The organism is Phyllobacterium sp. (assembly GCF_037994425.1).
Lineage (GTDB): Bacteria > Pseudomonadota > Alphaproteobacteria > Rhizobiales > Rhizobiaceae > Phyllobacterium.
This window is the reverse complement of record NZ_JBBNAM010000120.1, coordinates 1-41,188: the sequence shown is the minus strand read 5'-3', so window position 1 is coordinate 41,188 and position 41,188 is coordinate 1. Positions and strand designations below refer to the sequence as shown.

Below are 41,188 nucleotides of genomic sequence, written 5' to 3'. Positions count from 1 at the left end.
TGCACAAGCCGCTTGGCGATCTCGACCGGCTGAAAGCAGTGCTGGAAAAAGACTGGGGCTGGAAGGACCTGCTCATTGCACCGCATCTGATCCCCCAGATTCAGGGCATTTTGCGCAAAGGCAACTGGGGCGTGACTGCCGCTATCCATCGCGACATGGATTCCTCGCGACCCTTTATCATCGGCTTGTATCCAGGCTTGAAGAACGAAGCCTACGGCATAGCGTGCGACATCGGCTCGACGACCATCGCCATGCATCTGGTCTCGCTGCTGTCTGGCCGCATCGCGGCGTCCTCCGGTACATCGAACCCGCAAATCCGCTTTGGCGAAGACCTGATGAGTCGCGTCTCTTACGTGATGATGAATCCCGACGGCCGCGAGGCGATGACCAAGGCGGTCCGCGAGGCCGTGAACAGGCTGATCGGCAAGGTCTGCGAAGAGGGCAATGTCGACCGTCACGATATCTTTGACTGCGTCTTTGTCGGAAATCCGATCATGCATCACCTGTTCCTGGGTATCGATCCGACCGAACTCGGGCAGGCGCCGTTTGCGCTCGCCGTCTCCGGACCACTGCAGTACTGGGCGCATGAGATCGATATCGAGGTCGCCCGAGGCGCACGCCTCTATATGCTGCCCTGCATTGCCGGCCATGTCGGCGCCGATGCAGCGGGTGCCACGCTCTCGGAAGGCCCCTACCGGCAGGACAAGATGATGCTGCTCGTCGATGTCGGCACCAACGCCGAGATCGTGCTCGGCAACAGCACCCGCGTGGTCGCAGCCTCCTCGCCGACCGGCCCCGCCTTTGAAGGCGCCGAAATTTCCTCAGGACAACGCGCTGCCCCGGGCGCCATCGAGCGCGTACGCATCGACCCGCAGACCCTCGAGCCGAAGTTCCGTGTCATCGGCGTCGACAAATGGTCCGACGAGGACGGATTCGCGGAAGCCGCCAAGGCGACTGGGGTCACCGGGATCTGCGGCTCGGCGATTATCGAGGTCGTCGCGGAGATGTATCTCTCGGGCATTATTTCGGAAGACGGCGTTGTTGATGGCACGATGGCTGAGCGGAGCCCGCGCATCATCGCCAACGGCCGTACTTTCTCCTACCTCCTGCATGATGGCGAACCGCGCCTTACCGTCACACAGAACGATATCCGGGCCATTCAACTCGCCAAGGCCGCCCTTTATGCCGGCGTAAAGCTTCTGATGGAAAAGCAGGGCGTCGAGACGGTCGACACGATTCGTTTCGCCGGCGCGTTCGGCTCTTTCATCGATCCGAAATATGCCATGGTACTCGGCCTCATTCCCGACTGCGAGTTGTCCGAGGTGAAGGCCGTGGGCAACGCCGCCGGAACGGGCGCGCTTATGGCGCTGCTCAACCGCAACCATCGTCGCGAGATAGAAACGGAAGTTGCCCGAATCGAGAAGATCGAGACTGCGCTGGAGGCGAACTTCCAGCAGCTTTTTGTCAATGCGATGGCACTCCCCAACAAGGTCGACCCCTTCCCGAAACTGTCGCAGGCCGTAACGCTGCCCCCACGCAAGAATGTCAGCGAAGATGGGATTGCCGGAGATTCGGCACCGCGCAGGCGCTCGCGAGAGGACCGCGCCGCAAGGCGCAACCGCCAATAGGGCGTCAGCCGCTTTGTCCTCGCCGGGTTTTCCGCTATCAAGCGTCGATGATGATTGATTCCAGAAGTGAATTCCCATGCTAGCCTGTTTCGATATTGGTGGATCGGCGATCAAGGGCGCAATCGCTTATTCGCCCGAAGATATAAGGCCGCTACCCAAGGTTCCGACGCCGCTCCACGATTTCGATGCGTTTGCGGCGGCAATCGCCAAGATCGCGGCCGATGGCGGCGCCGATCCGAAGAGCTTGATCGCCATTTCCATCGCCGGGGTTGTCGACGCCGATACGGGCAGGATCACCTGCGCCAACATTCCTTGTGTTCACCAGCGTAGACTCGAATCAGATCTCAGCGAGAAATTGCAGAGGCGCGTTCTCATCGCCAACGATGCCGATTGTTTCGCGCTCTCGGAAGCGGTCGTCGGCGCAGGTCGCGGCCACCGCGTCGTCTTCGGCGTTATCCTTGGCACCGGCGTTGGCGGCGGCATCGTCATCAACGGCAAGATTCACGAGGGCGCCGGCGGCTTCGCCGGCGAGTGGGGCCACGGACCCGTGTCCGCGACCCTCGCCGGCAACCCGCCTGTTGCCATTCCCCGCTTTACCTGCGGTTGCGGACAGGTCGGGTGCATCGACGCGGTGGGCGCCGCGCGCGGCATGGAAAAACTCCATGCCCATCTTCATGGCGTGAATCTGCCGAGTACGGAGATCATCGCGGCATGGAACGCGGGCGACGCTGCGGCGGAGCGCACGATCGATTGCTATATTGATATCGTCAGCGGCCCGCTGGCGATGACGCTCAATGTCGTCGGGGCGTCTATCGTCCCCGTCGGTGGCGGGCTTGCCAATTCGGTCCCGCTGATCCACCGCCTGGACGAAGCCGTCCGCGCCCGCATCCTGCGGAAAACCGACAAGCCTCTGGTCGTCCCCGGGGAACTGAAGATTGAGCCCGGCCTGATTGGGGCTGGCGTGCTAGGGTTAATGGAAGCTGCCAAATGAGTGTTCTTCTGGAAATTTGCGTTGACAGCCCAGAGGGACTGGCGGCGGCTATAGCCGGTGGTGCCGATCGCGTGGAACTGTGTTCGGCGCTCGAACTCGGCGGGCTCACGCCGACTCCCGGCCTCATCGGACAAGCCGCCGTTGCTCGAATTCCCGTCTATGCGATGATCCGCCCACGGCCCGGAAACTTCGTTTTTGGCGAAGGTGATATTGACGCCATGCTGCGTGAGATCGATGCAGTCCGCAGCGCCGGTTTGGCGGGCGTCGTCTTCGGTGCCAACTACGCCGACGGCACGCTCAACCATACGACGCTTGAACGCCTGCTGCGCCAGTGCCATGGAATCGGCGTTACATTGCACCGCGCCTTCGACCTCGTTCCAGATCTCGATGAAGCCATCGACACGGCCATTGGACTCGGTTTCGAACGCATCCTCACCTCGGGCCGCGCCCTCACCTGCATCGACGGCATAGACGATCTGGAACGTACTTTCGAACGGGCCGCGGGCCGGATCAAGGTCATGCCCGGCTCCGGCGTCAACATCAGCAATGTCGAAACGCTTCTGAAGCGTATTCCGTTTGCGGAAATTCACTCGTCTGGCTCGACGGATGCACCGCCGGTCAGCGAAGGGGCGCGGCGCCTCGGCTTCGAGACGCCTACGCAGAAGATGACGAGTGTCGAGCGAGTACGCGCGCTCAAGGAATATTGCCGTCGGGCCTAGAGCCTGCCGGTCCTTTCATAGCCCTCGAAATAGACCCGCAAGTGCTGGGCCACCGCTTTCACGTGCGCCCCCGCATTCTTGGCGACGAGCATGCCGAGCCTGGATTCACCAAGTGGCGGCAGGCCGTGTTCCGCGCCGAGTTGGACCATATTGTCGTCGAGCAGGAACTTTGAGAACGGCGCCACGGCGAGATCGGCAAGAATGGCGGCGCGCTGGCCCATCGTATGGGCGCTCATATAGGCAACGCGATAATCCCTGCCCGCGCCTTCGAGCGCGCTGATCGCATTGGCACGCCAGATGCAGCCCTCTTCCCACATCGAAAGCGGCAGCGGATTACGCTCATGCGCCGTTCCGCACTTCGCGCCGGCCCAGATGATTTCCTCGGTCATCAGGATTTCAACTTCATCGACCTTGGCGAGCGTTTCATTGACGTTGACCAGCGTTACATCGAGGCGCTGCTCGTCAAGCCGCTTGCGCAGGCTGTTGCTCTGGTCGATCACCACGTCAACCGTCACGTCCGGATGGGTTTCGGCAAAGCGCTTCAGAACGAATGGAAGGACGCGCTCGCCAATATCGTCCGGCGCGCCAAGGCGTACGACACCCGATACGGTCGGCGCGATGAACTTTGCAACCGTCTCGCGATTGAGCGCCAGCATGCGCCGGGCATAGCCGAGCAGGACTTCGCCGCTCGGCGTCAATTTGACTGAACGCGCATCGCGCTCGAGCAGCACGTGGCCAAGGGTTTCTTCAAGCTTCTTGATCTGCATCGAGACGGCTGAGGGTGTTCGAAACACCGCATTGGCCGCGCTCGAAAAACTCCCCGTCTCCGCGATCATGGCGAAAGTGCGCAACACATCGAGATCCAGGATCGGGATGGGATGATGCATGGGTGCTGACATGTCGCCAAATCCTCCATCAATTTTTCTGAAACATAGTGTTCCGTAATTTCGTTTGATTGAACATCAACTCAGGCAGATAGTCAAGATCATTGAACCGGACGGCATTGAAATTGCCACCGTATTCGACAAAGGAGAAGAAAAATGGCTACCTGTGACGACCTTTATCACCGCGATTCCAGCATTACGGAACGCATCGCATCGATCTTCAGCGACCAGTTGAATCGCTGGGCCGAAAGCCTAAACAGAACTCGCCAGCTCGTTGCTCGCCGCCGCCAGCTGCGCGAAACAGAATTGGCACTTGATTCGCTCCCCGATGACATTCGTTGCGACATCGGCTGGCCGGACCTCTATGAGCGACAGATCAAGGAATATAACGAACTCAGGCCTTCCCGGCGTTAAATCATGAGATCCACCTTTCGAGGGAGCAGATAACGGCCTGTCTGCTCCCTTTCATTATATGTGATGCCTGCGCTTTTGCGACACAGGCGCTGACCCTTCCATTTAGAATAATTCTATGGTTCTATCTGAAAAAAAGCTAAAAGACCGCGCCTGTGATTTGAAGTTGCTACTTCAGTTGCGACATGGCCTTGAAGCCAATGACGGGAACATAGAATCACATGGATCATGTCGGTCTCACCAAACGGTCTTTCGTATTTTTCCTCGTACCGAATTTTTCGATGATCGCATTTGCGACGGCGATCGAGCCCCTGCGCATTGCCAATCGAATGCTTGGGTACGAAGCCTATCGCTGGCGCCTCGCCTCGGTCGACGGCAAGCCGGTGACGGCGTCCAACGGCGTTGAATGTGCCGTCTCATCATCGCTGGAAGATGAGCGCCGCTACCTGACGGGCGAAGAACGGCCGTCGATGGTCTTCGTATGTTCGGGGGTTCATGTCGAGAAATTCCACAACAAATCGGTGTTTGCTTGGCTGCGCGAAGAGTTCAACCGCGGCGTTGCCGTGGGTGGTCTTTGCACCGGCGCGCACATTCTCGCGGCCGCCGGCCTTCTCTCCGGCAAGCGCTGCGCCATTCATTGGGAAAACCTTCCAGGCTTTGCTGAATCGTTTCCAAAGGCGGACGTTTATGCGGATCTCTTCGAAGTCGACGGCAACATCTATACCTGCGCCGGTGGTACTGCTGCACTTGATATGATGCTCAAGCTGATCGGCGATGATTTCGGCGACAATATCGTCAACCGCGTCTGCGAGCAGGCGTTGACCGATCGGGTCCGCAGCCCGCATGATCGCCAGCGGTTGCCGCTGCGCGCGCGTCTCGGCGTCCAGAATTCAAAGGTTCTGACAATCATCGAACTCATGGAAGCGCGCCTGTCCGAGCCCTTGTCGCTGATCGAGATTGCTGACCATGTCGGTTTGTCACGCCGGCAGATCGAACGGCTGTTCCGCCAGGAAATGGGACGCTCCCCGGCTCGCTACTATCTCGAGATTCGCCTCGATCGCGCTCGCCATCTGCTGATCCAGTCGTCGATGCCGATTGTCGAGGTCGCCGTGGCGTGCGGCTTCGTATCCGCCTCGCACTTCTCAAAATGCTACCGCGAACTTTATGGCCGGTCGCCGCAGCAGGAACGCGCGGACCGCAAGCAATTGATGGCAGCCTAGGGCTTGATGATCCGGTCTACCGGGATTCCCAATCCTGCATGCGCCGTTGCCATATCCGTTCGCCGGAAAGGCAGTCATACATGAGCTTGTCCTGGGCGAGGATAATGGGCAGGTTTCCTGCGTCGCGCCAATCGGCCTTTTGAACTGTTGGCGTTTTGCCCGCGAGTTCGAGGACCAGCTTGCGGCGGACCGCCTCGGGAAACTGATCCCACGAATTGACCGGGATCATGAAGGCGCCAGGACCGCCGATCACGCAATTGCTGTAGTAAATGTCGAGATCGGCGACGGCCCAATCGGAATAGAAGTCGCCGCGCGTCATGAGCGGCAGTCCATTGACGATAATACCGTTGGCAACCGCCTCGTCGCGCGCGTCGGCGACCGGGCGGCCATTATTATTCGCACCATCGCCGGAAATATCGATGACCTTGCGCATGCCCTTGAAGCCGTTGTTGTCGAAGAGAGAACTGCTGAAATCGATAGCACCTGAAATCGATGTGCGGCTCTGGGTCGATGGAATGGGTTGGTCGAGCGCATTTGCCAGCTTTTCCGAGGCTTCGGCACTGTCAACCAGGGTCCACGGTATGATGACCCGCTGTACCGTAGAGCCGGCCCACTCGACATAGGTGATGGCTACGCGCCCGTTCACCCCTTCGCGAATGGCCTCGATGACTTCCTTGCGCCTGAAGGCGGCGATATATCCCTCGCGTTGAATCTTCTGCTCGAATGGTTCCATGGAGCGAGAGGCATCGACAGCGAGGACGAGTTCGACATCCACATCGAGATCATCCGCGGAAGCACGCGTCGAAGGACTGGCGATCATTGCCGCCAGTAACAGAAAACTGCAGAGAGCTTTCCTTCGCGATGACATGAGCCAAAGTGTAGCGCAAATCGCGGCAACTCAAAGCAACTTCCAGTCTGTTCACATTCTGTTGAACAACCACAGGTTCAAGGCAGAAACGGCGCCCGGGGGGCGCCGCTCGTAAATACTCCGTACTGTCCCAAGGGCGCTTATGCCTTCAGCCTTTCGTTCTCGGTGTCGAACGGGGACTCCGGAATGACGGTTGCCTTATGCATCTTGTCGAGAATTTTGATCTCGAGTTCGGTGCCAAGGGCCGAATGTTCGGGCTTCACCATGGCAAGTGCGAGGCTCTTGCCGAGGCGCCACCCGTAACCACCATGGGTAGCGCGTCCAATGAGTTCGCCTTTCACATAGATCGGCTCGCTGCCGCGCGCGTCGACATCGGAAACGCCCGGCACGTGCACTTCGAGCGTGACGAAGTTCCACTTCAAGCCTTCTTCCCGAGCTTTCACCACAGCCTCGCGGCCGATGAATTCCCCCTTGTTCGGGTGCACGAATCTATCAAGGCCACTCTCGAAAGCATTGTATTCGATGGACAATTCGCGCGGGATCAACCGGTACGATTTTTCCACGGCCATGGCAGTCATCGCACGGATACCGAATGGCTTGATGCCGAATTCGGCGCCGGCCTCGAGCAGAAGATCATAGATGGTATTCTGCTGCTCGATCGGATGATGCAGTTCCCAGCCTAGTTCGCCAACGAAGTTGACGCGCAGCGCATGCGCTGTTGCCCTCCCGATGCTGATCTTCTTGCCGGAAAGCCAGGGGAAGGCCTCGTTGGAAAGATCGGCGCGGGTGAGCTTTTCCAGAACCTGACGGCTCTTCGGGCCAGCGAGAACGAGCACGCCGTACATCTGCGTGATCGGGCGGAGCGTCACTGAGCCATCTTCGGGCAGTAGCTTGTGAAGATAATCGTGGTCGTGGTTCTCATAAGCGCCGGCGGAGACAAGGTAGAACTTGCCGGGCGCCCATTCGTAAACCGTGAATTCGGAGCGAACGCCGCCGCGCTTGGTGAGAAGATGGCAAAGGGCGATGCGGCCCTGTTTCTTCGGGATGCGATTCGCAAGGATCGAGTCGAGCCAGGCCCGTGCACCAGGTCCCGAGACTTCCATCTTGGCGAAAGCCGACATGTCGAGAAGGCCGACGTTTTTGGTAACGTTCTTGATCTCGTTGCCGACATGCTCGAAATAGTTCGAACGGCGGAACGACCAAAGCTCCTTCACCTTGCCTTCCGCGTCCGGCTTCGGGTGGTTCTGGTTCATGAGAACGTCCGGCTTTTCGAGCTTGGCGACATCAAGTCCATAGCCTTCAGGCGCAAACCAGTTTGCCCGCTCCCAGCCATAAACCGTTCCGAACACGGCGCCGAGTTGCTTCTGGCGATCATAGGACGGCGAGCGCTTGAGCGGCCGCGCAGCGACACGCTCTTCGTCCGGATAGTGCACCGAGAAGACCTCGGCATAGGCTTCCTCGTTCTTTTCCTTGAGGTAGCCCTCGGTCGCGTAGGGCCCAAAGCGGCGCGGATCGACGCCCATCATGTCGATGGAGGGTTCGCCCTCGACGATCCACTCGGCAAGTTGCCAGCCAGCGCCGCCAGCGGCGGTGACGCCGAATGAATGGCCCTCGTTGAGCCAGAAATTCTTCAGGCGCGGTGCTGGTCCAATGATCGGTGAGCCGTCGGGAGTATAGGCGATCGCGCCGTTATAGACCTTCTTGATACCGACTTCGGCAAAGGCCGGCACGCGGGCGATGGCAGTTTCTATATGGGCTTCAAGTCGGTCGAGGTCCTCCTGGAAGAGTTCGTACTCGCTCTCGTCGGACGGGCCATCGACATAGCAGACCGGCGCGCCCTTCTCGTAGGGTCCGAGCAGCAGGCCGCCATTCTCCTCGCGCATATACCAGGATGAATCGCTTTCACGCAGGACGCCCATTTCCGGCAAGCCCTTGGCCTTGCGCTCGACAATGGCGGGATGCGGTTCTGTGACGATGTACTGGTGCTCGACGGGGATGACCGGCACATCGAGGCCGACCATCTTGCCGGTCTTGCGGGCGAAATTGCCGGTCGCCGATACGACGTGCTCGGCCGCGATGTCGCCCTTGTCGGTCTTGACCAGCCATTGGCCCGACGGCAATTGCTCGATACCTAGCACGGTCGTGTATCGATAAATCGTCGCGCCGCGATCGCGCGCGCCCTTGGCAAGAGCCTGGGTCAGATCGGCCGGCTGGATATATCCATCGTCCGGGTGCTGGATTGCGCCGAGAATGCCGTCGATCTCGGCCAGCGGCCAGATTTCCTTGACCTGTTGCGGCGTCAACACCTTGACGGGAACACCGATCGTCTCGGCCACGCCGGCGTAATACATATACTCGTCCCAGCGGTCCTTGGTACGGGCGAGACGAATATTGGAGCAGTTGGTGAAGCCGACATTCATGCCGGTCTCTTTCTGCAGTTCCTGGTAGAATTTGACCGAGTATTTGTGGATCTGGCCGACCGAGTAGCTCATGTTGAACAGAGGCAACAGTCCGGCCGCATGCCAGGTAGAGCCCGAAGTAAGCTCCTTGCGCTCGATCAGGACAACGTCGCTCCACCCCTTCTTGGCCAGATGGTAGAGTGTCGAGACACCCACCACACCACCGCCGATAACGACAACACGCGCCTCAGTCTTCATTTCACTTTATCCTTTGGTATGGATCGATGGGGCGAAAAGCTTACGCCGATTTTTTGCACTATGCCGCCCGGCATGTCCATCGCTAAGGCCTGTTTGCGACATGGCGAAAACACGCCGCGACGCGCGGCAAACTGTCGGCGTTTTAGTGCGAGGGGCGCGAAATTTCAGCGCCGGATTTTGCACTAGCCGCAGGCGCCGGCCTGAGAAAGCAAATGCCGGCTGAAAATCAATTCAGCCGGCCACTCATTCCCCCGATATCGCCACGCGCGAGTTTACTTGATCGAGATCTTGCCGCCAGTGATTTCGACGGCCTCGCCGCCTGTCAGCGCCTCGCGATCGCCATTCGGAAAGGTGACGAAACAACCGCCGCTGCAGAATTCTACTGTCTCGCCCGCACCGACCTGAAGCTGGGTCTTTGTGGAGCCCTCGGTCACGACAAGCGTTTGCGCATTCGTGTCATTGTTCTTCACGCTCGCCGCGTAGGCCGAGCCAACGGACATCGCGCCCAGAACAACGGCAATCACAAATTTCTTCATCCTTTACCCGGTGTCTCCACCGCCCCTGTTGCAAGGCCCCGCCTGGCCTTCTTCGATAACAGTTATAGCGGCGTCAAACTGAACGGCAACTGAACATGGGTTGTGGGGCGCGAGCACCCTGCACTTCTATTGCTTGAACTTCTTGGCTTCCGACGCAAGTTCGTCCTTCACGCGCTTCGTCAGGAGTTCGACGATCGAATCGGCATCCTCGAGATGAAGGTTTACGTCGCGTTGCGGGTGCGGGATTTCTATGCCCTCTTCGGCGAAGCGATCGATTATCGCAAAGCGGATTTCGTTCTGGACATTGCCGGAATTGGAGAGATCGGCAAGGTGAACCCTTATCTCGAATTCCATCGTCGAATCGAGAATTGCCTTGAACGCGACAAAGGGTTCGGGATTCTTCAACACCAGCGGATGACTTCGGGAAATCTCCATCAATATGTCATGGACGCGGCGTGGATCGACTTTGTGGGTGACGCCGATCGGGATATCGACGCGACCAAGCTTGTTTCGGTGTGTCCAGTTGCCAACGCTGCCATTGATGAATGACGAGTTCGGAATGATGAGCGACTGACGCTGGAACGTCTCGACCTCAGTTGCACGCACGCTGATCTTCTTGACGATACCGCCCACCCCGCCGGTCTCGATCCAATCGCCAACCTTGAAGGGCCGTTCTGCGAGGAGAATAAGGCCCGAGACGAAATTCGATACGATCGCCTGCATGCCGAAACCGATGCCGAGCGAGAGACCACCGGCAACGAGCGCGAGGCTTGAAAGATTGATGCCGGCCGCCGAAACGCCGATGACGGCGGCAACCCCGAGCCCCAGATAACCGACGGCCGTCCTGATCGAATTGCGCACGCCCGAATCGAGCTTGCCCCGCGCCATCACGCGCGTATCGAGCCAACCTTGAAACCAGCGCGTGAAGAAATAGACCAGCGCGAACAGGAGAACGCCCGTGGCGATGGCGATCAGCGAGATGTTGAAGGAACCGATCTGGAATCCTGTGGCGATGGTCAGGAACCATGCCGACATCTCGCTCCACTGGAAGCCCCAGAGGAGGAGAATGACGGGAATGCCGAGGATGACGACAAAGACGTTGATGACAATGCTGGCAACGAGACCGAGTTGGTCCATCGTCGTTTCATCCAGCCCGAACCGTCTCTGGATGGCTTGGCCGAGCTTGGTGCCGGCCAACGCATTCTCATCCGACACGGCGCGCGCCGTCAGGAACCCGAGATACATCGTCACAAGCACGGCGCCGTTGATGATGATCTGCTGCGACACGAAACGGGCAAGACCGATGTAGCCGAACAGCGCCGCGATGATCGGCACCAATCCAATCGTGAACAGGAATGCTCGCATGGCTCGCGGCCAGGGCTTGATCGCTCCTGTCTCTTCATCCTCAAGTGGCTTCAGAAAAGCCATGGCAATGATAAGTAGCCCGACAAGCATCGTGGCAAAAAGGCTCTTGGCGACGGTAAGCGAAAGCGCCGAAGCTGCGATCTGGTTGATGGTATCGGCGATATAGTCGAGACCGGTGATCATTGCCGTCGCGGTGATCAGAACCATGAGGATTCGGCCCGGTCGCGGCGCAACGCGCACCAGCCGCCAGTTCGGCGCACCCGGGCAGATCACAGCCTGCGCAAGGGCGTGCACGAAGAAGACAATGCCAATTACGCAGAAGAGCATGTAGATCAACGATGCGATATCGGGCCGCATCACATTGAAATACCCGAGAAAAAGGTACGTCGTTGCGAGGAATACGATGACGGTAAGCGACCGCATCAGCGTTGACCAGAAGGCGACAGCTAGACGGCTGAGATAGGAGGGAGCCTCGATGCCGGGATCACGAAAATAGAGATGGCCGATCGTGCGCCGGCCGCCGATCAGCAATACCAGTGCGGCAATGGCGGCGAAGAAGGCCGCAGCCAGCATCGACTGCCATTTGAAGGTGATCACAAAACGCCACCAGGATGCGACGAGGCGGTTCATCGTCGTCAGTTCCTGACCGTAGGCGTCGACGATCTCGCTGCCGAGCGAATAATTGATGTCGACACGCTGTGACAGCGTATTGGTGAAGAGCTCGCGCCGGGCCTCGCCAATGGAATCGATCATCCTGTTGACCTGGATCAACATGTCTTCGGTTTCGCCGAGGACGGTGTTGATTTCGGCTTTTTCCGTCGTCAGCCGCGTGCGCTCGTCGGTGACTATTTGCGCTTCAGGTGGCTGGCCCTGCGGCGGGGGTGGTCCTAATTGATCAAGGCGCGCGTTGATTTCAGTGATACGCGGGCGGAATGACACGCCGATGTCGAGCAGCTTCCTGGATGTCGCTTCAAGATTGAGCCGAATACCTGCAAGGGCCGCATCCGTATCAGCTTTTTGCTTCTGCTGGTCGTAGTCCGAAATTTTCTTCTTCAGCGCATCGATGGCCGGCCGTTGCTCGGCAACGATCCCCGATACGGCATTAGGTTGTGACGCTGGCGCCTCTTGCGCTCCCGCGGCGTGGGGAATGGCGGCCAAAAGCATAACCGCGACAATCATCAATACAAATTGCCGGATGGGACGGGAAATCACGGTGTCATATCCATTTGTGAACTGCCTTCATTGCGCATCTGCACACGGATCTCGGCACAATCAAGGCTCCTCGCGATTTGATTGCACGCAATGGTCGGCGCAGCGATAGTGCCCGCCGTTATCGTGGTGATCGAGTTTTGCTTCGGACAGTAGCATAATCTGGCGAATACCATGAATCGCAGGGGACGCAATTCGATCGTGCATTTTGCCCTAATGCAACGGCACTCGACTTGACCGGTCCCTCCGGTTTCTGCTGGATTGGTCTTTCCGACAACAACTCTGCGATGAACGCCCAAACGATTCGCCTTCGAGACAATGAGATCATGATCATCAAATGCCCCTATTGCGGACCGCGTGACGTTATCGAATTTACCTACCAGGGCGATGCCACGCGAAAGCGTCCGGAACCGTCGTCGAGCGATCGTGAGGCCTGGAATGCCTATGTCTATGACCGGAGCAATCCTTCGGGGTCACATCGCGAGTACTGGCTTCATGGCGGCGGTTGCCGGCAACACCTTGTTATTACCCGCGACATGACCACCCACGCCATTTCGTCCGTTGCGTTCGCACGCGATGCAGTGAGTGGAGCAGCAAGCGGTAGGCGTGCATGACGAGTTCGCGGCTTTCCAAAGGCGGGCGCATCGATCGCTCGAAATCAGTTCGCTTCACCTTTGATGGCAAAGGCTATAGCGGTCATCCCGGCGACACGCTCGCCTCGGCACTCCTTGCCAATGGTGTCACCCTGTTTGGCCGATCATTCAAGTATCACCGGCCGCGTGGTGTCTTTGCCGCCGGGAGCGACGAGCCGAATGCGCTCGTTACGGTGCTTTCTGGTGACGTGCGTGAACCGAATATGCGGGCAACGGAACTTGAGATCCATGACGGACTGGTGACCCAGAGCCAGAACCGCTTTCCCTCGCTCGACCACGATTTCATGGCGATCAACCAGTTGGCCGGGCCGCTTTTTTCAGCCGGCTTTTACTACAAGACTTTTATGGGTCCCGCGATCGGCCCGTTGCGCGGCACGCGGTTCTGGATGTTCTGCGAAAAATTCATTCGCCGCGCCGCCGGGCTTGGCAAGGCGGGAACGGCGCCCGATCCCGATCGCTACGAACGTATGAATGCCTGGTGCGACGTGCTCGTCGTTGGGAGTGGGCCGGCCGGCCTGATCGCGGCGGAAGCGGCAGCCGGCACTGGCGCACGAGTCATCATTGCCGAAGAAAAGCCCTTGCCGGGCGGATCGCTGCTCGCCTCCGCCGAAACAATCGATGGCCGCGATCCTGCCGTTTGGGCGCGCGAAAAGGCAGCGGCGTTGGCAGCGCTTCCAAATGTGCGGTTTCTGACCCGCACCTCGGTGTGGGGCTATTATGACGGCAACGTATTGACGGCCGTGGAGCACGTATCCGACTTCAAACCCAACCGGACGAAGGGGCAGCCGCGCCAGCGGAACTGGATTATTCGCGCCGGCAAGACCATTCTCGCAACCGGCGCCTTCGAACGGCCCATGGTGTTTCCGGGTAATGACTGTCCCGGCGTCATGCTCGCGGACGCCGTGCGCCGCTTCGCCGTTGAATATGGGGTTGCGGCCGGCAGCAATGTCACCCTCTTCACCAATAATGACAGCGCTTATGAGGCTGCACGGGCGCTTACGCTTGTTGGCGTCAACATTGTCGCCATTATCGACGTCCGGTCCGACATATCGGGCACCTGCCGCGATATCGCCAATACTGCGAGCGCAGAGCTTCTTCTCGGCCATGCCGTAACCGGGACACATGCCGGCAAGACCCTTAGTTCTGTCACCGTGCAGCACTTTAACGCCGAAACCGGCCGCGTTTCCGGCACGCCCCGCGAAATCCGCACTGATTGCCTCGGCGTCTCGGGCGGCTGGTCGCCCGCGATCCATCTTGCCAGCCAGGCCGGGGGCAAGCCGGAATGGGACGAGGATTTGCAGGCATTCCTGCCGCCGGAGCCCAACCAGAATTGGGTGGTGACCGGCGCGGCTGCCGGCTATATGGATACGATCAGCGTTCTGTCCGATGCAGCGACCAAGGGTTCGGCCAAGAGCCGGCTCGTCTTACCGTCCGTCGAAGCGCCGATGCTGGATGCATCGCCGGCGCCGGTTTTCCAGATCGAACCCTCGGCAAAATCGCAAAAGGCCTTTGTCGATTTCCAGCACGACGTCACTGCCGACGATATCCGCCTTGCCTATCGCGAAGGTTTTCATTCGGTCGAGCATCTCAAGCGTTATACGACCCTTGGCATGGCAACAGACCAGGGCAAGACCTCGAACGTGCCGGGGCTGGCAATCATGGCGGATGCCCGTGGCATCTCGATTCCCGAGGCGGGGACGACACGCTTCCGCCCACCCTTCACCCCCGTATCGCTGGGTGTATTGGCCGGCGAGCGCTATGGGGATCTGCGTCCGCACCGGCTGACGCCAATGCATGACTGGCACCTCGCAAATAGCGCCAAAATGTATGAAGCCGGTCTCTGGCATCGCCCCATGATCTACGCCAGTCATGGCGAAACCGTCGAGCAGGCCTATGTCCGGGAAGCCCGCGCCGTTCGCCAAAGCGTCGGAATCGTCGATGTCTCGACGCTTGGCAAGATCGATATTCAGGGTCCGGACGCTGCGGAACTCCTCGACCGCGTTTACACCAACATGTTCTCGACCTTGCCGGTCAGCAAGACGCGATATGGTCTGATGCTGCGCGAAGACGGACTTGCCTTTGACGACGGCACGACGTGGCGGCTCGGCGAGACGCAATTCCTGATGACGACGACGACCGCCAACGCTGGTCCGGTCATGCAGCATCTCGAATATTATCTCGATTGCGTCTGGCCGGAATTGCGCGTGCACTTGACCTCGGTATCCGATGTCTGGGCGGGAACCGCCGTAGCCGGGCCGAAGTCCCGCGCCCTGCTCGAAGCCTGCGTCACCGGCACGAAGGTGGATAATGACACGCTACCATTCATGGGTATCGTCCACGGCAGGATCGACGGCGTGCCGGTCATGATCTGCCGCCTCTCCTTTTCGGGCGAGCTCGCCTACGAAGTCTATTGCGGCGCGGGATTCGGGACAAAGGTATGGGAAGCCCTGCTTGCGGTAGGCAAACCGTTCGATGTCATGCCGTACGGCCTCGAGGCACTCGGCACGTTGCGCATCGAGAAAGGCCATGTGACCGGCGCCGAGATCGACGGTCGCGCCAGCGCCCATGACCTCCACCTCGACTGGATGCTGTCCAAGAAAAAACCGTATATCGGCTCGGCCATGATCAACCGGGACGGGCTCAAGGACGAGAACCGGCTTTCTCTTGTAGGCCTCATTTCGCTCGACAATCAGGCGATCACCGGCGGCAGCCACATCGTCACCGATGCGCGGCCACGCGAACCCGCGGACAGTTTCGGCCATGTCACCGCGGCCTGCTATTCGCCTGCCCTCGGCAAATATATCGCGCTCGCGCTCGTCAAGCACGGAACGTCTATGATCGGCAACCGCGCCTTCGCCACGGATTTGCTTCGCGGCAAGCACTGCCCGGTCGAGATCGTCAGCCACCATATGTATGATCCAGAAGGGAGCCGGATGCATGGTTGAGATCCAATCACCACTCGGCGCCGTCTATGTAGCCGGCGATCATGGCAATGCAGCGGGAGGCGTTGGCGTCACTATCCGCGAGCGGACAGGGCTTTCTATCATCCAGATTACCGCCTGGAGCGACAGCATTCCCGATGTGCTGACTGCCATTGGCAGCGCAACGGGCCTTGTCCTGCAGAACAAGCCGGGGCTTGGCCGCGTCGCCGGCGAGAAATCGGTCTTCGGTTTTGCGCCGGGGCGCTACTTCGTCGTCGGCGCGACCCCCGAACTCGAATTGCGCCTGCGCTCGGTCGTTTCTTCCGAGCTTGCCACCCTCATCGATCTCACCCATGGGCGGACAGTCATTCGCGTTGGCGGGCCACGTGCCGAATGGGTGCTGTCGAAGCTCTTTGCCATCGATTTTTCGGAGCATGCCTTTCCGGTCGCCTATGGCCGCGCGACACTGCATCATGACATTCACGCCAACATCCAGCGCATCGACGACGAGACCTTCGACCTCTATGTCTTTCGCACCTTCGCCAGATCGTTCTGGCAGACTCTGGGCCACGCTGCCGAAGAAGTCGGATACCGCGTCGAATGACTACTATTTGAACGCAAAGAGGTCCTCATCGGGATCTCCGGTTCCAGTAATCCGACCACGAATGATCTGCGCCGCGACCATCGAAAATGTAATTCCGTTGCCGCCATATCCGAGCACCGCATAGCAGCGGTTCATCCCGGGAACCGCGCCGATGGACGGCAGACCGGTCGCGCTCGCGCCAAAGCTTCCCGTCCAGGCATAGTCCGCCTCAGCAGTGACACTGGGGAACAGTTTCTTCAGCTTCGCAAGGATCGCTTTCGTTTTTGCGGGCAGCTTGCGATCGCGTTTTTCTTCGTCTTCGAACGCCTCGTCCTCCCCGCCGACTATGATGCGCCCGTCCGCAGTCGTACGCATGTAAAGGTAAGGGTCGGAAGCTTCCCAGATCAGGCAACGTTGCGGCCAAGCCATTTGCTTTTGCGGCACCGTCGCAACGACCCAGGTTGATATGATCGAGTGCCCCTTCTGCGGCACCCGCTTTGGTATTTCATATCCGGTGGCGAATATCAGATGGTTGCAGCGAATGGTCTGGCCGGCCTGCGTCATGGCCGTGACGCTGCGTTCCGCCGGCTCGACGGCTACGATCTCGGCGGGGGCGAAGACTTTCGCTCCCCGCTCGATCGCTACATTCAGATAGCCGACCGCAAGTTTGCGCGGGTTAGCCTCGATATTGTCAAAACTCATCAACGCCGCTTCGCGGTCGATGTTGAATTCCGCCTTGAGTTCTTTGCGATCAAGCAGCCTTGTTTCAAAACCTGCACGTCGGCGGGCGCTGAGTTCCTTGTCCAGCCCCTTCCTGTCTAGGAGGTCGCCCGCGATATAGAGGGAATCGCGATCTTCCATCTCGCAGCCGATCGCCAGCCGGCGTGTGCGCTCTCGCAGCACATCGACGGCAAGCTTGGACCGACGCCATGCCCGCTCGGCATCACCGCCGATCTTTCGTGAAAGGTGATGCAATGGCGTATCGATTTCGAACTGCAGCAAGGCCGTGCTTGCCGGCGTTGATCCCGTTACCGGCTTGCGCCGGTCAAAGATACAAACGCTAAATCCTGCCTCGCTCAGGCTTTCCGCAATGAGTGCGCCGCTGATGCCGGCACCAACGATCACCACGTCCGTCCGCATGTCTTCAAGCACGAGGTTCGTTTCGATGCGGGGCGCCCGTCGGGCGAGCCAGATCGGCTGGCCGGTTCGCAAATCGCGATGTTGTGTGATCATGTGGCTTTCGCGGGCGGGAGGAAGTGACTGCTGCGAAACGGCGTGACGTGGGCTGCGGTTCCCTACACGGTCGATTTGACCAAGGTCGATTTGGCCGGCAGGCCAGCCACATAGACCTCGGCGATCGACCTGTCGTCGCCCATCGTCTGCATGAGGAAAAGTTCCTCCACCAGTGTTTCCACCGTTTCCATGCGAAGACGCATGGCCGGGGTGGCCCGCGCATCGAGTACCACGCAATCGGCCTCGGCGCCCGCCGCAAACGAACCAATAACGCCATCGAGCGAAAGCGCCCGGGCATTGCCGAGCGTCGCCTGATAGAAGGAGCGCAGGGGATGGTAACGCTGGCCCTGTATGTTGAGGATCTTATAGCCTTCGTCGAGCGTACGCAGCATGGAATAGGACGTACCGCCGCCAATATCCGTCGCGATGGCATTGCGAACCGACGGGTCGGAAGAGCGCAGCCGGGCAAGGTCGAACAATCCGCTGCCGATAAAGAGATTGGAGGTCGGGCAGAAGACCGCGACGGAGCCGCTTTCGGCAATGGCACGGATCTCGGCGTCGGTCAGGTGTATACAGTGCCCGAGAAGTGTCTTCTGCCCAAGCAATCCATAGTGTTCATAGACATTCGTGTAGTCGCGGCTCCAAGGAAACAGCTCGGCAACAAATGCAATTTCGGCAGTGTTTTCACATAGATGCGTCTGAATGTGCAGCTCGGGGTGCTCCCGAGCAAGAGTACCACTCATGTCGAGCTGCTCGGGCGTCGAAGTCGGGGCGAAGCGTGGTGTAATGGCATAAAGCTGGCGGCCCTCTCCATGCCATTCAGCGATAAGGGCCTTGCTGTCATCATAGCCGGACTGCGCCGTATCGAGGAGGCCGGGAGGCGCGTTTCGATCCATCATCACCTTCCCCGCCACCATGCGCATGTTTCGCCGGTGCGATTCGGCAAAGAAGGCCTGGACCGATGCCTTGTGCACAGAACAGTAGGCGGCGGCTGTCGTGGTTCCGTGGCGGATCAACTCGTCGAAAAACGCAGATGCGATGCGTTCCGGGTGGCCCTGATTGGAGAATTTCTGTTCCTCGACGAAGGTATATCTGTTGAGCCATTCCAGCAGCGCTCCCGCGTAGGAGCCGATAACCTGCATCTGCGGAAAGTGGATATGCGCATCGATGAATCCGGGCATGATGAGGTGCGGTCGATGATCGATAACCTCGACATTCCGCCCCTCGCCAGTCCAAAGCGCTGAGTAGTCGTCCATCGCCGCGATCTTGCCGTCGCGCAGAAGAAGGCCGCCATCCTCAATATACGTGAACGCATCAGCACTCGCCTCGCCCGCCACAGGCTCATCATGGAACGTCAGAACGCGGCCTCGCAACAAAAGTTCGGTCATTGCGCCGGCTTTCCAGCGGTAGCGTTCCGATACCAGGCGACGATCATGGCGCGCTCGGCGTCGGTGACCTGGGTGACATTGCCGGGAGGCATGGCGTGACTTGCACCGGCCTGGATGTAGATCTCGCTTGCGTGCGTCGCAATCAACCCATCCGTATCGAGCCTCACACCTTTGGGTGGCAGAAGTATACCTTCCCATGAGGGCTCGGCCGCATGGCACATCGAACAACGCCCCATCACCGTGTCTCGCACCTGATCGAAATGCGCTGCCTTGAGGAATGGGTCCGCAGCCCGCGAGAGCTTCGCCTCCCCGGTCAAAGCCTTGGGAACCGTTGAAAGCCAGATGATGACCATGAACAGTATCGTGCTTGCGAGCCACGTCCAATGCGGGTTGCCTGTTCCCGCATGTCGGGAATTGAAGTAGTGGCGGATCAGAACGCCGATGATGAAGATCAGCGACGCGATAACCCAATTGAAAGCAGTTGACGTTGCGAGCGGGTAGTGGTTCGACAGCATCAGGAAGATGACCGGCAGCGTCAGATAGTTGTTATGCGTCGAGCGTTGCTTCGCCTGTTTCCCGAGCTTGGGGTCCGGCGTTTTTCCCGCAATAAGTTCAGCAACGACTTTCTTCTGGTTGGGAATAATCAAGAGAAAGACATTGGCGGACATGATCGTCGCGGTAAACGCGCCGAGATGCAGGAATGCGGCGCGGCCGGTGAAAAGATGCGTATAGCCCCATGCCATGAAGACGATCACGCCATAGAGGATGATCATCAACGCTGTATCGTTCGACGCCAGCGTTGACTTGCACAGGAAGTCGTAGACCAGCCAGCCGACCGAGATCGACGCGAGCGAAATGAGGATCGCAACCGGGGTCGAAACATCGAGCACATTGCGGTCGATAAGATATAGGTCAGCTCCCGCATAGTAGACAACGCAAAGCAGGGCGAAACCGGACAGCCACGTCGCGTAGGATTCCCATTTGAACCAGATGAGGTGCTCGGGCATGTGCGCCGGCGCGACCATGTATTTCTGGATATGGTAGAAGCCGCCGCCGTGCACCTGCCATTCCTCGCCATTCACGCCGGCCGGCAGATTGGCATGGCGGCGGAGCCCGAGATCGAGTGCGATGAAATAGAAGGATGATCCAATCCAGGCTATTGCGGTGATGACGTGCAGCCAGCGCACGGCGAAGTTTAGCCATTCCCAGAAGATCAGATAATCCATCGAGGCCCCACCGAGATTTCCGCGTTACAATGCGGTGGTTCTCGGGCCGATGCAACTACTTCGAATCGTGGAAAATGATGCCGAGGGTGTGGCGTTTGCCGCTGCGCAGCCGGCTAACGCCGTGTCGCATGTTGACCCGGTAATGGCCGCGTGTGCCCTTTACCGGGCGATTGCTCACCGGAAAGATGACCGCATCGCCCTGCCCAAGCGGCACGACTTCGACGCGTGACTGCATGCGCGGCCGCTGCTCGGTCAAAACAAACTCGCCGCCGCTGAAGTCCTCACCCGGGCGTGACAGAAGAAAGGCGACCTGAAGCGGGAAAACATGCTCGCCATAGATGTCCTGGTGCAGGCAATTGTAATCGCCTTCACTGTACTCGAGCAGCAGCGGCGTCGGCCGGTTCTGGCCGGCTGCATGGCACCGTTCGATGAACGCTGCGTGCTCGTCCGGATAACGGACATCGATCCCCATCAGTTCGTTCCAGCGATTGGCCGTCGAAGCAAGGGGCGCGTACAGCGATCGGCGAAGATCACCAATCAGTGACGGCAGCAGATAGCTGAAATATTTGTATTCGCCGCGCCCGAAGCCATGCTTTGCCATGACGATACGCTTACGGAACTGGCTTTCATCGCCGTAGCTCGCGCCAAGCCGTTCGCAATCGCGGCGGGATAGCACACCCTTCAGAATCGCATGGCCGACGTCATCGAGGTTCGTGCCGATCTCGCACCATTGCGTGGTGGACAGGGGAGTTATGCTGTCAGTCATTCGTGCCTCCATGCAACTTTGGATAGGCTAACAGTGCCGTTAATTCGCCCTGGTTCCACCCGTTTCCTGCCCACCGGCGGATTTTTCCGGCCAAATCCGCTCTCCACGACGATTTTAGATGACTCAGCCTGCAAGACTTCATAATACGGAACCAACGAGGCGCATTGCGCCGCGGCAGATTGATATTGGGTAGTGGCATGGATTTGCACGGAAATGGCAAAACAGGAAAGCGCAGCGCTGCTCCGCTCCTGATATCTATTTTCTGGCTTGTGTCGACCATCGGCGCCTCGCTGGGCACCGCCTATCTAACGGGTCCGGAGCGCAATGTTGCCGCGCGGGCAATTGGCTCGGCCGATCCGCACCAGACCCGCGTGGCGCACGAGACCGACAATCACTCGACCCCGGTCGAGCGACCGATGCGCGTTGCTGCACTCGAAGCACTTCATCTGAAGATCAAGAGCGGGCTTCGCGCCGACAGCGGTCCACAGGATGCACTTGTCCCCAACGGCCCGCGGCTTAAACTCGCCGAACAGACCGGTATCAGAATTATTGCGCCAAACGTGGCCCTGATTCTTGGCCACGATGCTCTTTTCAGTGCCCGCGCTCCGCCGCGCGCCATTGGCTGATATCACCATTTCCGGCAGGAAATGACGGAAACAACTCCGGCGGTCGCCAGGCAGACTCGTAAGCGGTTCCCTGCAGCGCCCCGTATCTCATAACGGAACACGACCATGCGTACTTCGAGGTGGGTCCTCTGGACCTATATTTTCATTATTCTGGCGGGCATTACGCTCGCGCTTCCCAACCTCTTCACCAAGGCCCAGCTTGACGCCATGCCGGGTTGGTTCCCAAAGAAGCAGGTGGCGCTCGGCCTCGACCTGCGCGGCGGCTCATACCTCGTTCTCGAGGTCGATGCTGCGGCTCTGAAGAAGGACCGCATTCGCTCGATACTCGATGATGCGCGCGGCCATTTACGCACTGCGAAAATCCAGCCGCAGTCAGTCCGGGTTGCCGGCGACTCGGTCATCGTGACGCTTTCCGACCCCTCGCAGCGCGATGCTGCGGTTGCAGCTCTTCGCGAGCTTTCCTCGCAGGTTGCACAGGTCGGCTTCGCTGCGCCGGTCAGCGATATCGACATTTCCTCCACCGACAATCAGGTCCGCCTGACGCTGACCGAAGCCGGCATGAAGGACAAGCTCGACAATGCTTTGCAGCAAAGTCTTGAAATCGTCCGCCGCCGCGTCGACCAGGTGGGCGTCGCCGAACCCTCCATCCAGCGTGTCGGTTCCGACCGCATCGTCGTCCAGCTGCCGGGGCTCCAGGACCCGAGCCAGTTGCGTGCGCTTCTCGGCAGCACGGCTAAGATGACTTTCCATATGGTTGCCAATCATGATGCCGGGACCAACCCGCCTCCCGGCGTTTCAATCCTTCCCGATGCAAAGGATCCGGGCGTCACCTTCCCGGTCGAAGATCGCGTGGCAATCAGCGGCGAACGGTTGACCGACGCTCGCGCCGCATTCGACCAGCAGACCAACCAGCCGATCATCACCTTCCGCTTTGACAATGTCGGCGCACGCCAGTTTGCCGACATCACGAGCCAGAATGTGGGGCGTCCCTTCGCAATCGTGCTTGACGGCAAGGTTCTGACTGCGCCGGTCATCCAGGTACCGATTACCGGCGGCTCCGGCCAGATCACCGGCAACTTCACCGTTGAGGACACGGTGACGACGGCCGCGCTGCTTCGCGCCGGCGCTCTTCCCGCCCCGCTCACTGTCATTGAAGAGCGGACGGTAGGACCTGATCTTGGCGGCGACGTCATCAAGATGGGCCTTCTTACCGGCTTCATCGGCTTCGCCCTCGTCGTTGCCTTCATCTTCATCCTCTACAGCGGCTGGGGCCTCATCGCCAACCTTGCCCTCGCACTCAATGTCGCTTTGACCTTCGGCATACTCAGCCTGCTCGGGGCAACACTGACCCTGCCCGGCATTGCCGCCATCATCCTCGGTATCGGCTTTGCAGTGGATGCGAACATTCTCATCAACGAGCGTATCCGCGAAGAAGCGCGCAAGGGCATCGGCGCAATGGCGGCGGTCGACCGTGGCTTCAGACTTGCCTATTCGACCATCGTCGACGCCAACGCCACGCACCTGATCGCGACGTTCCTGCTGTTCCTGTTCGGTACCGGTCCGGTCCGCGGCTTTGCGATCACCATGATCATCGGCGCCCTCGTCTCGATGTTCACGGCCGTCACCGTCGTTCGCATCATCATGATGGCGATCGTCCGTCGCCGTAAGATGAAGACCATCCGCATCGAGCATATGTTCAAGCTCGTTCCGGAGAACACAAACATCTCGTTCATGAATGCCCGCTTCTTTGGTATTGGCGTTTCAATCTTCCTGTCGATCGCATCGGTGATCCTGTTCATACACCCCGGCCTCAACTACGGCATCGACTTCAAGGGTGGTATCCAGGTCGACGTGACGACCTCGCAGCCCGCCGACCTCGCCACGATGCGTTCGACGCTCGAGGGGCTTGGGCTTGGCGAAGTTGCCCTGCAGCAGGGCGGCGGCGACAATCGTGTCCTTATCCGGGTACAGCGCCAGGAAGGTGGCGAAGAGGCGCAGACCGTGGCCGTCACCAAGGTCAAGGACGCTGTGCAGAAGCTTGATCCGGGCGTGAAGTTCGAAAGCTCCGAAGTCGTCGGGCCAAAGGTCAGCGGCGAACTCGCGCGGTCCGGTATCCTTGCCGTCGTCCTCGCCAGCCTCGCGATGCTGTTCTACATCTGGTGGCGGTTCGAGTGGCACTTTGCGCTTGGCGCCATTGCCACGCTCATCCTCGATACGACCAAGACCGTCGGCTTCTTCGCCCTGATGGGCCTTGACTTCAACTTGACTGCGATTGCCGCCCTTTTGACGATCATCGGCTATTCGGTCAACGACAAGGTCGTGGTCTATGACCGCATGCGCGAAAACCTTCGCATCCACAAGAAGATGCCGCTGCGCCAGATCATCGACCTCAGTATCAACCAGACATTGGCGCGCTGTATCTACACCTCGCTGACCGTCTTCCTCGCCATGCTTCCGATGGCAATCTGGGGCGGCAAGGCCGTGGAAAATTTCGCCCTGCCCATGCTCTTTGGCGTCATCATCGCGACATCTTCCTCGCTTTTCATTGCAGCACCAATTCTGCTGCTGCTTGGAACCTGGTGGGAAAAGAACCACCCGCAGCGCATTGGCGAAAAGCCGGTCGCGCAAAGTTGATCACACGCGGTCAGTTCAAAGCCTAAATATTTGCGGCACATGGAAAAAACGCATTCCATGTGCCGCAGATTTGACGAAAGCGGTTTGCAAGACTTTCTTCGTACGCAATACTGCGACAGGTCCTGTTCGCAGGCTCATCACTTATTCCTTTTCAACAATCCCACGGAGGAGACGCCGACATATGCCTCATGAAACGCCGCTGATTGCGACAATCGTCATTGGCCTGGTTCTGGCCTTCATTTTCGGTGCGATTGCCAATCGGTTGCGAATTCCTCCTCTTGTCGGATACCTCCTCGCCGGCGTGCTCGCTGGCTCACACACCCCCGGTTTCGTTGCTGATCAAAAGCTGGCGGCAGAACTCGCCGAAATCGGCGTTATCCTTCTGATGTTCGGCGTCGGCCTGCATTTCTCCCTGAAAGACCTGCTTTCAGTACGGGCGATCGCCATTCCGGGCGCGGTCGTCCAGATCGTGGTTGCGACGATCCTTGGTGCCGGCCTTGCCTGGATCCTCGGCTGGGGTCTGCAGGCGGGCCTCGTATTTGGTCTCGCGCTATCGGTCGCCAGTACCGTCGTGCTCCTGCGCGCCATGCAGGAGCGCCGGCTCATCGAGACCGAGCGCGGGCGTATCGCCGTCGGCTGGCTTATCGTCGAAGACCTCGCCATGGTTCTCGCGCTGGTTCTGTTGCCCGCAGTCGCAGGGGCACTCAACAGCAGCGGCGACGGAGAACAGGCGATGCGGGCGCTCAGCGATCCGATCGTCAACTATTTCAATCTCGGTGTCGGCGGCGTCATCCTATTGACCCTTGGCAAGGTTGCGGCTTTCGTGGCGGTCATGCTGATCGTCGGCCGCCGCGTAATCCCGTGGACGCTGCACGCCATTGCTCACACCGGTTCACGCGAGCTATTCCGCCTCGCGGTCCTTGCTATCGCTCTCGGCGTTGCTTTCGGCGCGGCAAAGCTCTTTGGCGTATCGTTGGCGCTTGGCGCCTTCTTTGCCGGCATGATCATGAGCGAATCCGAACTCAGCCATCGGGCGGCGGAAGAATCGCTGCCATTGCGCGATGCTTTTGCGGTTCTGTTTTTCGTTTCGGTCGGCATGCTGTTCGATCCGATGACCATCGTGCACGATCCGCTGCCATTGCTCGCGACGCTGGCAATCATTGTCGTCGGCAAATCGCTGGCGGCATTTTTCATCGTTCGTGCCTTTGGCTACCCCTCCGGGACAGCCCTGATCATCTCCGCCAGCCTTGCGCAGATCGGCGAATTTTCCTTCATCCTGGCAGAGCTCGGTGTCGATCTCGGCATGCTCCCGCAGGAAGGCCGCGACCTGATCCTTGGTGGCGCGATCCTATCGATCCTCGTAAATCCCCTTGCCTTTGCCGCCGTCACGTACCTGAAGCCAAGACTCGAGAAGCGCGCCGCTGCAGTCGAGCCGGTTGCCGCTGCGGCCGAGCCGTCCGCCGTAGAGGAGCAAGCCGCCGAGGAAATCCAGCCCACGGCGCTCACGGATCATGCGGTGCTGGTCGGCTACGGCCGGGTCGGCAGCCTGGTCGGAGACGCGTTGAAGGAACGCGGCAAGCCTTTCCTCGTTATTGAGGATGCCGATAAGACGGTCGCCAAGCTGCGTGATGAAAATATCGAGACCATCGTCGGTAATGCCGCCAATGGCGATGTGCTTGCGGCAGCCAATCTGGTTGGAGCACGGCAATTGATCCTTGCGATCCCCAATGCCTTCGAGGCGGGTCAAGTCGTCGTCAAGGCACGGGCCGCAAACCCGACGATCAATATACTGGCGCGGGCTCATTCCGATGCCGAGGTGCAGCACTTGCAGGATCTCGGTGCCGATACGGTGATCATGGGCGAGCGCGAGATAGCACGAGGCATCGTCGCCCAAATCCTCGGCCTTGACGAACCGGTGCCTGCACCATTGACTGAATAAAGATAATAACAAAACGACGGGAATGAGTGGGCAGGACTTAGCATGAAGCTGAAGGATTATGTATGGCCGGTGATAGGGCTGGCCGCCGTCGGGATTTCCGTATGGCTCCTCTATAAGGAGTTGCGGAGTATCTCGCTGGATGACGTGATCGACAGCATCTACGCCATTCCTCCCCACCGCTGGCTGCTTGCTGCACTTTCCTCGCTCATCGCCTATGCGGCGCTTGCAGGCTATGACCGGATCGCGCTCTTGCACCTTCGCCGCAAGATTTCTTGGCTGTTCATTGCCCTTTGTTCGTTCACGACTTACGCGCTGTCGCACAATATTGGCGCCTCCGTCCTTTCAGGCGCCGTGGTCCGCTATCGCGCCTATTCCTCGCAGGGGATGAGCGGACCGGAAATCGCACTCCTTATCGCATTCTGCTCCTTTACCTTCATGCTTGGTATACTGACGCTCAGTGCCTTCGTGCTGTTGATCGAGCCTGAAATTCTTCAGCGCTTCAGCGCCGAATTGCCGCTCTCCGTCAGCTATGTCCTTGGCTTCGGATCGCTGGCCATCGTTCTACTCTACGTGTTCGGCAGCTGGCTGCATTTCAAGCCTTTGCGCATCCGCCAATTCACGCTCGAATATCCGCGTCTTTCGGTTGTCGCGCAGCAGCTTGTCGTCGGGCCCCTCGAACTCATCGGCGCGGCAGCCATTATCTATTTCACCTTGCCGGCCGAAGGAAATCCGGGGTTTCTCATCGTTCTCGGCATTTTTCTCATATCGTTCTCCGCCGCTCTCATTTCCCACGCCCCTGGCGGCCTTGGCGTACTTGAACTTGTCTTTCTTACAGGCTTGCCCGACATGAATCATGCCGACGTTCTCGCGGCTCTCATCATATTCCGCCTGTTCTATCTGCTCATCCCTTTTGCCCTCTCGCTTCTTGTCGTGCTCTATTTCGAGCGTTCGCAGCTCCTTATCCGCTGGTACAAGAAGGATGGAGAAACCTAGATCGTTTTCACGATAGCGCTGTTTTGCGCGGCTTATTTTCTCGTTAAGCCGCCTCTTTAGTGGGCTGTTCCTTCAAGGATTTATGCGGCAACCGTATTTTGAGGCCAATTAGAGTTCCTTTGCATCAAGGGAGTTATGGCACCGATGACGACATTGATCATACCGGGATATCGCGGATCAGAGAGCGGCCATTGGCAAAGGCAATGGCTGGTCGAAGATGACACCGCGCATCTCGTCGAGCAGGACGATTGGGAAAACCCGATCCTGTCGCAGTGGCTTCACGTTCTAGAGGCAAAGCTGGCCGAAACGCCAGACGCCGTCCTCGTGGCGCACAGTCTCGGCTGCGTTCTCGTATCTCACCTCGCCACCCGGCCGTCGGCGGCGCATGTGGCAGGGGCCGTTCTCGTTGCCCCGGCCGATGCGGAACGCATGGCCGCGCAGGATCCGAAGTTTGCCAGCTTTGCGCCCCTGCCCCGTCACAATCTTCGCTTTCCGTCGATCGTCGTCGCCAGCCGCAACGACCCCTACATCTCGTTCAACAAGGCGGAAGCACTTGCCGGCGTCTGGGGTTCGGGATTTGTCGACCTGCAATTTGCCGGGCATATCAATGTCGAAAGCGGTTTTGGCGCGTGGCCCGAAGGTCATATTCTCGCCAATTCATTGCGGCGCCCGCAGCGCGAGTTCCGCACTCGACGCGCGGCCTGAAGCGTTCGTTTTAGCCAGATTTTTGCTTGCGCTCGAGGATGTACTTCAGAACCAGCGTCAGGATCGCGATCAATGCCAGTGTCGATGAGGCGGCGAAGGCGCCGGTGACATTGTAGTCGTTGAAAAGCAATTCGATCTGAAGGGGCAATGTATTGGTCTGGCCGCGAATAGCGCCCGACACGACGGATACGGCGCCGAACTCCCCCATGACGCGAGCGTTGCAAAGCACCGCGCCATAGAGCAACGCCCACTTGATGTTCGGCAGCGTCACGTAAAGAAACGTCTGCAAACCGGTGGCGCCGAGCGTAATGGCCGCTTCCTCGTCCTCGCTCCCCTGTGCCTGCATCAGAGGAATGAGTTCGCGCGCGACAAAGGGGCTCGTAACAAACAGGCTGACGAGAAAGATCGCCGGCACGGTAAACATGATCTTGATGTCGTAGTTCTCGAGCAGTGGCCCAAGCAGGCCCTGACTGCCGTAGAGAAACAGATAGGTCACACCTGCGACAATCGGCGAGACCGAAAACGGTATCTCGATGAGGCTTATCAGAATCTGCCGGCCGGGAAAGCGATAGCGAGTGACGAGCCAGGCTGCGCAGATACCGAACACCATGTTGATCGGTACGACGACAATCGCGGTCAATACCGTCAGCCAGATTGCGTGGAGGGTCGCGGGCTGGGAGATTTGCGAAAGATAGACACCCATCCCCTCACGGAAGGCGTAGGTGAAAATCACCAGCATCGGGACGCCGATAAACAGGAGCGAAAGGAGGATCGCTGCACCGATCAGAACACGGTGCATGGTACTTACCGCCGGCGTTCCAGGACGCCGCGAGAATTGGGCTGTCGCGGCTGGGGCAGGCAGGGCGGATTCAGTTGCGTTCTGCATAGCGGAGACGCCAGGCCTGGATGGAATTTGTTACGACAAGCATGAGAAAGGCAGTGACCAGCATCACCGTGGCGAGCGCCGCAGCGGCGGGGTAATCGTATTCGTCAAGCCTTATGAATACGAGCAGCGACATGACCTCGGTTTCGAACGGCAAATTACCCGAAATGAAGACGATGGCACCGAATTCACCGAGGCTTCGGGCGAAAGAAAGGCTGCAACCGGCTATGAATGCTGGCAAAATTGCCGGCCAGATGACCCTCGAAAATATCTGCCAATTGGAAGCGCCAAGCGATCGGGCCGCCTCCTCGACATCCGTTGCGAGATCCTCCAGCACCGGCTGAACTGTCCGGATGACGAAGGGAATGCTGGTAAACATCATGGCGAGCGCAATCCCCAGCGGCGCATAGGCTACCTTGATGCCGAGCGGCTCGAGATAGCGACCGAACCAGCCATTGGCCGAAAAGACGGTTACGAGGGCGAGGCCCGCGACTGCGGTCGGCAATGCGAAGGGTAGATCGACGATAGCGTCGAGAAGCCGGCGGCCCGGAAAGTCATAGCGAACAAGCACCCAGGCGAGAAGCAGGCCGAACATCGCATTGAGAAGGGTCGCCAGCGCCGCCGTCGTCACGGTTATCCGATAAGTTGCAAGCGCCCTCTCGGATGTAACGATCGTCCAGAAATCGGCCCAGCCGAGATTGACCGACTTGTAGAGCATGGCGAAAAGCGGCAGCGCCACGATTGCGATGAAGTAGAGCAAGGTAACACCAAGGGTGAGACCAAAGCCGGGCAGGATTCCGCGCGAAGAAGACCTTGAAAACAATGACATTCCAGCTTTCTAGCTTGTGCATGCCCGAATGCAAGACGGACCGCAAATAGAACGGCGCAGCATCGTCGCTGCGCCGTGTCCCCTGTGGTTCACACGGCTAGCGCTTGGTGAACACCTTGTCGAGGATCCCGCCTTCGGAGAAATGCTCCTTGGTAACCTTGTTCCAGCCACCAAATACGTCCTCCACCGTCAGAAGCCGTGTTTCCGGGAACTGGTCCGAATACTTCGCCTTGACGGAAGCATCGTTCACGCGATTGAAGTTCTGCGCAAGGATGTCCTGGCCCTCAGGCGTGTAGAGGAATTTGAGATAGTCTTCCGCAACTGCGCGTGAGCCGCGCTTGTCGACGACCTTGTCCACGACTGTGACGGGAAATTCGGCGAGCAGGCTGACCGGAGGAACCACAGCCTCGTATTTGTCTTCGCCCAGTTGCTTGCGCGTGCCGAGCACCTCGGCCTCAAAAGTAATAAGCACGTCGCCGATGCCGCGCTCGGCAAAGGTCGTGGTCGCCGCGCGCCCACCCGTATCGAAGACCGGCACGTTGGCGAACAGCTTCTTGACGAACTCCTGCGCCTTCGCTTCGTCCTTGTTGTTGGCTTCGAGTGCATAGGCATAGGCGGCAAGATAGGTATAGCGTGCGTTGCCCGACGTCTTGGGGTTTGGGAACACGACCTTGACGTCGTCACGTACCAGGTCGTCCCAATTCTTGATGTTCTTGGGGTTTCCGGCGCGTACCAGAAAAGCCGGCAGCGAATAGTAGGGCGATGAATTGTTCGGCAGGCGCGACTGCCAGTCAGCGGGGATGAAATCGCCCTTGTCGTGCAGGACCTGGACATCGGTCACCTGGTTGAACGTAACGACGTCGGCCTCGAGGCCCTCGAGGATTGAGCGCGCCTGCTTGGACGAGCCGGCATGCGACTGGTTAACGGTGATTTCCTTGCCCTTTTCGTTCTTGTAAGCGGCCGAAAACGCCTTGTCGATCTGCTCGTAGAGTTCACGTGAAATATCGTAGGATACGTTGAGAATATCGGTCGGCTCGTCGGCCGCCTTCGCCGCGGCGAGGCTGAACCCAAGCGCCACGGCCGTCAAAACCAGTAATCTTTTCATTAAAATCTCCCGCGAGGGCCGGGAGCGAATGCACCGGCACTGATGATCACTGCCGCTCGGGTTTGAGAGGGGCAATTTTTGCCAGAATGGCGATGCCTGCCCCTATACGAAAGAATGTTTGTTCTAATATTACACCTACAAATGAAATCCAGTTCTACAACGCAAGGAATAGTGAGCAAGAACCCATACCGTGGTCCACCGTCCGACGAAGCGCAGGCGATTACCAGAATCCGCGATGCTGCCAGCACCAGAGGAAGTCTTCCTCCGTCCAGTTGCGATGCCGCTTGGCCGAGGCTTCCTCGCAGTCGCGCTTTTTCGCGTCACCTGAGGTAAGGTCCAACGTATCCGCCGTGAATACTTCGCGCCACAAGCGTTCGGCACGACTGAAAATGTTCGATACTTCACTGTACATTGCGACCTCCGAAAATGGTTGCGGTTGCAGAGTGCAGTTGCCTTTGGGGTCAACCGATATCCGATGATGACGGGTTGAAATGATTTGTCAATAATCTCTACCGGATCAATCGTGTATCAAATTTGTGAAAATATCGACGTCCGTCACGCGGGGTTCTTAATGAATTCTTATTTTTCAGCGCCTTACACACCATTTTTAAGCCATTTCTCTGCCGCAAAAATAACTCAAATTTTTAACCCTTCTACACTAGAAAAAGTTATGCGACGGACTATGACTGCACCCAAACGGTAGTCAGGCAAAGAAAATGATATCGCAAAAAGCCAAGTACGCACTGCGGGCCCTTGTCGTACTCGCCAGAGCGGATGCCGAGAAGGTGCTCTTCATCTCCGATATTGCCGAAGAGCAAAACATCCCGAAGAAGTTTCTCGAACAGATTCTTCTAGATCTGAAGCATCAGGGCATCGTCATGAGCCGTCGGGGCAAGATGGGCGGCTACCTGCTGCTCAAGCCCGCCGAGGACATTACGTTTGGCGAGGTGCTACGGCTTATCGACGGGCCCATCGCGCCCCTGCCCTGCCTCAGCAAGATCGCCTATCGCCGCTGCGAGGACTGCGCCAGTGAGGCGACTTGTGAAATTCGCCACGTTTTCAACGAAGTTGCCAATGTGACGCGCGGCGTCCTCGACAAGACGACGATTGCCGACTGCCTCGTCTACGGCGAAAATCACAACGCCGCGGCCTTGCTTGACAGCTAGAACGTTCGCTCAGGCACCATGCGCCCATAGTCCCAAAGCAATCTATGGCTGCTCCTTGACATGCAATAATATTATTGCATATTTAGGCTGTGAACGATGATGAACTCGATCGCCTCTTCAAGGCGCTTGGCGACCCAACCCGTCGCAAGATCATAGATCGACTGCGCGAGCGTCCGAGGCAATCGTTATTCGAAATCTGCGCTCTTTTTTACGCGGAGAATGGGATGGCCCTTTCGCGTCAGGCGGTCACGCAGCATCTGGACATGCTGGAAAAAGCCGGCCTTGTCCGTGTCGAATGGTCGGGCCGGACCAAGATTCACTGTCTCGATCCTGGTCCGTTGCGAGAAGCGGTTGATTTTTGGCTTCGCAACCACCTCTAGAAAGGAGAACCCGATGAGAATCTGGGTGACCAGCGTCCTTGTGGACGACCAGTCGAAAGCCATGGACTTCTACACGCGTGTTTTGGGGTTCACCTTGAAGCATGACGTGCCCATGGGAGAACATCGCTGGCTGACGGTAGTCTCGCCGCAAGACCCCGAAGGAACGGAACTGCTTCTCGAACCGAGCGAACATCCCGCCGTCAAGCCTTTCAAGGCCGCGCTCGTTGAGGACGGTATCCCGGCGACATCGTTCAAGGTCGATAATGTCGATGCCGAATATCACAGGCTTCGTTCGCTCGGCGTCGCCTTCGCGCGCGAACCGATGGATGCCGGACCCGTCAGGATGGCAGTCTTCGATGATACCTGCGGAAATCTCATTCAATTGGTAGAGATGAAGGCCGATTAAGGGCTCGAAACTGTCCCAACTTAACTGAACACGGCCGTGCCGATCACCGGTGTCGACGGCACGGCGACATCGCGCGGCTCCAGCATGCCTGCCCGGTGGGCGGCATGGCCGGCTTCGGTTGCCTTCGCGAACGCGTGGGCCATCGCCACCGGGTCGCCGGCCTTTGCAACTGCCGTGTTGAGAAGGATCGCGTCAAAGCCGAGTTCCATGACCGTTGCCGCATGCGACGGGCGGCCGAGACCGGCATCGACGATCATCGGAATATCGGGAAAGTGACCTCTCAACGAACGGAGGGCGTGAAGGTTAAGCGGTCCCTGCGCCGAGCCAATCGGCGCGCACCAGGGCATAAGCACCTCGCAGCCGGCACCGATCAACCGTTCAGCCACAACGAGGTCGTCGGTCGTATAGGGAAAAACCTTGAACCCGTCATCCGTGAGCACGCGCGCGGCTTCAACAAGGGCGAAAACGTCCGGTTGCAGCGTATCGTGATTGCCGATGACCTCCAGCTTGATCCAGTCGGTAGCGAACAGGTCGCGTGCCATCTGCGCCGTGAGCACGGCTTCCTTGACAGTGTGGCAACCGGCGGTATTCGGCAGGATGCGTACGCCCGACGAGCGGATCAACGACCAGAACCGGTCGCCGGAACTGCCGCCCGCTGTTTCGCGTCGCAGTGACACCGTGGCGACCCCCGTGCCGGAAGCCTTGATTGCTTCCATAAGGATCGCTGGTGAAGGATATTGGGCCGTCCCGAGCAATAGGTGCGAGGCAAGCTCGATACCGTAGAGCGTAAGCATGCTTCAGCCCCCTTGCCGCGGCGTCAGAATTTCGACGCGGTCGCCCTCTTTGAGCAAACATTCCGGGCGCTCCGTCGACCGGACGAGTTCGCCATTCAGCGCAGTCGCCAGCCAGTCTCCCTCGAACTGCAGTTCGGTGAGCAAGGCGTCGAGGAAATGCGCAGCGACATCACGGGTTTCGCCATTGACGATGAGTTTCATTGTACCTCGTTCCCTTGATCGAAAATCATACTCGCAGCCTGTCGCGCCATCGCCGGTGCGAGCAGGAAACCATGCCGGTAAAGCCCGTTGATGCTGATCACATTGCCGTCGCGAACAACGCGCGGCAGGTTGTCCGGATAGGCCGGCCGAATGCCGGTGCCCGTCTCGATGATTTCCGCCTCACCGAAGGCGGGATGCAGGCTATAGGCAGCGTTGATTAGCTCCATCGTCGAGCGTACGGTGATCGGCCCCGTAGCATCGCTTTCAATCATCGTTGCTCCCACCATGAAGGTCTGACCGGCGCGCGGCACGATGTAGACGGGAAAGCGCGGATGAACGAGGCGAATCGGGCGCGCGAGCGAAACATCCGTCGTGCGCAACAGCAGCATTTCACCGCGCACGCCGCGGATGCCTTCATCAGTGGTCGCACGGCCGAGACATTCGATCGTCCAGTCAAAGCGTGGGGCGGCCGACTGATCGGATTCGAACGATACGCCGGAGGCCGCAAGTTTTGCCGCCAGACTGACCAGCGCGTGCCGGGGGTCGAGATGCGCCTCGGTACCGAAATGGAGCCCTCGGCGAAAACGGCCAGCCAAATCGGGCTCCAGCGCAGCGACCGACTCTTCGTCGAGCAAGTCGAACCCAGACGTTTGCGTGCCGAAGCGATCGAGTTCCTTCTGGTCGCGGCCAGAGGCGAGAACCAGCGTCCCGTTTCGGGTCACAGTACCGGGAAGCGCCGCTTCCCACCAATCAGCCGCCGCCAATCCAAGGTCGACAACTGCTTGTTCGGCGCTTTCCCTTTCGCAATAGGGTGCGAGCATGCCGCCGGCATACCAGGACGCCGGCCTTCGCCCATCCGGCGACGGATCGACAACGGTCACATCGAGACCACGCGACATGAGTTCATGCGCCACCGCAAGGCCGGCAACGCCGGCTCCTCTGACAAGAACAGCCATGATGTCAGACACCGTTGTCGAGCGGCATATAGAGATCGCCGCCCTCGCGGAACTTCGCAGCCATGACCGCCATTCCCTCCTTCTGCGCCTCTGCCCTTATGTCGTGGGAGATGCGCATCGAGCAGAATTTCGGCCCGCACATGGAGCAGAAGTGCGCCACCTTGTGCGCTTCCTTCGGCAATGTCTCATCGTGATAGAGGCGGGCCGTTTCCGGATCGAGGGAGAGATTGAACTGGTCTTCCCAGCGAAATTCGAAGCGGGCCCGCGACAGCGCATCATCACGCAGTTTGGCGGCCGGATGCCCCTTGGCAAGATCGGCCGCATGGGCGGCGATCTTGTAGGTGATGACGCCGACCTTGACGTCGTCGCGATTAGGGAGGCCAAGGTGTTCCTTTGGGGTGACGTAGCAAAGCATCGCCGTCCCGAACCAGCCGATCATCGCCGCGCCGATGCCGGAGGTGATGTGATCGTATCCGGGTGCAATGTCCGTCGTCAGTGGTCCAAGCGTATAGAACGGCGCCTCGCCGCAAACGGCGAGCTGCTTGTCCATGTTCTCCTTGATCTTGTGCATCGGGACGTGGCCCGGCCCCTCGATCATTACCTGGCAATCCCTGGCCCAGGCAATTTGCGTGAGTTCGCCCAGCGTCTCGAGTTCGGCAAACTGCGCGGTGTCGTTGGCATCCGCTATCGAGCCCGGCCGCAGCCCATCGCCCAGTGAGAAGGACACGTCATAGGCGCGGCAGATGTCGCAGATTTCCGCGAAATGCTCGTAGACGAAGCTCTCCTTGTGATGATGCAGGCACCACTTCGCCATGATCGAGCCGCCGCGCGAAACAATGCCCGTCACCCGGTTTACGGTAAGCGGAATGTAGTGAAGGCGCACCCCTGCATGGATGGTGAAATAATCGACCCCCTGTTCGGCTTGTTCGACCAGCGTATCGCGGAAGATGTCCCAGGTCAGGTCCTCAGCAACGCCGCCGACTTTTTCCAGCGCCTGATAGAGCGGCACCGTGCCGATCGGCACTGGCGAGTTACGGATAATCCATTCGCGAATGTTGTGAATGTTTCGCCCGGTGGAAAGGTCCATCACCGTATCGGCGCCCCAGCGGGTCGCCCATACCATCTTCTCGACCTCTTCGGCCATCGACGACGTGACCGCGGAATTGCCGATATTGGCGTTGATCTTGACGAGGAAATTGCGGCCGATGATCATAGGTTCGAGTTCCGGGTGATTGATATTGGCGGGGATAATTGCCCTGCCTCGTGCAATCTCGTCGCGCACGAATTCGGGCGTCACGTGATCGGGGACGGCCGCTCCGAACGATTCGCCATCGCGCGCCGCCGCGAATCTTGCAACATCGCGGCCAAGATTTTCGCGAATCGCGGCGAACTCCATCTCCGGCGTGATGATCCCGGCTCTTGCATAGGCGAGTTGCGTGACGGCCGATCCATCCTTACCCATGTGAGGGCTGTTGCGAACCGGAAATGCCGGGGTCAGGCGGTCGCCCGTGGCAAAGCCGTTATCCGCGGGAAGAATATGACGGCCCTCATAGGCGCGGGTGTCGCCCCGTGCGTCGAGCCAGGTCTCGCGAATGCGTGGCAGGCCGCGCGCAATGTCAATCGCGGCGAGTGGATCGCTATAGGGCCCTGACGAGTCATAAACCGTGACGTTCGGTTCGCCCGCGGTCGGATGCACGGCGACCTCCCGCCTCGGGACACGTATATCCGCGTGGATGCGCCCGGGTTTGTAAATCTTGGTCGAAGCCGGCAGCGAACCTGCCGAAACGGTTGGAGTGATTGCGGTCATCATAAGGTTCCTTTGCTCCGCGAACGCACGTTCAGAGACGCCCGCAAGTTCAAATTGCCTGCATGCCGCATGTGGCGGCGCTGCAAGCGCGAAACCCAGTTCTGTGCCGGAAAGATGAAAGGCTTTCGCGAACCCTGACGGGAATCAGGACCCAATCGCCCGCGAAGACTTTTGCACCGTCCCTACGCCAGTATGAACTGGATCAGGTTCAACGGGTCACTGCGCTTGCCGATGGCCAGCAGTATCTCAGCCCCTTGCCGGGACTCCCCTGGTGAATATCTGTAAGAGACCCGCCCGCAACGCCGTTGTCAAGCGGGTCGGCATCCGACTAGGCGCGCAGGGGCTTCAAGGCCGCTGCCCATTTGGCGAGTTCCGCCAACATGGTCGTAGCGCTGTTCGTCATCGATTCGGTCGGCTGGAAGACACCTTCATCATCGATGAACTGCTGATACGAATGCACCGGGACACCATCCGGAATTGGCATCATCCTCAAGCCCGCGACCAACCCTTTTACCGACTCGACCGAGCGCAAGCCCCCGGAAACGCCGCCATAGCTGACAAAGCCCGCTGGTTTGTAGTTCCACTCTTTCGACAGATAGATCAATGCATTGATGAGGGATGGCGGAGCAAAATAATCGTACTCAGGCGTAACAAATACCGTTGCGTCGGCCGCATCGACAATGGTGCTCCATCGCTTGGTGTGAGCGCGCTCATTTCTGCATGCGCGGATGATGCGGTTCGTCAAGGAGAGGCAGGTTGATCTCGGGACGGTTTCGAACCGGGCGTCCTGCCTGGCAAATTCATGAAACCATTTTGCAACCGCCGGGCCGCCGCGGCCGGGGCGTGTGCTGGCAATAATAATGTTGAGTTTGAGCGCCATATGCTTGTCTCCATCATGCATGACTGAACGCCAGCATGAATAAGCAAGCCGCACTGCGCCGCCAAGAAGGCACTTTCCGGAAACCGCCCATGATATGATATCGGCAGGTAGTCCCGCGCCGCATGGGCAAAACGAAACCCGCCCCGGCAAAGCCGTGCGGGTTCTCTCGCTATAAATGACCGGACGAACCGGTCACCAACTATCGGTTGAAATCGCCACCGTTGCCGTTTGGACGAGGCGGCCGTTCCTTTTTCTTCGGACCGGGCAGAAGACCTTCGCGCTGTGCCTGCTTGCGAGCTGCCTTGCGGGCACGGCTGACGGCTTCGGCTTTTTCCCGCACACGGCGCTCGGACGGCTTTTCGAATGCCTGGCGCGCCTTCATTTCGCGGAAGAGACCCTCCCGCTGCATCTTCTTCTTCAGGACCCTGAGGGCCTGTTCAACATTGTTGTCTCGGACGAGTACTTGCAATCGTTTTCCTTACCCATGCTTGCCTCGTCTTGCGCAATCGCAATTGGCCACAATCAGACAAGCGTTTGAAGAATTGCCCCTGTGGCAATCCGGAGAAGCGCGGACTTTATGCATTTCCGCGCCAAAAATCCAGTCTGCCCGCGCAATTTACTCGGGCTTTACCGCCAAGAAACGGCCTTTTCGGCACGATTACCGTAGCAATAGCGCGAACGACGCGCGTGATCGTGCGCCGGCGCCGAATCAGAGAGCAGCGGTGATGATGATCTCGACCTTGTATTCAGGCGTTGCGAGCTTTGCTTCACCGGTCGCGCGGGCCGGCGTGTTGGCCGGGTCGACCCAAGCATCCCAAACCGCGTTCATCTCGCCGAAGTCCTTCATGTCATCAAGCCAGATGATGGCCTGCAGCAACTTCGACTTGTCGGTGCCGGCCTCCTTGAGCAGGCTATCGACCGACGCAAGGACGTCCTTGGTCTGCTCGGTAACGCTCTTGCCGGGGCCACCAACCTGGCCGGCGAGGTATACCGTATTGCCATGGATGACAGCTTGGCTCATACGCGGACCAACTTGAATACGACGGATGCTCATGGGGAAGTCTCCTCTAGCGTTTGCCGGCAGGTTGAGTCTGCCTTGCTTGCATGAAAAAAGGGCCATGCGGCCCTTTTTTCAAAAGAATGGTGGGCACAGTAGGGATCGAACCTACGACCCGCTGATTAAGAGTCAGCTTCAACTGATTGGCGCTTGTTACCGTACTTTATCATTCGTTTGCAAGCGTAATTACTTATCTGATTTCATTAAACCAAACGTTGTCAGGCTTTGTCATTCGTTTTCGCGCCATTGCTGCCAATACGTTGCCAAGTCCCAAAAACTCTACGAAAACGTCGGTATCAAATTCGCTTTCTTCCCCGTCTATACCGAGCGCCTCGGGAGGATAAGCGTTGAGGATAGTTACCGACCCAGCGGCCCGCTAAGACCCCGGCAACCTCCATAGGAAGCTTCCATGTTCTGTGGAGTTCCATTGTCGACAATCTGAGGTCGTTCAACCATGAATATCGATGCACATGAAAAAAAGAACAAGCCTGGCACCGTTTGGAATTGCCCGAAGGTGCCGGGACTTCGTCTCCGGCACATGACGACGAAATCGGTCTATTACCTCTCGTATCGCACGCGGACCACCAGAGTTCAGCGCAATATGAAGCTTGCGGACCAGCGGGTGATAACCCTGACCGCCGTTCGCGACATGGCAAAGGCAATATTGGTCCGGGTCGCCCACGGCGAAGATCCCGCATGGCAAAAGAAGGAGCTTGCCAAACGGCCGACAATGGCGTTGCTCAAAGAGCATCATCTGACGAAGCACGCGGATACCAAAAACAAATCGTCATGGGCTGAAGATGTTGGGGCCTACTATGACAACCATGTCATACCGCATTTCGGTGCCGACAAAGTCATTGCTGACGTCACAGAAGCCGAGATTAACGAACTGCACTGGAGAATGCGGAAAACTCCTTCGGCGGCAAATCGCTGCATGTCCATGCTGAAAAAAGCCTTCTCGCTATCGGAGAAATGGGGATGGCGACCCCGCAATTCGAATCCGGTACAGATTGATCGATACAAGGAGGTCAAGCGGAAACGGCTGCCGTCCGCCGACGAAGCGGTACGTTTGCTTGTCGCCATCAACAACATGCGCGCTGACAATCCCTGGTTCGCGGGCCTCATCGAACTTCTATGCTTCACCGGGGCACGCAAAGAAGAAATCATGTCGTCGAAATGGGCATGGATACGTGATGACGGATTGCATTTGCCCGATTCAAAGACCGGCGAAAAAGTCGTTGCCCTGTCGCGCGAGGCCCGTAAAGTCCTTAAGACCATTCCACGGGTCAAGGCTAACCCGTATATCATTCCCGGCCATATCAAGGGCAAGCATCTGGTCAACTCCGCGAAACCCTGGGCTACCCTTCTGAAAGCCGCCAACGTCGAAGGGTTACGGATGCACGATTTGCGTCGCTTTTTCGCTTCCGCCGGGCTTTCCAGCGGCCTCAATCTGTCAACCGTCGGCGAGCTACTTGGACATATGGAAGCATCCACAACGAAGCGCTATGCATTCCTGTTGGCGGGAGAGTCACAGAAGGCCGCCGATATCGCATCCGAGCGCGTTAGAGCCATAATGACCAACGGGGTAACATAGTCGTTGATGAACTCAGGGCCAGCGGTTTTCAATCGAGGGGTCTGCTCGAGCACTCCGCAACGATCGATGCTAGAAAATATTGCGTGGAAAACCAAAATTGGCTTTTGCCTCCATGTAGTTGCAGAATCTGAGCAACACCGCTTTTGTTGTCACGTATTACTTGAGAACAACGTATTCTGTGTCCATAAGCAACAGTAGTTCGATGTTTAACGGTTTGACAATTTATTGGCGTAACGAGCTGCCAAATGTAACAATAACGTTGCGTGCATTGGTCCAGCCGAACTGAAGATGCAAATGAACGCAAGTACGGTTGTCGCGACCGTCCTAAGCCTAAGCCTGAAAATTGGAGTCCCTCAGAGATGGCACGGCCATAATTTCAGATTGTATTGCATCTCCATCTCCCCAGCCGACCTGTCGTGTGGTGCCCTGAATGTGGACGAGGCGATGGTGTCAAAGCCATTTTGCAGTTTTAGTTACAGGTCGATCTGCATAATTCCGGTAATCGGATTTCGTTATAACCAATCCAGCGCATAACCCGCGACGGCAATCTTTAATTGAGTCGAGGCCAGACTTCGCAGCATTTTTGACCGCCAATGCAGCGTCAATTCGCGTTGCAAAAATACCAATAGAATCTCTTCCTGTGTCGACGTGTTCACTTGGCCAGATAGCCGCCGTCCGCGTCGAAGCATGCTCCGGTCACAAAGGATGCGGCGTCGGATAGCAAAAAGACGATAACGTTCGCAATTTCATCCGCCTGGCCAAGGCGCGCCATTGGGTGCAACAGCGCCGCCGCCTGTTTCTTCTCAACGCTCAGGTGACCGAGCAACGGCGTTTCAATAAAGCCTGGCGCGACAGAGTTTATCCGGATGCCCTGCGACGCATGATCCAGCGCGGCAACCTTTGTGAGGCCGATCACGCCATGTTTGGCCGCCGTGTAGGCGGGCTGGCCGGCAAAGGCACGAAAACCCATAACTG

38 protein-coding genes and 1 riboswitch are annotated in these 41,188 nt (G+C 58.5%); of the genes, 17 read left to right on the top strand and 21 right to left on the bottom strand.

The genetic code is table 11. The features are described 5' to 3' along the window. The 3 genes from AAAB35_RS08720 to AAAB35_RS08710 form a co-directional block, all read left to right on the top strand. On the top strand, nt 1–1,628 hold a 1,628-nt coding region (locus tag AAAB35_RS08720), incomplete at its 5' end, for an ASKHA domain-containing protein (protein WP_340667851.1). Nucleotides 1,629–1,704: 76 nt separating this feature from the next. Continuing rightward, nucleotides 1,705–2,619, top strand: a complete 915-nt coding sequence (locus AAAB35_RS08715) for an ROK family protein (RefSeq protein WP_340667849.1) — start codon at nt 1,705–1,707, stop codon at nt 2,617–2,619. Further along, nucleotides 2,616–3,338, top strand: coding sequence for a copper homeostasis protein CutC (locus tag AAAB35_RS08710; RefSeq protein ID WP_340667847.1), 723 nt, complete (start codon nt 2,616–2,618; stop codon nt 3,336–3,338). The genes AAAB35_RS08715 and AAAB35_RS08710 overlap by 4 nt, the downstream gene beginning before the upstream one ends. Here the strand turns inward: AAAB35_RS08710 and AAAB35_RS08705 are convergent. Continuing rightward, on the bottom strand, nt 3,335–4,237 hold the full coding sequence (locus AAAB35_RS08705; protein ID WP_340667844.1) for a LysR family transcriptional regulator: 903 nt from the start codon (nt 4,235–4,237) through the stop codon (nt 3,335–3,337). The genes AAAB35_RS08710 and AAAB35_RS08705 overlap by 4 nt on opposite strands. 141 nt (nt 4,238–4,378) lie before the next feature. Between AAAB35_RS08705 and AAAB35_RS08700 the strand changes: the two genes are divergently transcribed. Then, nucleotides 4,379–4,636: a hypothetical protein gene (locus AAAB35_RS08700; protein ID WP_340667842.1), complete on the top strand. Its 258-nt coding sequence runs from the start codon at nt 4,379–4,381 to the stop codon at nt 4,634–4,636. Between the two features lie 218 nt (nt 4,637–4,854). Then, entirely contained in the window at nt 4,855–5,853 is a 999-nt protein-coding gene (locus AAAB35_RS08695) for a GlxA family transcriptional regulator (RefSeq protein ID WP_340667840.1), read from the top strand. A gap of 16 nt (nt 5,854–5,869) precedes the next feature. On the opposite strand, the gene AAAB35_RS08690 is transcribed toward AAAB35_RS08695, so the two are convergent. The 4 genes from AAAB35_RS08690 to AAAB35_RS08675 form a co-directional block, all read right to left on the bottom strand. Beyond that, nucleotides 5,870–6,673 carry a DUF1194 domain-containing protein gene (locus tag AAAB35_RS08690; RefSeq protein WP_340667838.1) on the bottom strand — a complete coding sequence of 268 codons (804 nt, stop codon included), beginning with the start codon at nt 6,671–6,673 and terminating at the stop codon, nt 5,870–5,872. A gap of 188 nt (nt 6,674–6,861) precedes the next feature. Beyond that, complete coding sequence (locus AAAB35_RS08685) at nt 6,862–9,378, bottom strand: FAD-dependent oxidoreductase (RefSeq protein WP_340667836.1); 2,517 nt, start codon at nt 9,376–9,378, stop codon at nt 6,862–6,864. Nucleotides 9,379–9,650: 272 nt separating this feature from the next. Beyond that, nucleotides 9,651–9,914: a hypothetical protein gene (locus AAAB35_RS08680; RefSeq protein WP_340667834.1), complete on the bottom strand. Its 264-nt coding sequence runs from the start codon at nt 9,912–9,914 to the stop codon at nt 9,651–9,653. Nucleotides 9,915–10,040: 126 nt separating this feature from the next. Continuing rightward, entirely contained in the window at nt 10,041–12,491 is a 2,451-nt protein-coding gene (locus AAAB35_RS08675) for a mechanosensitive ion channel family protein (RefSeq protein WP_340667832.1), read from the bottom strand. A 323-nt stretch (nt 12,492–12,814) separates the two neighbouring features. On the opposite strand from AAAB35_RS08675, the gene AAAB35_RS08670 reads away from it, so the two are divergent. From AAAB35_RS08670 to AAAB35_RS08660, 3 genes are read left to right on the top strand one after another with little or no spacing between them, the layout of a single operon-like run. Continuing rightward, on the top strand, nt 12,815–13,102 hold the full coding sequence (locus AAAB35_RS08670) for a sarcosine oxidase subunit delta (RefSeq protein WP_340667830.1): 288 nt from the start codon (nt 12,815–12,817) through the stop codon (nt 13,100–13,102). After that, entirely contained in the window at nt 13,099–16,086 is a 2,988-nt protein-coding gene (locus tag AAAB35_RS08665; RefSeq protein ID WP_340667828.1) for a sarcosine oxidase subunit alpha family protein, read from the top strand. The genes AAAB35_RS08670 and AAAB35_RS08665 overlap by 4 nt, the downstream gene beginning before the upstream one ends. Then, nucleotides 16,079–16,666, top strand: a complete 588-nt coding sequence (locus tag AAAB35_RS08660) for a sarcosine oxidase subunit gamma family protein (RefSeq protein ID WP_340667826.1) — start codon at nt 16,079–16,081, stop codon at nt 16,664–16,666. Before AAAB35_RS08665 ends, AAAB35_RS08660 begins: the two co-directional genes overlap by 8 nt. A gap of 3 nt (nt 16,667–16,669) precedes the next feature. Here the strand turns inward: AAAB35_RS08660 and AAAB35_RS08655 are convergent, their stop codons facing one another. From AAAB35_RS08655 to AAAB35_RS08640, 4 genes are all read right to left on the bottom strand, one after another. Then, complete coding sequence (locus AAAB35_RS08655) at nt 16,670–17,878, bottom strand: FAD-dependent oxidoreductase (protein ID WP_340667825.1); 1,209 nt, start codon at nt 17,876–17,878, stop codon at nt 16,670–16,672. A gap of 62 nt (nt 17,879–17,940) precedes the next feature. Continuing rightward, entirely contained in the window at nt 17,941–19,266 is a 1,326-nt protein-coding gene (gene guaD, locus AAAB35_RS08650) for a guanine deaminase (protein WP_340667824.1), read from the bottom strand. Continuing rightward, the gene (locus tag AAAB35_RS08645) at nt 19,263–20,492 is read right to left on the bottom strand and encodes a urate hydroxylase PuuD (protein ID WP_340667823.1); all 1,230 of its coding nucleotides are present in this window, start codon (nt 20,490–20,492) and stop codon (nt 19,263–19,265) included. Before AAAB35_RS08645 ends, guaD begins: the two co-directional genes overlap by 4 nt. Before the next feature lie 55 nt (nt 20,493–20,547). Next, nucleotides 20,548–21,258 carry a 2OG-Fe(II) oxygenase gene (locus tag AAAB35_RS08640; RefSeq protein ID WP_340667821.1) on the bottom strand — a complete coding sequence of 237 codons (711 nt, stop codon included), beginning with the start codon at nt 21,256–21,258 and terminating at the stop codon, nt 20,548–20,550. A 197-nt stretch (nt 21,259–21,455) separates the two neighbouring features. Between AAAB35_RS08640 and AAAB35_RS08635 the strand changes: the two genes are divergently transcribed. The 5 genes from AAAB35_RS08635 to AAAB35_RS08615 all read left to right on the top strand — a co-directional run bounded on the left by AAAB35_RS08635 (nt 21,456) and on the right by AAAB35_RS08615 (nt 28,155). Continuing rightward, the gene (locus AAAB35_RS08635; RefSeq protein ID WP_340667819.1) at nt 21,456–21,884 is read left to right on the top strand and encodes a hypothetical protein; all 429 of its coding nucleotides are present in this window, start codon (nt 21,456–21,458) and stop codon (nt 21,882–21,884) included. Nucleotides 21,885–21,989: 105 nt separating this feature from the next. After that, on the top strand, nt 21,990–24,518 hold the full coding sequence (gene secD, locus AAAB35_RS08630) for a protein translocase subunit SecD (RefSeq protein WP_340667817.1): 2,529 nt from the start codon (nt 21,990–21,992) through the stop codon (nt 24,516–24,518). A 181-nt stretch (nt 24,519–24,699) separates the two neighbouring features. Further along, entirely contained in the window at nt 24,700–26,457 is a 1,758-nt protein-coding gene (gene ybaL, locus AAAB35_RS08625; RefSeq protein ID WP_340667815.1) for a YbaL family putative K(+) efflux transporter, read from the top strand. 42 nt (nt 26,458–26,499) lie between these two features. Then, nucleotides 26,500–27,450 carry a lysylphosphatidylglycerol synthase domain-containing protein gene (locus AAAB35_RS08620; protein ID WP_340667814.1) on the top strand — a complete coding sequence of 317 codons (951 nt, stop codon included), beginning with the start codon at nt 26,500–26,502 and terminating at the stop codon, nt 27,448–27,450. A 144-nt stretch (nt 27,451–27,594) separates the two neighbouring features. Continuing rightward, nucleotides 27,595–28,155, top strand: a complete 561-nt coding sequence (locus tag AAAB35_RS08615; RefSeq protein WP_340667812.1) for an alpha/beta hydrolase — start codon at nt 27,595–27,597, stop codon at nt 28,153–28,155. A gap of 10 nt (nt 28,156–28,165) precedes the next feature. Here the strand turns inward: AAAB35_RS08615 and cysW are convergent, their stop codons facing one another. The 4 genes from cysW to AAAB35_RS08595 form a co-directional block, all read right to left on the bottom strand. Further along, complete coding sequence (gene cysW / locus AAAB35_RS08610) at nt 28,166–29,041, bottom strand: sulfate ABC transporter permease subunit CysW (RefSeq protein ID WP_340667810.1); 876 nt, start codon at nt 29,039–29,041, stop codon at nt 28,166–28,168. Further along, nucleotides 29,025–29,867: a sulfate ABC transporter permease subunit CysT gene (cysT, locus tag AAAB35_RS08605; RefSeq protein ID WP_340667809.1), complete on the bottom strand. Its 843-nt coding sequence runs from the start codon at nt 29,865–29,867 to the stop codon at nt 29,025–29,027. Before cysT ends, cysW begins: the two co-directional genes overlap by 17 nt. A 97-nt stretch (nt 29,868–29,964) precedes the next feature. Next, a complete protein-coding gene (locus tag AAAB35_RS08600; protein ID WP_340667807.1) occupies nt 29,965–30,972 on the bottom strand; it encodes a sulfate ABC transporter substrate-binding protein in 1,008 nt (335 codons plus the stop codon). A 220-nt stretch (nt 30,973–31,192) separates the two neighbouring features. Beyond that, entirely contained in the window at nt 31,193–31,384 is a 192-nt protein-coding gene (locus AAAB35_RS08595; RefSeq protein ID WP_340667806.1) for a hypothetical protein, read from the bottom strand. 304 nt (nt 31,385–31,688) lie between these two features. Here AAAB35_RS08595 and AAAB35_RS08590 point away from each other — a divergent pair, with 304 nt between their 5' ends. From AAAB35_RS08590 to AAAB35_RS08580, 3 genes are all read left to right on the top strand, one after another. Beyond that, the gene (locus AAAB35_RS08590) at nt 31,689–32,138 is read left to right on the top strand and encodes an Rrf2 family transcriptional regulator (RefSeq protein WP_340667805.1); all 450 of its coding nucleotides are present in this window, start codon (nt 31,689–31,691) and stop codon (nt 32,136–32,138) included. 89 nt (nt 32,139–32,227) lie between these two features. After that, nucleotides 32,228–32,518: a metalloregulator ArsR/SmtB family transcription factor gene (locus AAAB35_RS08585; RefSeq protein ID WP_340667804.1), complete on the top strand. Its 291-nt coding sequence runs from the start codon at nt 32,228–32,230 to the stop codon at nt 32,516–32,518. 13 nt (nt 32,519–32,531) lie between these two features. Next, nucleotides 32,532–32,924 carry a VOC family protein gene (locus AAAB35_RS08580; RefSeq protein WP_340667803.1) on the top strand — a complete coding sequence of 131 codons (393 nt, stop codon included), beginning with the start codon at nt 32,532–32,534 and terminating at the stop codon, nt 32,922–32,924. Nucleotides 32,925–32,944: 20 nt separating this feature from the next. Here the strand turns inward: AAAB35_RS08580 and AAAB35_RS08575 are convergent, their stop codons facing one another. From AAAB35_RS08575 to AAAB35_RS08545, 7 genes are all read right to left on the bottom strand, one after another. Next, nucleotides 32,945–33,718 (bottom strand): thiazole synthase, encoded by a 774-nt coding sequence (locus AAAB35_RS08575; protein ID WP_340667802.1) that lies wholly within the window; start codon nt 33,716–33,718, stop codon nt 32,945–32,947. A 3-nt stretch (nt 33,719–33,721) separates the two neighbouring features. After that, the gene (gene thiS, locus AAAB35_RS08570; protein WP_340667801.1) at nt 33,722–33,919 is read right to left on the bottom strand and encodes a sulfur carrier protein ThiS; all 198 of its coding nucleotides are present in this window, start codon (nt 33,917–33,919) and stop codon (nt 33,722–33,724) included. Then, nucleotides 33,916–34,875: a glycine oxidase ThiO gene (gene thiO / locus AAAB35_RS08565; protein ID WP_340667800.1), complete on the bottom strand. Its 960-nt coding sequence runs from the start codon at nt 34,873–34,875 to the stop codon at nt 33,916–33,918. Before thiO ends, thiS begins: the two co-directional genes overlap by 4 nt. A 4-nt stretch (nt 34,876–34,879) precedes the next feature. Continuing rightward, nucleotides 34,880–36,682 (bottom strand): phosphomethylpyrimidine synthase ThiC, encoded by a 1,803-nt coding sequence (gene thiC, locus AAAB35_RS08560; RefSeq protein WP_340667799.1) that lies wholly within the window; start codon nt 36,680–36,682, stop codon nt 34,880–34,882. Between the two features lie 161 nt (nt 36,683–36,843). Further along, nucleotides 36,844–36,962: riboswitch (TPP riboswitch) on the bottom strand. A 48-nt stretch (nt 36,963–37,010) separates the two neighbouring features. Further along, the gene (locus AAAB35_RS08555; RefSeq protein WP_340667798.1) at nt 37,011–37,562 is read right to left on the bottom strand and encodes an NAD(P)H-dependent oxidoreductase; all 552 of its coding nucleotides are present in this window, start codon (nt 37,560–37,562) and stop codon (nt 37,011–37,013) included. Between the two features lie 199 nt (nt 37,563–37,761). After that, nucleotides 37,762–38,031, bottom strand: coding sequence for a 30S ribosomal protein S21 (gene rpsU / locus AAAB35_RS08550; protein ID WP_340667797.1), 270 nt, complete (start codon nt 38,029–38,031; stop codon nt 37,762–37,764). Between the two features lie 240 nt (nt 38,032–38,271). Continuing rightward, entirely contained in the window at nt 38,272–38,616 is a 345-nt protein-coding gene (locus AAAB35_RS08545; RefSeq protein ID WP_340667795.1) for a RidA family protein, read from the bottom strand. 457 nt (nt 38,617–39,073) lie between these two features. Here AAAB35_RS08545 and AAAB35_RS08540 point away from each other — a divergent pair, with 457 nt between their 5' ends. Further along, the gene (locus tag AAAB35_RS08540) at nt 39,074–40,213 is read left to right on the top strand and encodes a tyrosine-type recombinase/integrase (RefSeq protein WP_340667794.1); all 1,140 of its coding nucleotides are present in this window, start codon (nt 39,074–39,076) and stop codon (nt 40,211–40,213) included. A 652-nt stretch (nt 40,214–40,865) separates the two neighbouring features. On the opposite strand, the gene AAAB35_RS08535 is transcribed toward AAAB35_RS08540, so the two are convergent. Beyond that, nucleotides 40,866–41,188, bottom strand: a 323-nt coding sequence (locus AAAB35_RS08535) for an SDR family oxidoreductase (protein ID WP_340667793.1), incomplete at its 5' end; no start/stop codon positions are given.

Bases quoted from the DNA above. Each gene is read 5' to 3' on its own strand.
- AAAB35_RS08715 (WP_340667849.1), top strand. From the start codon at position 1,705: ATGCTAGCCTGTTTCGATATTGGTGGATCGGCGATCAAGGGCGCAATC.
- AAAB35_RS08710 (WP_340667847.1), top strand. From the start codon at position 2,616: ATGAGTGTTCTTCTGGAAATTTGCGTTGACAGCCCAGAGGGACTGGCG.
- AAAB35_RS08705 (WP_340667844.1), bottom strand. From the start codon at position 4,237: ATGTCAGCACCCATGCATCATCCCATCCCGATCCTGGATCTCGATGTG.
- AAAB35_RS08700 (WP_340667842.1), top strand. From the start codon at position 4,379: ATGGCTACCTGTGACGACCTTTATCACCGCGATTCCAGCATTACGGAA.
- AAAB35_RS08695 (WP_340667840.1), top strand. From the start codon at position 4,855: ATGGATCATGTCGGTCTCACCAAACGGTCTTTCGTATTTTTCCTCGTA.
- AAAB35_RS08690 (WP_340667838.1), bottom strand. From the start codon at position 6,673: ATGATCGCCAGTCCTTCGACGCGTGCTTCCGCGGATGATCTCGATGTG.
- AAAB35_RS08685 (WP_340667836.1), bottom strand. From the start codon at position 9,378: ATGAAGACTGAGGCGCGTGTTGTCGTTATCGGCGGTGGTGTGGTGGGT.
- AAAB35_RS08680 (WP_340667834.1), bottom strand. From the start codon at position 9,914: ATGAAGAAATTTGTGATTGCCGTTGTTCTGGGCGCGATGTCCGTTGGC.
- AAAB35_RS08670 (WP_340667830.1), top strand. From the start codon at position 12,815: ATGATCATCAAATGCCCCTATTGCGGACCGCGTGACGTTATCGAATTT.
- AAAB35_RS08665 (WP_340667828.1), top strand. From the start codon at position 13,099: ATGACGAGTTCGCGGCTTTCCAAAGGCGGGCGCATCGATCGCTCGAAA.
- AAAB35_RS08660 (WP_340667826.1), top strand. From the start codon at position 16,079: ATGGTTGAGATCCAATCACCACTCGGCGCCGTCTATGTAGCCGGCGAT.
- AAAB35_RS08655 (WP_340667825.1), bottom strand. From the start codon at position 17,878: ATGATCACACAACATCGCGATTTGCGAACCGGCCAGCCGATCTGGCTC.
- guaD (WP_340667824.1), bottom strand. From the start codon at position 19,266: ATGACCGAACTTTTGTTGCGAGGCCGCGTTCTGACGTTCCATGATGAG.
- AAAB35_RS08645 (WP_340667823.1), bottom strand. From the start codon at position 20,492: ATGGATTATCTGATCTTCTGGGAATGGCTAAACTTCGCCGTGCGCTGG.
- AAAB35_RS08640 (WP_340667821.1), bottom strand. From the start codon at position 21,258: ATGACTGACAGCATAACTCCCCTGTCCACCACGCAATGGTGCGAGATC.
- AAAB35_RS08635 (WP_340667819.1), top strand. From the start codon at position 21,456: ATGGATTTGCACGGAAATGGCAAAACAGGAAAGCGCAGCGCTGCTCCG.
- secD (WP_340667817.1), top strand. From the start codon at position 21,990: ATGCGTACTTCGAGGTGGGTCCTCTGGACCTATATTTTCATTATTCTG.
- ybaL (WP_340667815.1), top strand. From the start codon at position 24,700: ATGCCTCATGAAACGCCGCTGATTGCGACAATCGTCATTGGCCTGGTT.
- AAAB35_RS08620 (WP_340667814.1), top strand. From the start codon at position 26,500: ATGAAGCTGAAGGATTATGTATGGCCGGTGATAGGGCTGGCCGCCGTC.
- AAAB35_RS08615 (WP_340667812.1), top strand. From the start codon at position 27,595: ATGACGACATTGATCATACCGGGATATCGCGGATCAGAGAGCGGCCAT.
- cysW (WP_340667810.1), bottom strand. From the start codon at position 29,041: ATGCAGAACGCAACTGAATCCGCCCTGCCTGCCCCAGCCGCGACAGCC.
- cysT (WP_340667809.1), bottom strand. From the start codon at position 29,867: ATGTCATTGTTTTCAAGGTCTTCTTCGCGCGGAATCCTGCCCGGCTTT.
- AAAB35_RS08600 (WP_340667807.1), bottom strand. From the start codon at position 30,972: ATGAAAAGATTACTGGTTTTGACGGCCGTGGCGCTTGGGTTCAGCCTC.
- AAAB35_RS08595 (WP_340667806.1), bottom strand. From the start codon at position 31,384: ATGTACAGTGAAGTATCGAACATTTTCAGTCGTGCCGAACGCTTGTGG.
- AAAB35_RS08590 (WP_340667805.1), top strand. From the start codon at position 31,689: ATGATATCGCAAAAAGCCAAGTACGCACTGCGGGCCCTTGTCGTACTC.
- AAAB35_RS08580 (WP_340667803.1), top strand. From the start codon at position 32,532: ATGAGAATCTGGGTGACCAGCGTCCTTGTGGACGACCAGTCGAAAGCC.
- AAAB35_RS08575 (WP_340667802.1), bottom strand. From the start codon at position 33,718: ATGCTTACGCTCTACGGTATCGAGCTTGCCTCGCACCTATTGCTCGGG.
- thiS (WP_340667801.1), bottom strand. From the start codon at position 33,919: ATGAAACTCATCGTCAATGGCGAAACCCGTGATGTCGCTGCGCATTTC.
- thiO (WP_340667800.1), bottom strand. From the start codon at position 34,875: ATGGCTGTTCTTGTCAGAGGAGCCGGCGTTGCCGGCCTTGCGGTGGCG.
- thiC (WP_340667799.1), bottom strand. From the start codon at position 36,682: ATGACCGCAATCACTCCAACCGTTTCGGCAGGTTCGCTGCCGGCTTCG.
- AAAB35_RS08555 (WP_340667798.1), bottom strand. From the start codon at position 37,562: ATGGCGCTCAAACTCAACATTATTATTGCCAGCACACGCCCCGGCCGC.
- AAAB35_RS08545 (WP_340667795.1), bottom strand. From the start codon at position 38,616: ATGAGCATCCGTCGTATTCAAGTTGGTCCGCGTATGAGCCAAGCTGTC.
- AAAB35_RS08540 (WP_340667794.1), top strand. From the start codon at position 39,074: ATGAATATCGATGCACATGAAAAAAAGAACAAGCCTGGCACCGTTTGG.